The sequence below is a fragment of the Paenibacillus woosongensis genome (genome assembly GCF_030122845.1).
Lineage (GTDB): Bacteria > Bacillota > Bacilli > Paenibacillales > Paenibacillaceae > Fontibacillus > Fontibacillus woosongensis_A.
This window is the reverse complement of record NZ_CP126084.1, coordinates 978,418-1,036,088: the sequence shown is the minus strand read 5'-3', so window position 1 is coordinate 1,036,088 and position 57,671 is coordinate 978,418. Positions and strand designations below refer to the sequence as shown.

General features: G+C 52.8%; 43 protein-coding genes, 5 pseudogenes and 1 riboswitch (1 of these 49 running past the window's edge). Of the genes and pseudogenes, 13 read left to right on the top strand and 35 right to left on the bottom strand.

The features are described 5' to 3' along the window. From purF to QNH46_RS04485, 11 genes are all read right to left on the bottom strand, one after another. Nucleotides 1-787: the 5' portion of an amidophosphoribosyltransferase gene (gene purF / locus QNH46_RS04535; protein ID WP_283927104.1), read on the bottom strand. 692 nt of this gene lie to the left of the window's left edge; 787 of the gene's 1,479 nt are visible here — the first part of the coding sequence; its start codon is at nt 785-787; the stop codon falls past the left edge of the window. After that, nucleotides 772-3,015 carry a phosphoribosylformylglycinamidine synthase subunit PurL gene (purL, locus tag QNH46_RS04530; protein ID WP_283927103.1) on the bottom strand — a complete coding sequence of 748 codons (2,244 nt, stop codon included), beginning with the start codon at nt 3,013-3,015 and terminating at the stop codon, nt 772-774. The genes purF and purL overlap by 16 nt, the downstream gene beginning before the upstream one ends. Then, a complete protein-coding gene (purQ, locus tag QNH46_RS04525; protein WP_055109703.1) occupies nt 2,993-3,682 on the bottom strand; it encodes a phosphoribosylformylglycinamidine synthase subunit PurQ in 690 nt (229 codons plus the stop codon). Before purQ ends, purL begins: the two co-directional genes overlap by 23 nt. 3 nt (nt 3,683-3,685) lie before the next feature. Then, a complete protein-coding gene (gene purS, locus QNH46_RS04520; RefSeq protein WP_055109705.1) occupies nt 3,686-3,931 on the bottom strand; it encodes a phosphoribosylformylglycinamidine synthase subunit PurS in 246 nt (81 codons plus the stop codon). A gap of 127 nt (nt 3,932-4,058) precedes the next feature. Continuing rightward, the gene (locus tag QNH46_RS04515) at nt 4,059-4,958 is read right to left on the bottom strand and encodes a phosphoribosylaminoimidazolesuccinocarboxamide synthase (RefSeq protein WP_283927102.1); all 900 of its coding nucleotides are present in this window, start codon (nt 4,956-4,958) and stop codon (nt 4,059-4,061) included. 25 nt (nt 4,959-4,983) lie between these two features. Beyond that, entirely contained in the window at nt 4,984-6,282 is a 1,299-nt protein-coding gene (gene purB, locus QNH46_RS04510) for an adenylosuccinate lyase (RefSeq protein ID WP_283927101.1), read from the bottom strand. Next, nucleotides 6,279-7,532 carry a 5-(carboxyamino)imidazole ribonucleotide synthase gene (purK, locus tag QNH46_RS04505; protein ID WP_283927100.1) on the bottom strand — a complete coding sequence of 418 codons (1,254 nt, stop codon included), beginning with the start codon at nt 7,530-7,532 and terminating at the stop codon, nt 6,279-6,281. Before purK ends, purB begins: the two co-directional genes overlap by 4 nt. Next, a complete protein-coding gene (gene purE / locus QNH46_RS04500) occupies nt 7,532-8,035 on the bottom strand; it encodes a 5-(carboxyamino)imidazole ribonucleotide mutase (RefSeq protein ID WP_283927099.1) in 504 nt (167 codons plus the stop codon). Before purE ends, purK begins: the two co-directional genes overlap by 1 nt. A 233-nt stretch (nt 8,036-8,268) precedes the next feature. Further along, nucleotides 8,269-8,370: riboswitch (purine riboswitch) on the bottom strand. A 577-nt stretch (nt 8,371-8,947) separates the two neighbouring features. Beyond that, nucleotides 8,948-9,382, bottom strand: coding sequence for a universal stress protein (locus QNH46_RS04495; RefSeq protein ID WP_283927098.1), 435 nt, complete (start codon nt 9,380-9,382; stop codon nt 8,948-8,950). A gap of 82 nt (nt 9,383-9,464) precedes the next feature. Next, a complete protein-coding gene (locus QNH46_RS04490; protein ID WP_283927097.1) occupies nt 9,465-9,728 on the bottom strand; it encodes a DUF1294 domain-containing protein in 264 nt (87 codons plus the stop codon). A 404-nt stretch (nt 9,729-10,132) separates the two neighbouring features. Beyond that, complete coding sequence (locus QNH46_RS04485) at nt 10,133-12,265, bottom strand: DNA topoisomerase III (protein WP_283927096.1); 2,133 nt, start codon at nt 12,263-12,265, stop codon at nt 10,133-10,135. A 271-nt stretch (nt 12,266-12,536) separates the two neighbouring features. Here QNH46_RS04485 and QNH46_RS04480 point away from each other — a divergent pair, with 271 nt between their 5' ends. Continuing rightward, entirely contained in the window at nt 12,537-13,538 is a 1,002-nt protein-coding gene (locus QNH46_RS04480) for a ketoacyl-ACP synthase III (RefSeq protein WP_283927095.1), read from the top strand. 34 nt (nt 13,539-13,572) lie between these two features. Then, on the top strand, nt 13,573-14,142 hold the full coding sequence (locus QNH46_RS04475) for a thymidine kinase (RefSeq protein WP_283927094.1): 570 nt from the start codon (nt 13,573-13,575) through the stop codon (nt 14,140-14,142). 101 nt (nt 14,143-14,243) lie between these two features. Here QNH46_RS04475 and QNH46_RS04470 read toward each other — a convergent pair whose 3' ends face one another. After that, on the bottom strand, nt 14,244-14,873 hold the full coding sequence (locus QNH46_RS04470; protein ID WP_283927093.1) for a hypothetical protein: 630 nt from the start codon (nt 14,871-14,873) through the stop codon (nt 14,244-14,246). 185 nt (nt 14,874-15,058) lie between these two features. Here QNH46_RS04470 and QNH46_RS04465 point away from each other — a divergent pair, with 185 nt between their 5' ends. The 3 genes from QNH46_RS04465 (at nt 15,059) to QNH46_RS04455 (ending at nt 17,392) form a co-directional block, all read left to right on the top strand. Continuing rightward, entirely contained in the window at nt 15,059-15,271 is a 213-nt protein-coding gene (locus tag QNH46_RS04465) for a hypothetical protein (protein ID WP_283927092.1), read from the top strand. Nucleotides 15,272-15,295: 24 nt separating this feature from the next. After that, the gene (locus QNH46_RS04460) at nt 15,296-16,147 is read left to right on the top strand and encodes a sulfurtransferase (RefSeq protein WP_283927091.1); all 852 of its coding nucleotides are present in this window, start codon (nt 15,296-15,298) and stop codon (nt 16,145-16,147) included. Between the two features lie 363 nt (nt 16,148-16,510). Beyond that, a complete protein-coding gene (locus QNH46_RS04455) occupies nt 16,511-17,392 on the top strand; it encodes an alpha/beta hydrolase (protein WP_283927090.1) in 882 nt (293 codons plus the stop codon). A gap of 117 nt (nt 17,393-17,509) precedes the next feature. On the opposite strand, the pseudogene QNH46_RS04450 reads toward QNH46_RS04455, so the two are convergent. From QNH46_RS04450 to QNH46_RS04405, 10 genes and pseudogenes are all read right to left on the bottom strand, one after another. Then, nucleotides 17,510-17,743 (bottom strand): annotated as a pseudogene (locus tag QNH46_RS04450) (ATPase); the annotation flags it as partial. 97 nt (nt 17,744-17,840) lie between these two features. Further along, on the bottom strand, nt 17,841-19,592 hold the full coding sequence (locus QNH46_RS04445) for a cellulase family glycosylhydrolase (protein WP_283927089.1): 1,752 nt from the start codon (nt 19,590-19,592) through the stop codon (nt 17,841-17,843). A gap of 88 nt (nt 19,593-19,680) precedes the next feature. Next, nucleotides 19,681-20,433 (bottom strand): annotated as a pseudogene (locus QNH46_RS04440) (cellulose binding domain-containing protein); the annotation flags it as partial. A gap of 63 nt (nt 20,434-20,496) precedes the next feature. Then, nucleotides 20,497-21,051: pseudogene (locus QNH46_RS04435) on the bottom strand (lytic polysaccharide monooxygenase); the annotation flags it as partial. A gap of 267 nt (nt 21,052-21,318) precedes the next feature. Beyond that, a complete protein-coding gene (locus QNH46_RS04430) occupies nt 21,319-23,745 on the bottom strand; it encodes a glycoside hydrolase family 6 protein (RefSeq protein ID WP_430691880.1) in 2,427 nt (808 codons plus the stop codon). A 98-nt stretch (nt 23,746-23,843) separates the two neighbouring features. After that, complete coding sequence (locus QNH46_RS04425; protein WP_430691879.1) at nt 23,844-25,946, bottom strand: glycoside hydrolase family 44 protein; 2,103 nt, start codon at nt 25,944-25,946, stop codon at nt 23,844-23,846. A 93-nt stretch (nt 25,947-26,039) separates the two neighbouring features. Beyond that, a complete protein-coding gene (locus QNH46_RS04420; RefSeq protein ID WP_283927088.1) occupies nt 26,040-28,610 on the bottom strand; it encodes an endo-1,4-beta-xylanase in 2,571 nt (856 codons plus the stop codon). 48 nt (nt 28,611-28,658) lie between these two features. Beyond that, nucleotides 28,659-30,377 carry an extracellular catalytic domain type 1 short-chain-length polyhydroxyalkanoate depolymerase gene (locus QNH46_RS04415; protein ID WP_283927087.1) on the bottom strand — a complete coding sequence of 573 codons (1,719 nt, stop codon included), beginning with the start codon at nt 30,375-30,377 and terminating at the stop codon, nt 28,659-28,661. 244 nt (nt 30,378-30,621) lie between these two features. After that, a complete protein-coding gene (locus QNH46_RS04410; protein WP_283928349.1) occupies nt 30,622-31,473 on the bottom strand; it encodes a carbohydrate binding domain-containing protein in 852 nt (283 codons plus the stop codon). Between the two features lie 24 nt (nt 31,474-31,497). Then, nucleotides 31,498-32,715: pseudogene (locus QNH46_RS04405) on the bottom strand (family 8 glycosyl hydrolase); the annotation flags it as partial. A gap of 275 nt (nt 32,716-32,990) precedes the next feature. Here QNH46_RS04405 and QNH46_RS04400 point away from each other — a divergent pair. Together QNH46_RS04400 and QNH46_RS04395 are read left to right on the top strand one after the other, a co-directional pair. Further along, the gene (locus QNH46_RS04400; RefSeq protein ID WP_283927086.1) at nt 32,991-33,569 is read left to right on the top strand and encodes a DoxX family membrane protein; all 579 of its coding nucleotides are present in this window, start codon (nt 32,991-32,993) and stop codon (nt 33,567-33,569) included. Between the two features lie 344 nt (nt 33,570-33,913). Then, a complete protein-coding gene (locus tag QNH46_RS04395; RefSeq protein ID WP_283927085.1) occupies nt 33,914-34,324 on the top strand; it encodes a hypothetical protein in 411 nt (136 codons plus the stop codon). A 22-nt stretch (nt 34,325-34,346) separates the two neighbouring features. Here the strand turns inward: QNH46_RS04395 and QNH46_RS04390 are convergent, their stop codons facing one another. Next, a complete protein-coding gene (locus QNH46_RS04390) occupies nt 34,347-35,105 on the bottom strand; it encodes an exodeoxyribonuclease III (RefSeq protein WP_283927084.1) in 759 nt (252 codons plus the stop codon). 174 nt (nt 35,106-35,279) lie between these two features. On the opposite strand from QNH46_RS04390, the gene QNH46_RS04385 reads away from it, so the two are divergent. Then, nucleotides 35,280-36,017: a LuxR C-terminal-related transcriptional regulator gene (locus QNH46_RS04385; protein ID WP_213594108.1), complete on the top strand. Its 738-nt coding sequence runs from the start codon at nt 35,280-35,282 to the stop codon at nt 36,015-36,017. A gap of 310 nt (nt 36,018-36,327) precedes the next feature. On the opposite strand, the gene QNH46_RS04380 is transcribed toward QNH46_RS04385, so the two are convergent. From QNH46_RS04380 to QNH46_RS04330, 11 genes are all read right to left on the bottom strand, one after another. Then, complete coding sequence (locus tag QNH46_RS04380) at nt 36,328-37,701, bottom strand: amino acid permease (protein WP_283927083.1); 1,374 nt, start codon at nt 37,699-37,701, stop codon at nt 36,328-36,330. A 152-nt stretch (nt 37,702-37,853) separates the two neighbouring features. After that, nucleotides 37,854-39,299, bottom strand: a complete 1,446-nt coding sequence (locus tag QNH46_RS04375; RefSeq protein WP_283927082.1) for an ABC transporter substrate-binding protein — start codon at nt 39,297-39,299, stop codon at nt 37,854-37,856. A gap of 115 nt (nt 39,300-39,414) precedes the next feature. Continuing rightward, nucleotides 39,415-40,281 carry a carbohydrate ABC transporter permease gene (locus QNH46_RS04370; RefSeq protein WP_283927081.1) on the bottom strand — a complete coding sequence of 289 codons (867 nt, stop codon included), beginning with the start codon at nt 40,279-40,281 and terminating at the stop codon, nt 39,415-39,417. Between the two features lies 1 nt (nt 40,282). After that, nucleotides 40,283-41,122: a carbohydrate ABC transporter permease gene (locus tag QNH46_RS04365; protein WP_283928348.1), complete on the bottom strand. Its 840-nt coding sequence runs from the start codon at nt 41,120-41,122 to the stop codon at nt 40,283-40,285. A gap of 118 nt (nt 41,123-41,240) precedes the next feature. Then, entirely contained in the window at nt 41,241-42,575 is a 1,335-nt protein-coding gene (locus tag QNH46_RS04360) for a response regulator (protein WP_283927080.1), read from the bottom strand. A gap of 387 nt (nt 42,576-42,962) precedes the next feature. Next, nucleotides 42,963-44,804 (bottom strand): sensor histidine kinase, encoded by a 1,842-nt coding sequence (locus tag QNH46_RS04355; RefSeq protein WP_283927079.1) that lies wholly within the window; start codon nt 44,802-44,804, stop codon nt 42,963-42,965. 1,012 nt (nt 44,805-45,816) lie between these two features. Then, the gene (pgmB, locus tag QNH46_RS04350) at nt 45,817-46,449 is read right to left on the bottom strand and encodes a beta-phosphoglucomutase (protein WP_283927078.1); all 633 of its coding nucleotides are present in this window, start codon (nt 46,447-46,449) and stop codon (nt 45,817-45,819) included. Nucleotides 46,450-46,504: 55 nt separating this feature from the next. Further along, nucleotides 46,505-48,895: a glycosyl hydrolase family 65 domain-containing protein gene (locus QNH46_RS04345; protein ID WP_283927077.1), complete on the bottom strand. Its 2,391-nt coding sequence runs from the start codon at nt 48,893-48,895 to the stop codon at nt 46,505-46,507. Then, nucleotides 48,892-51,219: a glycoside hydrolase family 65 protein gene (locus QNH46_RS04340; RefSeq protein WP_283927076.1), complete on the bottom strand. Its 2,328-nt coding sequence runs from the start codon at nt 51,217-51,219 to the stop codon at nt 48,892-48,894. Before QNH46_RS04340 ends, QNH46_RS04345 begins: the two co-directional genes overlap by 4 nt. 146 nt (nt 51,220-51,365) lie before the next feature. Further along, complete coding sequence (locus QNH46_RS04335) at nt 51,366-51,992, bottom strand: LysE family transporter (protein WP_283927075.1); 627 nt, start codon at nt 51,990-51,992, stop codon at nt 51,366-51,368. 85 nt (nt 51,993-52,077) lie between these two features. After that, the gene (locus QNH46_RS04330) at nt 52,078-52,824 is read right to left on the bottom strand and encodes a YqcI/YcgG family protein (protein ID WP_283927074.1); all 747 of its coding nucleotides are present in this window, start codon (nt 52,822-52,824) and stop codon (nt 52,078-52,080) included. Nucleotides 52,825-52,981: 157 nt separating this feature from the next. Here QNH46_RS04330 and QNH46_RS04325 point away from each other — a divergent pair, with 157 nt between their 5' ends. Next, nucleotides 52,982-53,428 (top strand): OsmC family protein, encoded by a 447-nt coding sequence (locus QNH46_RS04325; RefSeq protein ID WP_155609942.1) that lies wholly within the window; start codon nt 52,982-52,984, stop codon nt 53,426-53,428. A 122-nt stretch (nt 53,429-53,550) separates the two neighbouring features. Then, nucleotides 53,551-54,114, top strand: coding sequence for an HXXEE domain-containing protein (locus tag QNH46_RS04320; RefSeq protein WP_283927073.1), 564 nt, complete (start codon nt 53,551-53,553; stop codon nt 54,112-54,114). A gap of 102 nt (nt 54,115-54,216) precedes the next feature. Here QNH46_RS04320 and QNH46_RS04315 read toward each other — a convergent pair. Next, nucleotides 54,217-54,463 (bottom strand): annotated as a pseudogene (locus QNH46_RS04315) (transposase); the annotation flags it as partial. Between the two features lie 623 nt (nt 54,464-55,086). Here QNH46_RS04315 and QNH46_RS04310 point away from each other — a divergent pair. The 3 genes from QNH46_RS04310 to QNH46_RS04300 all read left to right on the top strand — a co-directional run bounded on the left by QNH46_RS04310 (nt 55,087) and on the right by QNH46_RS04300 (nt 57,512). Next, nucleotides 55,087-55,674 carry a glycerol-3-phosphate responsive antiterminator gene (locus QNH46_RS04310; protein ID WP_283927072.1) on the top strand — a complete coding sequence of 196 codons (588 nt, stop codon included), beginning with the start codon at nt 55,087-55,089 and terminating at the stop codon, nt 55,672-55,674. 283 nt (nt 55,675-55,957) lie between these two features. Next, a complete protein-coding gene (locus tag QNH46_RS04305; RefSeq protein WP_283927071.1) occupies nt 55,958-56,914 on the top strand; it encodes an ABC transporter substrate-binding protein in 957 nt (318 codons plus the stop codon). Nucleotides 56,915-56,942: 28 nt separating this feature from the next. Then, entirely contained in the window at nt 56,943-57,512 is a 570-nt protein-coding gene (locus QNH46_RS04300; protein ID WP_283927070.1) for a YdcF family protein, read from the top strand. Nucleotides 57,513-57,671: the final 159 nt, after the last annotated feature.

Here is a 57,671-nt window from a genome sequence, read left to right as displayed (position 1 = left end):
TGCGCTGAGGCTGCGCATAACGGTCCTCATGCACGCCTTCCGCATCCAGCACCAGCATTTCACCCGGTAAAATATCACGGATCGACTCCGCTCCGACCACCTCGAACGCGCAGGTCTCCGAAGAGAACAGATAGGCGTCGCCAAGTCGGCCCATCGTGAGCGGGCGAAGCCCGTGCGGATCGCTGGCGATAATCATTTTATCATTCGTCAGCAGCATGAACGCGAATCCCCCGACCAATTGCGCGAGCGCGTCCCTTGCCGCCTCGACGAAATCCTTCGGCGAGCGGGCGATCAGATGCGCGATCACTTCGGTATCACTCGTCGTCTGGAAGATGGAGCCGCTCTGTTCCAATTGATGACGGATTTGCGGAGCATTGACGATGTTGCCGTTCGTGGCTACCGCGAGATCTCCGTCCCGGTACTTGAATATAAGCGGCTGCGCGTTCATCAGGCTGCTGTCGCCATTTGTGGAATAGCGGACATGCCCGATGGAACGGCTGCCATGGAGCGAAGCGAGCAGGTCCCGGTCGAACACTTCCTTCACCAGCCCCATGCCGCGATGGTAATTGAACTCATTGCCGTTCGTGACACAGATGCCCGCGCTCTCTTCCCCCCGGTGCTGCAGCGCATGCAGGCCGTAGTAGGACAAAGAGGCGGCTTCAGGGTGACCGAACACCCCGAAAACGCCGCATTCCTCTTTTAACGTGTCAAAAATATCGCTCTTGCCTGTTCCTTGATTATAATAGTCTCCTGTCCAAAGCCCTTGCGGAATTATTGCATCAGACATGGAATTACATCCTCCCAGACCTGCTTCAGCTCGCTTACCGGTCTAGCCAGCACGGAGCGGGCATTCACAGAAATCTCCAGTTTGTCGCCCGTGACTTGACCGATCTTTTGAACCGGAACGCCGTAGGACGCGATCAATTGCTCAAGCTCAGCAGCCTTGTCTGGCGCAGCCGATAACAAAATGCGGGATTGCGATTCACTGAATAGAGCAAAGTCAGGACGAAGCTCTGTCGCAAAATCGACTTTTGCGCCTAGGCCGCCGCTGATGCAGGATTCGGCCAAAGCTACGGCCAGACCGCCTTCGGACAAATCGTGTGCAGATTGCACAAGCCCTTTCTGAATCGCGGCCAGCACGCCGTCCAGCAGTTTTTTCTCCACATTCAGATCCAGCGCCGGCGGGCGTCCTTCTGTCACGCCATGAACTACTGCCTGGAACTCGCTGCCGCCCAGTTCAGCGTATGTCTCGCCGAGCAGGAATACGACATCGCCCTCAGCCTTGAAGCCTTGCGTTGTAATGTGATCTGTATCGTGCACAAGACCGACCATACCGACGACAGGCGTCGGATAAATTGCGCCTTTGGCATTCTCATTGTACAAGCTGACGTTACCGCCGATGACCGGCGCATTCAGCACGCGGCAGGCTTCGGCCATGCCGTCAACCGCTTTTTCCATCTGCCAGAAAATATCCGGCTTCTCCGGGCTTCCGAAGTTCAGGTTGTCCGTAATTGCCAGCGGCTCGGCTCCCGAGCAAACGACGTTGCGCGCCGCTTCGCTGACTGCGATGCGTCCGCCCACTTCAGGATCGAGGTACACGAACCGTCCGTTGCAGTCCGTCGTCATGGCCAGTCCCTTGCGCGTGCCGCGGATCGTCACGACCGCCGCGTCAGAACCCGGCTGAACCGCCGTGCTGGTGCGAACCATGTAATCGTATTGGTTATATACCCACGCTTTGCTCGCTACGGAAGGGGAGGACAATACTTTGTCCAGCGCCCCGTTCAAATCCGTCACTTCGTCATAGCGCTGCGTATCTACATTTGCATTTTCTTCATAATAAGCAGGTACAGCGGATGGCTTGTTGTAAATCGGACATTCGTCCACAAGCGCCGTCACCGGCATATCGCCCACGACTTCCCCATGATGGATCAGTCTGAGGCGTCCGTCGTCGGTCACTTTACCGACTTTGGCGCAGATTACGCCCCAACGCTCGAAAATTTCCATCGCTTGAGCTTCATCCTTCGGCTCCACGACGAACAGCATGCGTTCTTGAGATTCGGAGAGCATCATTTCATACGATGTCATGCCCTCTTCGCGTTGTGGAACCTCATCCAGGTACAGCTCCAGACCGTTCCCCGCCTTACTTGCCATCTCCGCGCTGGAGCAGGTCAGTCCTGCCGCGCCCATATCCTGAATACCCAAAACGATGCCGGAATCGATCAGCTCGAGACAAGCTTCCATAACCAGCTTCTCCATAAATGGATCGCCGACCTGTACCGCCGTCCGCTTCGATTCGGACTCCTCCGTCAGCTCCTCGGATGCAAAGGTTGCCCCGTGGATGCCGTCGCGGCCTGTCGGAGGACCCACGTAGAATACCGGGTTGCCTACGCCTTTCGCTACGCCGCGCTGGATTTTGTCATGATCGATCAGGCCTACGCACATCGCGTTAACGAGCGGGTTGCCTTCATAAGCTTCATCGAACACCACTTCGCCGCCGACGGTCGGAATGCCGATGCAGTTGCCGTAGCCCGCGATCCCGGAGACAACATGCTCGAACAAGTATTTCACGCGGTCGCTCTCCAGCTTGCCGAAGCGCAGGGAGTTCAGCAGTGCCACCGGTCTTGCGCCCATCGAGAAAATATCGCGGATAATGCCGCCCACGCCTGTCGCCGCGCCTTGGTAAGGCTCAACCGCGGAAGGGTGGTTATGGCTTTCGATTTTGAAGACGACCGCCTGGTTGTCGCCGATGTCGACGATACCGGCGCCTTCGCCCGGCCCCATCAGGACGCGTGGTCCGTCGGTCGGGAATCTGCGAAGCAGCGGTTTGGAATTTTTATAGGCACAGTGCTCGGACCACATGACGCTGAATACGCCGATTTCGGTGTAGTTCGGTTTACGCCCTAGAAATCCGCAGATCAGCTCGTACTCACTGTCGGACACACCCATCTGTTTGTAAATTTGCTGTTCAGCGATTTGCTCTGCATTTGGTTCCTTAGCGGACACTTGCTGACTCATGCCGATCCCTCCAAGCCTTTAATATCGATGTAAACATGCGTTTTCCGTCCTCAGACCCCAGCAGGCTGTCCACCGCACGCTCAGGGTGCGGCATCATGCCGACGACGTTGCCGCGTTCATTGGAAACTCCCGCAATGTCGTCTACGGAGCCATTTGGATTATCTACATAACGGAAAATAATTTGATTGTTCGCCTTCAATTGCGCGTGCGTCTCTTCATCACAATAGTAGTTCCCCTCGCCATGAGCGATCGGAATATGAATTTCTTCGCCCTTCTGGTATTGGGTCGTGAACGGATTGTCGTTGTTCTCTACGCGAAGAACAGTATCATGACAGCGGAATTTCAGCGACGTATTGCGGCGCAGCGTGCCAGGCAGCAGCCCCGCCTCGGTCAGAATCTGGAATCCGTTGCAGATGCCAAGAATATATTTACCTTGTTCGGCGGCTTTAGCGACCTCGGCCATCACCGGAGCAAATCTCGCAATCGCTCCGCAGCGCAGATAGTCGCCGTAAGAGAATCCGCCCGGAACTAGGATGCAATCATAAGCGGAAAGATCTGTGGCGGTATGCCACACATAATCGACTGGCTCGCCTAATGTGTCTTCAACGGCTTTGTAGCAGTCGATGTCACAGTTGGAACCGGGAAATACGAGTACTGCGAATTTCATGGATTAGCCCTCCAATTCAAAGCGGTAATCTTCAACGACCGTGTTGGCCAGCAGCTTTTCGCACATTTCTTTGACGCGGGCTTCCGCCTCGTTGCGATCATTTGTATCGAGCTGCAGCTCCAGATATTTACCGATGCGGACACTTTCAACCTCTGCAAATCCCATGGAATGCAGTGCACCTTGAACGGCAACCCCCTGCGGATCAAGTACGCTTTGCTTGATGGTGACATAAACGGACGCTTTAATCATATTCCTCGTGTTCCTCCTAAAAAATAATAATGAATGATCATAGTTATGGTGCTGCTGGTATTACTAGTGTTGCTAGTGCTGCTATATATAGTGAAAGCATTGCTGCTTTACTCCCGTTAAAAATACTTCAAAATAACCGTTCGCCCGTCAGGCGGGCATAAATGTCAAGGTAACGCCGGGCCGTCTCATCAACGACCGAAGGGGGCAATGGCGCCGGCCTGCTGTTCTTGTCCCAGCCGGAGCCAGCCAAATAAGTTCGTACAGGCTCTTTATCCATGCTGTCGATATCCGTGTCGAGCGCGTAATTTTCCTTGGCCCAGAAGCGCGCGGCGTCCGGGGTGAAAATTTCGTCGATCAGGATCAGCTCGCCGTCCACGGTGCCGAATTCCAGCTTGCAGTCCGCGAGGATGATTCCCCGCTCATCGCAATACCGCCGCGCGAACTCGTACAATTCGAGGCTCCGGCTGCGCAGCTGCTCAGCCAGATCCGTTCCGACCAGCCCCGCCATCCGTTCAAAGGAAATATCCTCGTCATGGCCGACATCGTTCTTTGCAGCAGGCGTAAAAATCGGCCCTGGCAGCTTGGCGTTCTTCCGCAGACCTTCCGGCAGCTTCGTGCCGTTAATCTCGCCGGTTGCTTCATACTGCCTCCAGCCGCTGCCCGTTACGTAACCGCGCACAACGCATTCAATAGGAATCCGCTCCGCTTTCCGGGCCACCATAATCCGATCCTTCAGCAGGTGCTTGTGCTCCGGCTTCACCGCATCGCCAAGGCGATCTATATCGGTATGGATGACATGATTGCCAATCAGTCCGCCGGTTAGCGAGAACCAATGGGCGCTTAAGCGGTTGAGCACATTGCCCTTGTCCGGCACGGCCGGCTCGAGCACGTAATCGAAAGCGGAAATGCGATCCGTCACCACGATCAGGAAGTGCTCCCCCAAATCGTACAGCTCGCGGACTTTGCCTTTATACAGCAGCGGCGCATTCACCAGCTCCACTGCGGTTGAAATTGCTTGTGATGCCATTGTTCCAGCCCCTCCCGCTTCGTAGTTATTCAGACAATCCGAGCTTGCGGAAAATCGTGTCTACATGCTTCAAGTGCCAGGACGAATCAAAAGCATCCTCAATATCTTCTTTGCTTAGAACGGCCGTAATTTCCGGCGTCTCCTCGATCAGCTCGCGGAACTGGCGCTGCGTCTCCCAGGCCTGCATCGCCCGGGGCTGAACCGTGTCGTAAGCCTGCTCGCGGCTGAAGCCTTTGTCGATCAGCTTCGTCATCACGCGTCCGGAGAACGGAACGCCGAACGTGCGGCTCATGTTGCGCTTCATATTCTCTGGGAAGACCGTCAAGTTCTTCACGATATTGCCGAAGCGGTTCAGCATGTAGTTGAGCAGCATCGTAGCATCCGGCAGAATGACGCGTTCGACCGAGGAATGCGAGATATCGCGCTCATGCCACAGCGTCACGTTCTCGTAAGCGGACACCATATGGCCGCGGATGACGCGGGACAAACCGGAAATGTTCTCGCTGCCGATCGGGTTGCGCTTGTGCGGCATCGCTGAGGAGCCCTTTTGGCCTTTGGCAAAGGCTTCCTCGACTTCCCGGAACTCGCTCTTCTGCAGAGCGCGGACTTCGGTCGCAAATTTATCGAGCGATGTCGCGATCAGCGCCAGCGTCGCCATGTATTCGGCATGGCGGTCGCGCTGCAGCGTCTGCGTCGAAATCGGCGCCGGCTTCGTGCCCAGCTTCTTGCAGACGTATTCCTCGACAAACGGGTCGATATTCGCATAAGTGCCAACGGCGCCGGAGATTTTGCCGAACTGGACGCCGTCTGCGGCCCGGCGGAACCGTTCCAGGTTCCTTTTCATTTCCTCATGCCACAAGGCCATCTTCAGACCGAACGTCGTCGGCTCCGCATGTACGCCATGGGTACGGCCCATCATCGGTGTATTCTTGTAGGCAATGGCTTTTTCACGGAGGATTTCGATGAAGTTCACAATATCTTGTTCGAGTATCTCATTCGCTTGTTTCAGCAGATAACCTAGAGCGGTATCCACAACGTCTGTGGAGGTCAGGCCGTAATGCACCCATTTGCGTTCTGCTCCCAGGCTTTCCGATACGGCTCGGGTAAACGCGATCACATCATGGCGGGTCTCCTGCTCGATTTCGTAAATGCGGTCCATATCGAAGGAGGCATTCTGACGCAGCAGTGCTGCGTCCTCTTTCGGAATAACCCCGAGTTCAGCCCAAGCCTCGCACGCGCAGATTTCCACTTCCAGCCACGCTTTGAACTTGTTCTCCTCGGTCCAGATCGCTCTCATTTCGGGTCTGCTGTAACGTTCGATCATATGAGTTGATTCCTCCAAATTGTAGTTTGCTGTATAAAATCAACCGCGTCCTGAACATCGCTGCACAGCACGTTGACATGTCCCATTTTTCGTTTGGCGGCCGATCCGGCCTTACCGTACAAATGCACCTTCGGCACAACGTTCGCCAATGCGGTGCTGCCTGCTTCAACTCCGCCCCAGCGTCCCGTCGCGACGGCTTCCGTTACAGCTTCGACATGCTCACCAAGCACATTCACCATAACGACCGGCGTGAGCAGCTTCGCCTCGCCGAGCGGCAAATTGCAGACCGCCCGGACATGCTGCTCGAATTGCGACGTTATGCAGGCCTCCATCGTATAATGCCCCGAATTATGCGGGCGCGGCGCCAGCTCGTTCACGTAGATCCGTCCGTCCCCGGTCAGGAACATCTCGACGGCGAGGAGGCCGACGGCTTCCATCGACTCCGCAATCCGTGAAGCGAGCCGTTCCGCTTCGCGCTGTACTTCCTGATCGATTCTCGCCGGCACGATGGAGGCATGCAGAATATTATCGACGTGAATATTCTCCGCTACCGGGAATGTTCGGATTTCGCCGCGCGGGCTGCGGGCTGCAATGACGGACAATTCCTTCACGAAGGGTATGAATTGCTCCAGCACGAGCTCGGTGCCCGCTTTGCTCAGCTCAGCATAAGCAGGGCCGATTTCCGCTTCCGAGCGGATCACCCATTGGCCTTTGCCGTCGTAGCCGCCGGTTGCCGTCTTCAGCACGCTAGGGATGCCCAGCCGCGCTACGGCCTCGCGCAGCTCCTGCTCGCTGCCAATCTCCGCGTAGGGAGCCACCGCAGCTCCCGCCGCTTCAACGGCCCGCTTCTCGCGCAGGCGGTGCTGCGTCGTATAGAGCAGCCGGCTACCCTGCGGCACGTGCGACAGCTCCTCAAGCAGCGCTGCCACTCCGGCGTCCACGTTTTCAAATTCGTACGTGATGACGTCCGACCGCTCTGCCAGCTTCTTCGCCGCTTCCTGATCGTCATAGCCGGCGACGATCTGCTCGGCTACTTGTCCGCATGGCGAATGCGGCGTCGGATCGAGCGTAACGAACCGGTAACCGAGGTTCGTCCCTGCCAGCGTCATCATCCGCCCCAGCTGTCCGCCGCCAAGTACGCCGATGGTCGAACCCGGCGGGATTACTTTTTCCGAGTGCTTGGTCTGCTCAGATCCATGAATCTCGCCTTTATCCAGAGTGCCATTTCCTGTGTGAGAGGTCTGATTCATTACTTGATCTCCCCCAGGTCAGCCGAACTGGCCAGCACTTCTTCGCGAATCCGATCACGGCGCTCCTGTACGCGAGACGCCACTGCCGGATCAAATGCTCCAATCATTTGCGCTGCCAGCAATCCGGCGTTAATCGCGCCAGCTTTGCCGATCGCCACCGTTGCCACCGGAATTCCGCCCGGCATTTGCACGATGGAGAGCAGGGAGTCGAGTCCGTTCAAAGCGGCCGATTTCACTGGCACGCCAATTACGGGAAGCACCGTCTTCGACGCGACCATCCCCGGCAAATGCGCAGCTCCTCCGGCACCGGCGATAATGACCTTCAATCCGCGGCCTGCCGCCTGCTCCGCGAACTCGAACATCAAGTCCGGCGTGCGGTGTGCGGATACCACCTGCTTCTCGTAAGGTATTTGAAGCTCCTCCAAAACGGCGCAAGCATGGGACATCGTCTCCCAATCCGATGTGCTGCCCATGATTACTGCCACCTGTGCCTGTGCTGACATGCCTCGTCCCACTCCTTCAATCCAAATATTTGGTTACTTCTAACTGGTCATTTTCTATGCGTTTATTCCCTCTTGCTCCGGCTATAGCAGCTAAGCCCATTAAAAAAGTCCGGAACATTCTGGAAATAACAAGTATTTACAGATTCCCGGACCACGAGTGAATACATCTCAATACAGAACGTAAATATCCAAATCATAGAGCTGATCAGCTCTAACATTCTGCGATCAAACAAAAATAGATGTATTCCGCTCGTAGTCCGAAAATTTACGGTTTTCAGGTAGAGACTTCCGGGCCATATCCCCGGATTTATACGAGTTCACAACAAGTTCAAAACATATTGACGGCTTCTCCCCCGTCCTCTATCAGTGTAACAATCCCGGATAGCTCATGTCAACTCAAACACGAACATTAATAATACTGTAAAAGGGAATGTTCGTTTTTTGGCATTATCCAACCCGCTGGATCGGCGAATAGATGGGTTTGCTTTGTCCCACTTTGACAATCACGTTGCGAGATTCGCTTACTAGGTCCCTTTGGTTAATCGCTAACGGACAAGAGATTCGCTATTTGCCCTCTTTGGCCAAAATAGTCTTGCTAACGGACACAGAAGACCTTATTTACCAAAAACCTATCCGATAATTGAACTTTTTAACGATATAGCTTCTCCTGTGTCCGTTAGCTCCACAACCCCCCTGCATTTTGGACAAATAGCGCCTTCTGTGTCCGTTAGCGTTAGCACCGAGCTAGCTAGGCAAATTGCAATCGTCAATTTCCACTATTAAGCGCCTAAACATGAAACTAGCAACTAACGAGCTTCAAAGTACATAAGGCTCTTCATTGTCAGAATCATATCTCAGTTGCTAAACAAAAAAGAGTGCCCCTACCACTAAGGACACTCTCTCCATATATACTTATTTAACCACCATCACAGGCACCTGGGCATGCTGAACAACATTATGGCTGACGCTGCCAAGCACGAATTCGCGGATTCCTCCGAGGCCGCGGCTGCCGATGATGATAAGGTCGTTATTATGCTTCTTCACGTAATCCAGAATAACTTCAGCCGGTGCTCCCTGAATTAATTCAACCTTGCCCTTCACGCCTGCGGCTTGCAGGCGGTTCCTTGCTTCCTCCGCCGTCTTCTCCGCCAGTTCATAGAAATCCTGGTTCACAGAAGCAGGTACGGGAGCGTAGCCCTCCGCAACGTAGAAACGCGGAAAATCAAACACATGCAGTACTTCAAGGGTGGCCTCCGGCGATAATTTCACCAGTTCAATCGCTTTATCCAGCGCCTTGGTAGCCGCCTTCGAACCATCATAAGCTGCAACGATTTTGTTAAATAACATAAGTCAGCACCTCTCCTTGTCTAGTTAATAATTACAAGTGAAGCGAGATCGTGCAATAAACTCTACTTAAATTAAATAACCCTTAGAATAAAAAATAACCCAGCAGCACCGCATTCAGCAACAGCAACAGCGGAATGCCGACCCGGAAGCTGGCATGCTTCGTTTTGTGCCGCTTCACGTTCATGGCCGTCAGCACACCGAGCGAACCCCCGATGGCTGCCAAGAGAAACAATGTCCGCTCAGGAATCCGATCGCGCCTCTGACGGGCACGGCGTTTATCGTCGGCCATCACCAGGTACGAAACTACATTAATGACAAGAAACCAGAGCAGCAGCCCGGATCTCATGCTCACCGCCCCCATCTTCGTCTGACTTTGGCAACTTGTTTCCCTTACCTCTATTATAACGCTAACCGAAAAAATACAAAAGGCTCCCTCTAGGGGAGCTCTACTTAAGCTTTATGTGCCTGCTCGTATAGAAAAGCTGCGAAACTGTTCTGATTGAAAGACTGCTGCATGTTTTGCAAGAAAACAACCAGCTCCACATCTGCTTCACATCTTCGGGACCTCGTTTAAGCTGGGCGGCCTCTTCGCCTGCTTCTTCAACTTAGGCTCTATTGCTTCTTCCATTATGCTGGATTTATTCTGCTGATCTTTAATTTTCGTTGATTTGTGATGGGGCATGCTCATCACCTCCCATTCTTAGGATTCCGAGCATGCCGCCGTTTTATGCGGAGGCTAGCGTAAGGTTCTTACTTGTTCTTGTTCTCCATGGCCGCCTTCAGCAGTTCTCCCAGGTTGGAGCCGATGGATTCCTGCTTCTTCGTGTACTGGCTTACGAGCCGCTTCTCCTCCCGCTTGTTCATGCGTTTAGGATCATTATTGCCTAGCGTTTCCGTAATGCCGCAAGGCAGACATTGAACATAGCGCCCCGCTTTGCCCTCCTTCAATTCCATTTTCTTATGGCACTGTGGACAACGGCGGTTGGACAGACGCTTCTCGCCAGAACGGCGGTAGCCGCAATCCTCGCTTGGGCAGACGAGCATCAGCCCGCGCCCCGTCTTCTTCTCCAGAAGGCGGGTTCCGCAATCCGGGCAATGGCTGTTGGAGACGTTATGCGGCTTGTAGGTCGCCTCGCTGTTCTTCACGCCGGATACGAGCCCTTGGGCCATGTCCCGGATTCCCTCCAGGAACGGACCTGGCTTGCCCTGCCCGCGAGCAATTCGCTCCAGCTCGGCCTCCCATTTCGCCGTCAGGTCCGGCGAGCGCAGATCGCTCGGGGCCAGCTCGATCAACTGCTTGCCCTTGCCGGTCGGATGCAGCAGGTTGCCCTGCCGCTCAATCGTATCCGAGCTGACCAGCTTCTCGATAATATCCGCGCGGGTCGCCGGCGTGCCTAGACCGTGCTTCTCCATTTGCGTGAGCAAAGCCGCTTCGCTGTACCGCTTCGGCGGCAGTGTGCGGCCGCCCTGAATACGGCAGCGCTTCACGGTTACACTCTCGCCTTCCTTCAGCTCCGGAAGCAGCGTGCCGCTGCCTTCCAGCGAATCCTCGTCCTCCTCGTCTTCGTCAACCGCCTGACCGTCATAGACGGCCCGCCAGCCGCTGTCCTTCATCGTCGTGCCTTTGGCATGCAGAGTCTCCCCGGCCACCTCCAAAGTAACGGCGACCTGATCGAAGCGGGCCGCCGGATAGAACAGGCTGATGAACCGTCTTACGATGAGATCGTACAATTTGCGCTCCTCTGTAGTAAGCGTATTTAACAGCACCGTCTGCTCCGTCGGAATGATCGCGTGATGATCGGTGACCTTGCTGTCATCGATGATCCGTTTGCTCAAAGGAAGCGGCTTGCGCAGCAGCGCTCTGGCCAGCGGAGCGTATGGGCCGACGGCCACGCTCGTCAGTCTCTCCTTGAGCGTATCCTGCATGTCGGACGTCAAATAACGCGAGTCCGTTCGCGGATAAGTCACGAGCTTATGCTGCTCGTACAGCCGCTGCAGTACATTGGACGTCTGCTTGGCGGAAAACCCGAGCAGGCGGTTTGCATCCCGCTGCAGCTCTGTCAAATCATAAGCCAAAGGATGCGGAACGTTCTTCTCGCTCTTTTTCAGCTTTACGATTTTACCGCTGCGGCCATCGAGCTTCCCTTGAAGCTGCTTCACCTTCTCCGGATCAAAAATCCGGGAATCGTTATTCGCCCCCCGCCATACCGCTTCGAACGAGCCCAGGTCGGCGCGCAGCGTGCTGTATTCCTCCGAGCGGAAGGAGAGGATCTCCCTTTCCCGCTGCATAATCATACCCAGCGTCGGCGTCTGCACCCGTCCCGCGGATAGCGGTGACCCGAATTTGGTCGTAAGCGCCCGGGTCACGTTCAGTCCGATCATCCAGTCTGCTTCCGCCCGGCATCTTGCCGACTGATACAGCCGATCGTATTGATTTCCCGGCTTAAGCGACGCAAAGCCTTCCTTGATCGCTTTATCGGTCTGCGAAGAAATCCACAGCCGCTGAAACGGCTTGTTCCATTTGGCCATGTCCATGATCCATCTGGCGAGCAGTTCCCCTTCGCGCGCAGCATCCGTCGCAATGATCAGGGATTGGATATCCTGTCTTCTCATCAGCTGCTGCACCGCCTTAAACTGATGGCTGCTCTCCCGCAGCACCTTCAGCTTCATTTTGTCAGGCAAAATCGGCAGATCCTCCAAGGCCCAGGTTCGAAATTTGGCGTCATAATCCTCCGGCTCGGCTAACCCGACCAAATGGCCCAGCGCCCAGGTCACGACGTATTTCGGTCCTTCCAAATGGCTCTTATGCTTATCGCGGCAGCCCATCACTCGCGCAATTTCCCGCGCTACGGACGGCTTCTCCGCCAATACTAATGTTTTCATGAGTTCACTGATGCACTCCTTTCAGAGTTCATTATAACATCTGCAGGAGCGCGTAACTATTCATTAAGCTTAGGATCCGGACAACGCTCCCTTCGTAAAGATAAATAAGAATTATTTGACAAACAGGCTGTACAACGGAGCTAAAGTCATTTATATTATAACCAGGTACTAATACCTGATAATAATACCAGACTACATTTTAGATTTTCATAAAAGGTATAACCGCCTGTTTTTTTTCACAAACCTATACTCGTATAAAGGAGTGATTGTTTTGACGTTTGTATCCAAATCGAGGATTACCGCCATCGGCACCTATGTCCCAGAGGGGATTTTAACCAACAAGGATCTCGAGAAAATGGTCGAGACCAGCGATGAGTGGATCGTCCAGCGGACAGGAATCCAGAAACGGCATATCACTAATGAACATGAATTTACCTCCCATCTCTGTATCCGGGCTGTCGAGAAGCTGCGCGATACTTACAACAAAACGTTGGACGACGTCGACCTGATTCTCGTGGCCACGACGACACCCGATTACTCTTTTCCCAGCGTCGCGTGCCGAATTCAGGAGCACTTCGGCATGGCCGCCACCGGAGCGGTTGATCTTAATGCGACATGCGCGGGCTTCTCCTATGCCCTTCATTTCGCCAATGGCCTGATCACGGCAGGGCTGCATAAGAAGGTGCTGGTCGTCGCTGGCGAGACCATGAGCAAAATTACGGATTACACGGATCGCAGCACATGTATCTTGTTTGGCGACGGCGCAGGAGCAGTTCTCGTTGAGCGCGACGATGCGGATTCTGCTGGCAGCTTTGAAGCCGTCGTCATGGGGACGCAGGGCAGCGGGGGAATCAGCGTATATCGTTCCGGACTCTCTGAGACGATGAACGGCCTGCCTTTGGAAGGCCGTGGAAGGATAGTCCAGAACGGGCAAGAAGTGTTCAAATGGGCCGTACGCACCGTAACCGCCGGCATTGAGGAGCTGCTGGGGCAAGCTGATCTAAGCCGGGAGGAAATCGATTGGTTCATCCCGCACAGTGCCAATTTGCGCATGATTGAGTCCATCTGTGAGAAAGCGAATATTCCCCTGGGCAAAACACTGCAAAGCGTGCAGCTTATGGGCAATACCTCTTCTGCCTCCATCCCGCTCGCCCTGCAGGCGGGAATCGACGCCGGCCAATTGAAGACCGGGGACCGGCTGCTCATTTACGGCTTCGGCAGCGGCCTGACTCATGCCGGACTCATTGTGCGCTGGGGCGTGCCCGCTATATAATAGCTAGATGAACAACTAGAGAAGGGGCGCAGCAATGGCACAGCTATTTTTTAAATACGGGGCGATGAACAGCGGCAAATCGATTGAGATTCTGAAGGTGGCGCATAATTACGAGGAACAGAACAAGCCGGTGATGATCTTCACTTCGGCACTTGATAACCGGGACGAGGCGGGCTATATTTCCTCACGCATTGGCCTCCGCAGGCCAGCGATCCCAATCAGGGACGATACCGACATCTTCGGCATGGTCAGCCGACAGGAACCCCGGCCCTATTGCGTACTCGTGGACGAGTGTCAATTTTTGAACAAGTACAACATCGAGCAGTTTGTCCGTATCGTGGATGAGTTGGATGTCCCGGTGATGGGCTTCGGCCTCAAGAACGATTTCCAGAATCAGTTGTTCGAGGGCAGCAGGCTCATGCTTATTTATGCGGATAAAATAGAAGAAATGAAGACGATCTGCTGGTTCTGCGAGCGCAAAGCCACGATGAACCTGCGCGTCGAGAACGGGAAACCCGTTTATACGGGAGAGCAAATTCAGATCGGCGGCAATGAATTGTATTATCCGGTATGCCGGAAATGTCACCGCAATCCTCCGTTATAGAAAAATAAGGCGCATGCTTCTGCATGCGCTCTTTTTTTAGATAAGGGTTCTACGCTAGAGCTTCGCTCTCACTAGTCGGCTAATTTCCTTGTAACTCTCCTTCATCGCCTTCTGCGCTTAAAAAACCTTTCGCCAAACAACAGATTCCGATACTTGAATTTGCTGAACGGATAATGAAAGGATAATGCGATACCCTCATCCTCTATTTTGACCGCCTTCAAAGCCGCCGTATGCACCCTGCTGCGCACAAGCACATTCACGAGCCGTCGATTGCCGCGCCGAATCGCGATGGCCAGCTTGCAAGCAAAGGTTCTATCGCAGGCAAGTCTGCGGTATAACGGCAGTACTGCTTGAGCTATCGCCTGATGAACCTTCGGATCGAACACGAATTGCACGGTTCCCGGCGGAATTGTCGTGCCGTTCGTATACACCAGTCTTGGAAAGCCAACATCCACAAAATAGCCGATACCGTTCGTGCCAAGGCCCTGTCTGGCCGCGTGCGGAGCAACCGAGGCAAGCAGCTTTTCCATCCATTTCAGGTTCGCCGTGACGACTGCCCTGCTCCACAGGGTGGCAAACCTTTTACTTGTCGCGACGGCGCTATAGAATGGCAGCATGCTTGCTGCCGTTTTTTGCAGTACATTCGCATTAATCTTGAAATTGTTGGAACCCGCGCACCCGCAACCACACTCGCAGCCTCCGCTTCTTCCCCGCCATCTCGCCCTTCCCATCCCCCTTCCTCCTTATAGAAACGATGGGCATTGGCCCACTGCTCGTTGCCCTAGAACTCTTTTCTATAATATATGGGGTAGTCGCTTGTCACGGCTGGGCTCTTGTCTCTACAATAGAGAAGTCAAAAGAAACAGGTACAAGTAAATGAGCAGGACCGTTCTGCTTGAAGGAGGTTGGAATCCATATGCCAACGATTAGACGCCTTATTACTGAGCATGATTTGCAAATGGCCCTGGAGCAAGGGCTCCGTATTCGCGTCTTTCGCGACAACCACCTCATTGAATCGGGATCGATTATTATCCGCCTTACCGAAGATACCGTGATTACGCAATCCAGTGTCAGCGATCTTGCCTACCATAACCGCAGCAGCTGCCAGTTTTTTGAGTTGAAGAAATAAATTGTTTGAAGGGAGTGCAATACTATGTCAAATCCACTCGTATCGAAAAAATGGCTTCTCGCCCGCATGTACGAACCCAATATGGTCATCGCCGATTGCCGGTTTCAACTCGGAGCCCCAGAGGCCGGCAGGGCGGCTTATGCAAAGTCCCATATTCCCGGCGCAGTCTACCTCGATTTGGAGAGCGACCTTTCCGCTCCCGCCCGCGAGCATGGGGGCCGGCATCCGCTGCCTGACCCGGACATTCTCGCGAAGCGCCTCAGCCAGGCCGGCATCAACAATGACAGTATCGTCGTTGCTTATGACGACCAGGGAGGCATGAACGCCTCCAGACTCTGGCTGCTGCTGCGCTGGCTCGGCCATGACCAGGTGTATGTCATGGATGAGGGATTCTCGGCATGGCAACAAGACGGCTACCCCGTCACTGCCGATCAGCGCGTGGTCATCCCTTCGTCCTTCCAGCCTGCGGTACGTAATGAATGGATCGCCGATGTGGACGATGTCCGCAGTGCGATCGGCAGTCCTGATGTGCTATTGGTCGATTCTCGCGAAGCCCCCCGGTATCTTGGGCAGACCGAGCCCATCGATGCCAAAGCAGGACATATCCCCAGCGCGATCAACGCTTTCTGGAAGAACAACCTGGACGCCGAAGGAAAATGGACGTCCGTAGAACAGCGCCGAGCCGGTTTATCCGAAGTGATTGATGCTCTAGATGCCGGACGCGAGGTTATCGTCTACTGCGGCTCCGGCGTTAGCGCTTGCCCGAACATCGTAGCGCTTCACTCGCTCGGCTATTCCAATGTTCGGTTGTATGCGGGAAGCTGGAGCGATTGGATTTCGTACGCGGATAACCCCGTTGCCACGGGCGGGGAGTGACAGCTTCCGCAGGGCATACAGGTGTCCCCCGCCAACCTTGCCGCTCGGAGCGAAGGAGCTCCCAGCGGCACTTTTCCATGCCCGCAGAATCAACAAGGATGCCACCTGCTCTCGAAAAGTGGGGATTCACCGGGCATCCTCGTTTGGTCCTGATAGAGAGAAGAGGAAATTATAAATATTTACATCATTTACTAAATATAGTAAAATTAAAATAAGAGCGCTTACATTATAACCATGCGAGGCTTGCTTCCTGCAGCATTGCCGCTGGTCTCGAAAGGGGGGGGAGCCGCCACAGTTTGAAGCATTTATAACTCACTCCAATGTGCAAGGCCAGAACATCTAAAAACAAGGAGGACAAGTGAAATGAAAAGACTTTTTACTCTCGTTGTGCTCATTACGCTGCTCGTCCCATCGATGTCCTATGCCCAATCTTCAACGCAAAATACAAGCGGTGCTGCCGCCGCATCTTCCGGTGGAACCGTAATCCCGGCACCCCAGGGATACGACGCTTACCGTCATAATATTCCTCGCGGAAATGTGCAGCAAATTTCCTATTATTCTACAACAGTAGGCAAAACACGGAATGCTATGGTTTATACTCCTCCGGGCTATACAACGTCGAAAACCTATAATGTCCTCTACTTGCTGCACGGCATTGGCGGGGATCAATATGAATGGCTCAATCAGATGAACCCTAGAAATATTTTAGACAACCTGTACGCCGATAACAAGCTGGAGCCGATGATTGTTGTGTTCCCGAACGGCCGCGCCATGCAGGATGATCGTCCAATCGGCGATATTTTTGCACCAGACAAGGTAGCTGCCTTCGAAACCTTCGAGTTTGATCTGATCAACGACCTCGTCCCTTACATTGACACTCATTTTCCGGTATATGCCAATGCCCAGCATCGAGCTTTGGCTGGTCTGTCGATGGGCGGCGGACAATCGCTGAACTTCGGGTTAAAGCATTTGGACAAATTCTCCTGGATTGGCGCATTTTCATCCGCCCCTAATACAAAATCGGCGTCGCAGCTCATCACCAACCCGTCCCAAACGGCCAGTAAACTAAATCTGCTATGGCTGTCTTGCGGCGCGTCGGACAATCTGCTGGGGGTAAGTCAAAACTTTCATAACAGCTTGAACTCCATGAATATTCCCCACATGTGGTATCTGGATGTCGGCGGGCATGAAGGTAAGGTGTGGAGCAGCGGGCTCTATCAATTCTCTCAGCGTATCTTCAAATAGAGTCATGGCCACTTCATTAAATAACCCCAGGAATGCTGCGGCATTCCTGGGGTTATTGCTTTGCTCGGCCACCGGATTCAGCAAAAGGGAGTAGCCCGAAAGCCACTCCCCACTGCCTCATTGCTTCCAATTTTCTACAAAGTGATCTACCGCTGCCTGCTCAATTGCCAGCCCTTCCGTGTAACGCTCCATAAACAAGGCAAAGCCATTCACATCTGCGCTGTCAGGATAAACCTCTTGTACTTCTGCATCATTGAACACTTTAGTGGCAAGGTAATCAGCCAAGCCCTCGTGCTGCTCCTTATTAACCATATAGGATGCCAAAATGGCCATCCCCCATGCGCCGCCTTCATTGAACTCCTTTCACATCGAAAGGCAGCCGGCATTCTTTACCGCTAAACTACTGTAATACACTTGTAGTGTGTCATCAAACGATTAGTTTTGCTTTTTAAGGCGTCGTGCCCCATACCAAAGTTCCATTTTGATGCAGCGTTACACGATTCCAATCCGCATAAGCGGTTTTCGCCCCATCATAAGAATAGTCGTTTGCTTCGTTGAAGTTCGACCAATCGGCTTTGTACATCCGCAGTTGGATGTCGCCCGTTTGTCCGCCTGCCGGGATCGAACCTGCCGCTGCGCTAAAGCTTAGCTCAACATAAGTATCCGTATTACTCCCGGTAAAGTTAGCAAATGCCGCGCTAATATTGCTTGCGCCGATTTGCGCCCAGTCGATCGATGCGTTCATATCTGCGGTACCGTCTTTTGTGAAGTAATAGCGAAGCTTGAGGCCGCTCAGGTTAACGGGGGTTGTACCGTTGTTCTTGATGTTAAAGGAAGGCTTCATTTGGTTATCCGTGGCGCTCGTGTCGCCAACTTTGTATTGGACAACAAGGTTCCCCGTACTGGCGCCGCCGCTAGCCGGCGTTGCGCTCGCTTGCGCGGAGTTCGCGCTGCTCCCCGCGCTATTGGATGCGCTGACGACATAATAATACGTCGTGCCATTCGTCAGCCCGGTGTTCGTGTAGCTCGTCGCCGTGACGCCGGTCGCCACATTCGTGTACGGACCACCGCTCGTCGTTGCTCGCTTCACAGTGTAGCTCGTCGCCCCGCTAACTGCGTTCCAGGTTAATGATACCTGGGCGTTGCCGGCTGTTGCCGAGAGGTTAGTAGGGGCAGTCGGTGCAGTTGGATTGCCGCTGCCGCCTCCAGTTGCTTGCCGGATTTGATCGCGAACCCATTTGCCCGATTCGGACAATTGGGCATCGGTCCAGCCGCCGGTAGGCGATGCACCTGGCATAAGAGCAGCAGACGTTTCTACTTTATCAGCGAGCGACCAGTTCACCCAGCTGATCTTGCGAGCATTCAAGAAATCGATCCACTCTTTGGACTGAGGCAAATACGGCCCGCCGTTCCCGGATGCGTCACTGGTGCCCCACTCGGTAACGAAGATCGCTGCTCCTTTGTTCATCGCATAGGTAATTCGGTCTCTCAAAAACTGTCCATGCGTGCCTGAATAGAAATGAAGCGCATACATGACGTTGCTATGTGAGACCGGATTGTCGGCCGCCAGATGAATATCCTGGCTCCAGGTTGGACTGCCAACGATAACCACTCCGTCGGGATCAATCGCCCGAATGGCCGTGATCACTTCTTCCGCATACGACTTGACATCTGCCCAGGACACATTCCCGTTGGGCTCGTTCGCGATTTCATAGATTACATTCGGGGTGTTGCCGTACAATGTAGCCATCTCTTGGAAGAACGCTTTCGATTGCGTTTTGTACGTATTCGGATTCCCATCAGACAAGATATGCCAATCAATAATAACGTACAAGCCCAGATCGATGGATGCCTGAACCGCTTCCTTCACCTTGTTCTTGACGGAAGGATCCGTAATGTAACCATCTTCGGCCGTATACATAGCGGCACGGAAGACGTTGATGCCCCAGTTATCTCTCATCCATTGTAACGACGATTTGTTGACGAAATTGCCATACCACTGCAATCCATGTGAGCTCATGCCAACCAGTTGAACAGCTTGCCCGGACTGTCCTACCAATTGATTACCCTGAACTTTTAATTGGCCGAAAGGAACAGTCGGAGCGGCATAGCCTTTGGGAGCGCCCACAGGCAACAATAAGCCAAGCATCAAGACCAGCGTCAATAACAAACGGCAAGATTGCCGAATTTGAATCCGCATTATACAGCCTCCTGATTTCATCTTTTTGTTCATGCGAGAGATCCGCATAACGCAAATCTCTCGCACAAATTATTTAACAATCCATGGTTTAGGGCTCATTCCCCCATACAACCGTACCATTCTGATACAGAACGACCCGGCTCCAGTCCGCGAACGCCGTCTTCGCCCCATCGAACGAGTAGTCGTTCGCCTCGTTGAAATTCGACCAGTCCGCCTTGGACAGGCGCAGCTGGATTTCGCCGGATTGGCCGCCTGCCACAATCGAGCCTGCGCCGGACGAGAAGCCAAGCTCCACGTACGTATCCGAATTCGTACCAGTATGGCTGCCGAACGAAATCTGAATGTTGCTCGCGCCGAGCTGTGCCCAGTCGATTGAGCCGTTCATCGCCGCAGAACCTTCTTTGGTGAAGTAGTAGCGGATTTTGAGCGTACTCAGATCGACAGCCGAAGTGCCATTATTTTTGATGTTGAAATGAGGCTTGATCTGGTTGTCGGTTGCATTCGTATCGCCCGCTTTATACTGCAACACGAGGTTCGAGGCGATTGGAACACCCGCCGGCGTCGCGCTCACTTGCGCGGAGTCCGGGCTCTGGCCCGCGCTATTTGAAGCGCTAACGACGTAATAGTACGTCGTGCCGTTCGTCAGACCCGTGTTCGTGTAGCTCGGTGTCGTCAGGCCAGTGGCCACGTTCGTATACGGACCGCCGCTCATCGCTGCGCGTTTCACCGTATAGCTTGTTGCACCGCTGACCGCGTTCCAGGTCAGGGACACCTGCGCATTGCCCGCCGTCGCCGTCAGGCCCGTCGGCGCCGCAGGTACTGTCGGGTTGCCCGTAGCCGGACCGATCTGCTGCCAGACTTCGTGCACACCGGGTTCCTGTCCTTGCGTCCACCATCTTGCTTGCCAAGTATTGCCTTTGTGAACGACTTGCTCACCTGGATTGTAAGGACGGATCGGGCTCCAGTCGCGGATCTCCCCGAAACGATTCGGATCACCAGGATGTCCTGGAGCCGGCGTAGTCGGTTGCGAAGGGTCGATCGTCAAATTCACGTCGATGACTTGATAGAAAGCATTTACAGTATCAAAGATATCCCATACCCCAACTATGACATAATAGCCGGTCCGATCGTTTGGAATGAAACAGTCATGCTCCACGGCCATCGGAGGTATCGCGCCATTATCCTCGTATCTGCAGAACAGCTCCAGATCCGAGCGCTTCAGCGGGGAATTCGGATCCCAGCCTTTTTTCGTAATATAGTAATCCCAATAGTTGGTACTATGGTTCGCTACCATATCCCAATGGAAAGTAAAAGGCCCGCCCTTCATATTGATTTTGTTCCAGCGGTTTTCGGTCTGAACATCAAGCTCCGGGTATTTGCTTCCTCCCGCAATCTGGCCGTCGGGTACGCCGATTTCCGGAAAATCGCCGCGACCCTCAATACTCCATGGCTCATACATAACCGCACCGCAGCCTGTATTGATCCTGTCATAACACAAGTCGGAACGACTGTTCTCTATCCAACCGTGCGCAGAAGCGCGATCGGCAAATAGCAACGAACATACGATCAACATTAGCGCTGCACCTGCAGCCATAATCAGCAATCTGAATTTTGACTGTTTATGATGCATGAGTAGTTGATCTGCCATATAAATAACCTCCATTCATTTGTAAATCTGAATGATATTCCGGAGCGCTATTGAGCGCTCCGGTCATCATGATTTCTCTTAAGGCTCGTTCCCCCATACAACCGTGCCATTCTGATACAGCACGACTCGGCTCGAGTCGGCGAAAGCTGTCCTAGTCGGATCAAACGAGTAGTCGTCCGCCTCGTTGAAGTTAGACCAGTCCGCCTTAGACATCCGCAACTGGATGTCGCCGGATTGGCCACCTGCCGCGATCGAGCCTGCGCCGGACGAGAAGCTCAGTTCCACGTACGTATCCGAATTCGTACCGCTATGGTTGCCGAACGAAATCTGAATGTTGCTGGCGCCGAGCTGTGCCCAGTCGATCCACCCGTTCACCGCCGCAGAACCGTCTTTGGTGAAGAAGTAGCGGATTTTGAGCGTGCTCAGATCGACAGCCGAAGTACCGTTATTTTTGATGTTGAAGTGAGGCTTGATCTGGTTGTCCGTTGCATTCGTATCAGCTGCTTTATACTGCAGTACGAGGTTCGAGGCGGTTGGACCACCTGTCGGCGTCGCGCTCACCTGCGCAGAGTTCGGGCTCTGGCCCGCACTGTTTGAAGCGGTGACGACGTAATAGTACGTCGTGCCGTTCGTCAGGCTGGTGTCCGTGTAGCTTGGCGTCGTCAGACCGACTGCCACGTCCGTGTAAGGACCGCCGCTCGTCGTCGCGCGCTTCACCGTATAGCTCGTTGCGCCGCTCACCGCGTTCCAGGTCAAGGACACCTGCGCGTTGCCCGCTGTCGCCGTCAGCCCGGCAGGTGCTGCCGGAACGGTCGGATTGCCTCCACCGCTGGTCGGCGTCGCACTCACCTGGGCAGAGTTCGGGCTTTGACCCGCACTGTTCGACGCACTGACGACGTAATAGTACGTCGTGCCGTTCGTCAGGCCGGTGTTCGTGTAGCTCGGCGTCGTCAAGCCGGTTGCCACGTTCGTGTACGGACCGCCGCTTGTCGTCGCACGCTTCACTGTATAGCTCGTTGCGCCGCTCACCGCGTTCCAGGTCAAGGACACCTGCGCGTTGCCCGCTGTCGCCGTCAGCCCGGCAGGTGCTGCCGGAATAGTCGGATCGCCGCTACCGCTGGTCGGTACGGCGGGATATGCATTTTCAACCAGTTGCACGAACTGCTCATGGAACCAGTGACCGGATACCGGCGCATTGGCCAGCGCCCCTGACAGAGTGCCGTCTGGCGTCGTATAAGTCGGATCACACATTCTGTCGAAGCCTTTGCCTTCATCGTTCGGGATGGCGGAGCTTGATCCATCCGACTCGCCCGGCGGTTTCACCCAAACATAAGCATCGATATGAGAATAACCCGCTGGCGCTACTGTGGGAGGCACACCCATGCCGGCGCCCGACTGATTGCACCAGTTACCGCGATGCAAACGCTTGTCGATTCTTCCCGAATTCACGTAATCGTTAACATTGGATCCGGTTGCGCCGGTCGGCCGGTTAGGACCTCCCCAGCCGTTACGCGAAGTATCGATCAGGAAACCAATGTTCGGCGACCAGCCTTTGGCCACGAATCCGGCATACAAGGCAGCGGTAAAGTCAAGTTCATCGAAATACGGGTTCCACTCATAGTATTTGGAAGACCTGATCGGTTGACCGCCGATATTCAAATCAGGATTCGGCAAGTTTGGTTCTTCGAGCGGCGTATTGTTGGCCGTATTCGAGATAAACCCGTCTACGCTCGCAAGTCCGGCCGCCGTGCCTGAAACGACGGAAGTGAATAAATCAATTGTAGGCTGGCGGTTTGTATCCCAGCCGAGCCAGCCGGAATGGCCGATATCCATATAGGTGTACACGTTAGAGATTGCATGCAGTTTGTCCAACGCATAGCGGGTCGCATCGCGGTAGATGTTCGTCGAATTGGCTTGCGCGCATCTTTGATCGCTAAGGTTCGTTACCAGATTCGGCAGCGAGTCCGGTTCAATGACCGTCACAATCCGAATATCCTGGTATTTGGGTTTGGAGAGAATTCCAGCAATGACATCGATGTATTCCGTCTTGTAGCGCTGCAGCCCTGCCGCCGTCAGCGGCAATTCGCCGTTCGAAGCCAGGGCGTGACAGTCGCGGCCCGGCAAGTTATAAATAACAAGCGTAACCACGATTGGCGTGTTGCCTTGTTTCTGGGCAAGCACGTTGTCCATTGTCTCCTCTAGGCTTTTTCTTCCGCCGTTTGCCTCTCCGCCATGTATCGCCGCAATGCGGTCCAGCCATACAGCGGTAGGATAGCTTTTTACGGTTTGCATCTTCGCTTTCAGCGTGCTGTCACTGACGCGGGCAATCGACGTATCGATCAAGGCCGCGTAGTCCGGATTTACATATTGTGTCGCCCCGACGAACGGGTTGTTTACATGAGGCTCTGCAGCATACGTTCTGCTGCTCCCTAACGGCAACAAGCTAATAATTAGTGCGGTGATCATCAATAGCAATCCGAATCTCTTTTGAATCGCAACATTCATTACTTTCATCCCCTTTGCTTTGATTTTTTGATCGAATCAGAGTCAAGACAGCCGTTACGGCGGTCCGTGTCCCATCACCAGTTTTGTCTAGTCATCTTCTACGGCTCAATTCCCCATACGAGTTGTCCGTCTTGGTATAGTGTCACGCGATCCCAATCCATATAGACCGTCTTCGCCCCATCGAACGAGTAGTCGTTCGCCTCGTTGAAGTTCGACCAGTCCGCCTTGGACATGCGCAGCTGGATTTCGCCGGATTGACCGCCCGCCGCAATCGAGCCTGCGCCGGACGAGAAGCCCAGCTCCACGTACGTATCCGAATCCGAGCCATTATGATTGCCGAACGAAATCTGAATGTTGCTGCCGCCGAGCTTCGCCCAATCGATCCAGCCGTTCATCGCTGCAGAGCTGTCTTTGGTAAAATAGTAGCGCATGGTAAGGGAACTCAGATCTACTGGGCTGGTCCCTTTATTTTGAATATTGAAATGCGGCTTGATCTGGTTGTCGGTTGCATTGTTGCGATCACCGTCCTTATACTGTACGACGAGATCGGAGTTGACCGGTTCGGCGCTATCCGCTTTCAGAACAATGTGGTAAGCCGACAATGGAGGAAGCGTATACGTGAATTGATTGTTGTTAATATTCGCTACAGCTGCTTGTTCCGTAATGTCGGATCCGGTTTGATCGAAGCCCCATACTCTCCCGGATGTGTAGGTTTTGTCACCAGACAGCTGGAAAGTTGCGTTGATCGGATCGTCGAAATTTTTATTCAGCACGATTAAGTGGAGTTCGGAATTCTCCTCGTCAGTAACCGAAGCGTATACCGAGCTGTTCTCCGTATCGGATGTAGCGGCGTTCACTTTGATCGAGCCGAACCCCGATTTGTTGCCGTCGTAGTTGCGGTACAGCTTGTAAGCAGCGCTGGTATAATCGGTATTGTCCTCCGTCTGCCAGTAATTCGCGGCATAAACGCCATATTTACCAAAAATGCCGAGCGCGTCCGCGGTAGCAATGCCTCCCGAGATGTGATTGTCTCCGCCGTAGCTGAACTCTGTGATCGCCAGCTTTGTACCCGGATAATACGTCTGAATCGAAGATTGCAGCTTCGGAATTAAGGGCAAGTAACTCGAAAACCATGTGCCGATCCAGCTGTCTTCCTGGTAAGCCGGATCCCATAGCGATCTTGGCGCTTGTACGCGAGCCTTCTGCGTATCGACATTGCCCGCCCCGCCAAAGACGATTCGCTGGCCTCCGCCCTGCGCTTCCGGATACCAGTGGACATCCAGCACATCGAGCAATCTTGTGCCGTTCTGCGTATGAGCATTCTTCATCTGATCCAGATAGTAATCGATAAACCAACTGTAGTTGCCTTGCAGACTCAGCCAATCCGGAGCGTCCTGCAGAGATAAATATGCGCCGAAGCCGTAAAGGGCAGGGCCGAATATTTCGGCATGCGGATCGACGTTCTTCACCGCCTTTGACAAGTCGATGCTCTTGGCGACGAGCTCCGATGCTTGTAGCTGATCCGGATGAATCCTTGGATGCGTCTCGGACCACAGCGCCGGCTCGTTATCCAGCGAATACGCTTTAATGCCCGTTGATGTTGAAGCGCTTCCATATCGGTTGACCAGGAAGTTGACTTCTTCATCCATATATACTTGTCCGTCGTTCAGATCCGGCTGAAGGGAGAACGGCGCATTTTTGGCAAACTCGACCTTATCCCAGCGCGGTGACGGAGCCGTCTCACTCTCGTCAACTGGACCGTTCTTATCCCGGGACACATAACCCGCCATTTGCAGCGTTACAATGGAGTAAGCTCCATTATCCAAAGATTTATCGTGAAAAGCGGTAACAACCGCCCCCGGCTTGTCGCAGTCGGTGTCTGGAACACCACCGTTGCCGCAGAGAAAATCATCGCTGTAATGAAGCCAGTCCCTTCCGGCACTGGATGCGTTGTTCTCCCAGTTGTAGCCCGTCAGCCGGTTGCCTCCGAGCCTGCGGGATGACCAGTTCTCCGTCCCGCTCAGATCCTGATTGGTTCCGTAAATATTGGGGCTGATCGGTGCTCGCTCCGACTGGGTATTAATCGTGAAAGTGACGTCGCTCGCAGCTGCATTTACAGAAGCGGGCATCGGTACGGTCATTGTCAAGGAAACTGCCAGCGCCGCACTGACGAACAGCCGCTTTCTTTGTCTTGTCCTCATTATTGATCCCTCCCAGGAATATTCATTTCAACAAGGGATGCCGCCGGTACGCCCTGCATTGAGAGCGGGACTGGAATTTTCCCCTGTGCCGGTTCATGGAGCAGTTCCCCACACTATTTGGCCGTTCTGGTACAATACGACCCGATCCCAGTCAGCAAAGGCCGTCTTCGTCCCATCGAACGAGTAGTCGTTCGCCTCGTTGAAGTTCGACCAGTCCGTCTTGGACATGCGCAGCTGGATTTCACCGGATTGGCCGCCCGCCGCAATCGAGCCTGCCCCGGACGAGAAGCTCAGCTCCACGTACGTATCCGAATTCGTGCCGGTATGGTTGCCGAACGAGATCTGAATGTTGCTGCCGCCGAGCTGCGCCCAGTCGATCCAGCCGTTTACCGCCGCAGAACCGTCCTTGGTGAAGTAGTAGCGGATTTTGAGCGTGCTCAGATCAACAGCCGAAGTACCGTTGTTTTTGATGTTGAAGGACGGCTTGATCTGGTTGTCGGCTGCATTTGTATCGGCCGCTCTGTACTGCAGCACGAGGTTCGAGGCGGTTGAACCACCGGTCGGCGTTGCGCTTACCTGCGCGGAGTTCGGGCCTTGACCTATGCTGTTCGACGCGCTGACAACGTAATAGTACGTCGTGCCATTCGTCAGGCCGGTGTTCGTGTAGCTTGCCGTCGTCAGGCCGGTCGCCACGTTCGTGTACGGACCGCCGCTCGTCGTCGCGCGCTTCACCGTATAGCTCGTTGCGCCGCTCACCGCGTTCCAGGTCAAGGACACCTGTGCATTGCCCGCTGTCGCGGCCAGCCCGGTCGGTGCCGACGGAACCTGCGTGCCGGCCGCCGGTGTCGCGCTCACCTGCGCGGAGTCCGGGCCTTGACCTATGCTGTTCGACGCGCTGACAACGTAATAGTACGTCGTGCCGTTCGTCAGGCCGGTGTTCGTGTAGCTTGCCGTCGTCAGGCCGGTCGCCACGTTCGTGTACGGACCGCCGCTCGTCGTCGCGCGCTTCACCGTATAGCTCGTTGCGCCGCTGACTGAGCTCCAGGCCAAGGATACTTGTGCGTTGCCGGCTGTGGCAATCAAGCCGATCGGTGCGGCAGGAGGCTGCTGCGTCGGTTTGCCGTTCACAATAGCCCAATATGCCGGTTTGGACTGAAGACGTTCATCGAACAGCAACGGCCAGTTGTTGCGATTGACCGGAAATGACCGCAGCCAGCTGTTTCCGTCGTCTTTGCCCCAAACGGTCACGTTGTCGATCTTGTCCTTGTGTTTGAGCAAGACGTCGAACAATTGCTTGTATCGGGTCGCCTGCGTCTGAGCCAGATTGTCCGGCAGCGTATCATACTTCGTGGAATCGTCGCTGTAAATATCGATATCCAGCTCAGTTATTTCCTGTTTGATGTTCAGTGCCGCAAACTTGGCTATAGAGGAATCGATCTCACTCATCGTCGGATAATTGATCTTGAGATGGGTCTGGTGTCCGACGCCGTGAACAGGAATGCCCTTCGCTTTCAATCGGCTGATCAGGTTGTAGAGCGCCTGGCTTTTGGCTGATTCGTGCGTATTGTAGTCGTTGATGAACAGCAGGGCGTCGGGATCAGCCGCGTGGGCGTATTCGAACGCTTTCTCGATATATTCCTCGCCTGCGATCTGATACCATAAGCTGCGGAGCAAACCGTCAGGCTGGGAAGCGTCGATCACCTCATTGACCACGTCCCAAGCATAAATTTTGCCTTTGTATCGCCCGACTACCTCATTAATGTGAGCTTCCATACGCTGATACAGCAGCTGCTTGCTGGCCAGATTGCCGTTGCTGTCGCGGAATACCCAATCAGGCGTCTGATTGTGCCAGACCAGAGTATGGCCGCGAACCTGCTGACCGTTGTCCAGTGCAAACTGTACGGCCTGATCGGAAGGGTCAAAGTTAAACTCGCCCTCCTGAGGCTGGGTGCTGTCCCATTTCAGCACATTGCCCGGCGTCAAGCTGTTGAAGTGTTTCGTCAATAATTGACGGTCGGCCGCCTCGATTAACTCGAAATTCTCAAAGGCTGCCCCGAACAGGAAATCTCCCGTGAACACGTCCTTCAAGGATGGAATATCCGGCTCTATCGTAATCGGTCCACGATCCGGGAGCTGCTCCATACGGAAGTCGTCTAAATAAAAGTCGACGGTCGGGTTGTTCGGTACTTCAAAATAAACGGACACGTTCTCCAGCGGTTCCCGATATTTGTATTCCGCCTTGAATTCTACCCAGCCGCCGGACGTTGCCGTTGCGGAGTAAAGCTGGCTGTATGATCTTGTCCCGTTTTTGGTCGTATCGAGCGACATGTACACCGTGCCTGAACCGGACGCCAGCTTGATCCAGCCGGTGAATAAATACGTTTGTCCGACCTGCATTTGGGAAGTAACATCCAGGGATGCTCCATTCCACGATTCGGTACGGCCGCTGACGTGCAGCCCCCTGGTCCCGGTTCGCGCAGCCGTTCCGGTGGAGGATGACAGCATTTCATCTTCTCCTCGCGGAGCCCAGCCCTGTGTTGTCCCGTCCTCAAAGCCGTGCTGAAGAAGAACGGTATTGGCCGCTGCAGGAACCGCGGCATACAGGGGAGCGATAAGGCAAAGGACAAGGAGCAACGTCATTGCCCTAAGCGATAACATTTTCATAAAAGCTCATCTCCTCTCTTGCGTACATTCGTATTCACGGCATATTGCTTATGGTTGAACTCCCCATACCGGTACTCCGTTCTGATACAGCACAACCCGATTCCAATCCGCGAACGCCGTTTTCGTCGGATCGTAAGAATAGTCGTTCGATTCATTCAGATTCGACCAGTCGCTCCTTGCCATTCTCAGCTGGATCTCGCCGGATTGGCCCCCCGCTGCAATCGAGCCTGCGCCAGAAGAGAAGCTCAATTCTACGTACGTATCCGAGTTCGTGCCGTTATGGCTGCCGAAAGCGATCTGGATATGGCTTGCGCCAATTTGCGCCCAGTCGATCCAAGCGTTCATGTCCGCGGTACCATCCTTCGTGAAGTAATAGCGGAGCTTGAGGCTGCTCAGGTTAACGGGGGTCGTACCGTTGTTTTTGATATTAAAATGAGGTCTGCTCTGGTTATCGGTGGCATTCGTATCCCCGGCTTTGTATTGAACGACAAGATTTCCGGTATTCGTGCCGCTGCTAGCCGGCGTTGCGCTCGCTTGTGCGGAGTTCGAGCTGTTCCCCGCGCTATTGGATGCGCTGACGACATAATAGTATGTCGTACCGTTCGTCAGTCCGGTGCTTGTGTAGCTCGTCGCCGTGATTCCAGTCGCCACGTCCGTGTATGGACCGCCGCTCATCGTCGCCCGTTTCACCGTATAGCTGGCAGCACCCGGCGAAGCCGCCCAGCTTAACGACACGCTGGCGTTGCCTGCCGTGGCTGTCAGACCTGTTGGGGCTGGCGGTACCGTCGGGCTGCCTCCACCGCTGCTGTTCAGGCCTAGGAAGGCGATGGAGTAGGCGACCATCCCGGCCGCGGGAATGGTATGTCCGGCGCCCTGCACGCTGATCGCCTCAAGCGCTGGTTGGGCAGAACTGCCGCCATAGCGAGTGCGGGTCCAGCTCGCCTGCGGGCTGTCCGTGAAGACCGGGGTGGCGGAGATACCGTGCAGATTGGTCCACTGCTTGATAGCCTCCGCAAAGTTATTGTAGCTCAGCGTACTGTCGGCAGTTCCGTGCCAGAGCTGGATGCGCGGATAGCTGCCAGTGTAGCCCGGGTACATCGCACGGGCAGCATCGCCCCACTGTTGGGCGGTTTTGGAAATCTGGCCGTTCGCGCACTGACTGCTCCAGAAATTAGTAGCACTTCCGGTGGCAAAGCAGGTGGCCGGCACGCCCATGAATGAAGTCCCGGCAGCGAAGACGTCCGGGTACTCGGCAAGCAGGACGTTGGTCATCATTGCGCCCGAAGACGCGCCCATCACGTAGATTCGACTTGAATCGATATTGTAGTTCGCCTCAGTCCATGACACCATCGACATGATGCCAACCGGGTCGCTGCCGCCGCCGCGGGTAAGCGCCTGCGGACTCCAAACGTCGAAGCAGTTGCTGTATTGGCTGTGCGTGCTCTCCGGAAAGACGATGATGTAGCCGTACTGCTCTGCGGCCGTAACGTAGTCACGTGCGTAGCCGTTGTAGAATGCCGAGGCCGAGCCCGAGCAGTAATGAACAGCCACCAGCAATGCGGGATTTGCGGCCAGGTTGCGAGGTACGTAGATGTACATTTTCAGGCCGCTCGGATTATTGCCGAACGACGTGACTTGCGACAGCGTCCCTGGCGTTACCCCCGCCGGAGCTGCATAGACCTTCTGCGCTGCCGAGGGCCACAGCAAACTGCTAACCAACAGCAATAACGCACCGAATAAGCTTAACAATCTTGACTGTAGTAGCATCATAATACCCTCCTTAAAATCTAGGATGGATGATACTGCTCCGTTTTCTTTGGAACGCGCCCCCTTTCTTTTGTCAATTTTTGTAAGCGCCTACATCCGATTATATCATTTACCAAAAATTGTGTATACTAGATAATTTATAAGTTTAAGAGAAAAAGAGGGACTCGTAAACTTCCACAAAAAAAATGCAGCCCCTGAAAGGAGCCGCGTTGTCTGTTATTGCCAGGCGGAATATGGGTCAGCCTTATTTCTTGATCAAGATGAAGTCGTCAATAGCTGCCCAGTTGTTGGCATTGGCATCGGACCATACGCCAAATTCGATTTGCCCGTTAGTAACGTTAATGTTGTCAATGTCATAGCGAGTCCAGGAGGTAACCGAGGCTGCCCCCAAGTTCGCCTGCAGTTCGGTTGTACCGCCGAAGTTTTTAGCGAACAAGCGAAGCTCCTTTTGTCCCCCATTGGAACGGAACCAGGCCGACAGCTTGTACGATCCGTTAGGTACAGTCTGTATCTGCGAAGTCAGCTGCTTATAGGCAGCCGAATGTTGATGCACCAGTTTATAGCTGCCGGTATATTGTCCGCCGTATTCTACCCTTTGTGCGAGCCCGGCGTCATGCCACTCCATCCAGCCCGAAGTGTCCTCCGTTTCAAAACCAGGGTTGTTGACATAGTTCCGGGTGAGGTAGAAATCATCGAAAGCCGCCCAGTTGTTCGCATTCGCGTTCGAGTATACACCGATTTCGATCTGGCCGTTCGTAACCGGAATATTCGGAATAACATACTCCGTCCAGGAAGTTAGCGCTGTCGAGCCTACGTTAGCCTGCAGTTCCACTGCGCTTCCGTAATTTTTGGCGAACAGGCGGAGCGCGTTATGGCCGCCCGACGATCTTACCCAGACCGATAACGTGTAATTTCCGTTCGGAACGGTCTTCAACTGGGACGTTACCACTTGGTAGGCGGCATTGTTGCTGTAGTGGGTCAATCTGTAGTTGCCAGAACGGGTCTCAACGGATTCGACCCGAAATGGTGTTCCGCTATTGCTCCAATAGGCCCATCCCGTCGTGTCGCCCGTCTCGAATCCGGGATTATCCGCCAGATTTCCGTTTACAGCTGCGAACCCTGGTACGGGCTTCCACCAGTTGCCAGAGATGAACAGCATGTTCAGCAGATTATACGTATCACTGTAATAGCTCTCTTTGGCGTTCTTCATCCAATCCCAGCCAGCATTCACCCAAGCCTGATTGGCAGAGTTCGAAGTGCCTGCCGCAATGAAGGGCGCTACGAATACAGCGGTGGCATAGCTGCCGATCGCGTTTCCGTTCAGTTGATAGCCGTCCCTTACGTTCGCAGGGTTACCGCCGGTTTTGCCTTTGATCCATCCTGCGATTTTATCGGAAATCGTTTTACTTCTTGCTTCACCATACAGGGCATAGTCCATAACGATCCGCAGCGGCACCCGGGCAGCGTTCCAATAATACTCGTCCGTCTCCTTGAATTCGTTAAGATACCATTCGGGGGCCGGGACTGCCGGATTGCCAACGACGAAATCAGAAATTAATCCCGCAGTCGGAGAATAAGTGTCGCTCACCTGGAAATACACATTGTACAAGTTATTGATCACATTCAGCCATGTCTGGTCGCCCGTGAAATCATAAAAGGCTCTCAAGTGGCTAAGCATCCAGTCGGAGGGCCGCGTGTTCAGCGCGGATTTGGAGTCCCAATCCCCCAGATTCAACCGGTTGTTCGATGTGACATAGCTGGCTTTGATGCCGTCTGTAATCATTTTTTTGGCTTCCGCCAGGTAATTGACGGCACCGTTTGATCCCCACTGCCGATCGGCCAACAGAAGGGAGTAGGCGATGTCCAGGTCACCGTCTGTAGCGGACCCGAAATGCCCTTGCGCCCTAACGTTATCAGCCACGACCCAGCCCATCAGATTCGGATTCGATGAGCTGCGGTAAGCTCTAGCCGTTTTGAACAGGCCATCATAAATTGTTTGTGCATTCGGATCGTACCCAGCCATTAAAACTGTGATGACCATGCCGAATCCCTGTCCTTCGGAAGAACCCAGCGGAATAAATCCATCCGGGCTTCCTGTAATTTCTCCTTTGACATAGTAACCGCCAGGCAGGGAGGCCAGATTGTTTTTTAAATATTTGGCTTTCCAATAATCATAGTAGGCCGTTACAGAAGAGTTCATGGACGCTTGGCTAACATGGTTCGGCTTAATGATACCGGGATAATTGACCTCTTGCGGAAACGGTTTCATCTCTCCTGCTGCATGAGCAGTATGCATGCCTGAAACCAGGAAGCTTATCGGAGCGGCCAGTACCGACATGCACAGGAAAACGATTAAAGTAAAACGTAAACTAGGTTGAGTATTTCTTGACCCAACGAATTTCATAATAAATGACTCCTCCCTTGTCGTAAATAATAAATACGGGTCCTCGCCCCCTTCCATATATTTCCTACATCGTAGAGCAGGAAAAAAAATACGTCAAGATTGCTCCTATGGCGAACCAAAATATCCATCATTCTCCTTTTCTGTTTGCTGTAAATGGGGTACGATAAAATTTGAATAGTTAAAAAGTGAAATAATGAGGAGATGATGAAATGGCGATCAAAGAAGATTTCAAAGGTAAAAACATCATTGTTCCTGAAAATCCGGTATCCAAATTCCTGTTTAGCAGCACCCGGTCTGCGTCCATCTGGCTAATCATTCGCTTGTACTTAGGCTATGCCTGGTTAAGCGCGGGTTGGCATAAGGTAACGAGCGATCAATGGGTTGGGAGCAATGCCGGCGCAGGACTGACGGGATTTGTTAAAGGAGCGGTCGGCAAATCCGCAGAAGGAAAAGACGTAACCGGATGGTATGCGTCATTTCTGGAAAACATGGTACTGCCGAACGCCACGCTGTTCTCTTACCTCGTTGCCTTCGGCGAGCTGCTAGTGGGGCTTGGCCTCATTCTCGGTTTATTGACGGGGATCGCCGCCTTCTTCGGCGCCTTCATGAATGCCAGCTTCCTGTTTGCAGGCACCTTGAGTACGAATCCGCTATTGTTCATACTCGCTACGTGGATTGTGCTGGCCTGGAAGGTTGCGGGATGGTATGGGCTGGACCGCTGGGCACTGCCGCTTCTAGGTACGCCATGGAGCAGACGCAATAAGGGCGATCAAGCTGATGCAACATAAATTTTAAGGCACTGTCCGCTTATGATTACAACGCGAAGAGGCTCCTAATGATCAGGAGCCTCTTTTTGCCTAGCATTTTACCGTAAAAAATTCTTTACCATCGATATCTGAGGTCATATAGATGCACATCACTCCCGACCTCGAAAAACTTGAACCGGCCCTTATCACCAAGATTCCCGCCCCCGCACAACAACGCTTGCCTAGTTGATGGAATGGTTGGAATATGAATATTCGAATGATTCTTGGGCTACGCAGAAACAACTTCCAGATATTAACTAATCGCAATGCCTATCCGATATAAAACATAAACGACTCAAAACATAGAAGAAAGAAGGAAGCAACCAATGAACTTCCAGTCCTTGTCATCCTCGGCAAATACGATGCAGCAGAAAACACCATCCAGATTGGAACAGATCATGATGATAGCCCAAAGTGGCGCATCAGATGCAGAAAAAAGAAAAATGGTCAAAAATATGGAGTTACAAATAGAAGGCGAAAATATGGAGAAACTCATGACCCATCTTCCTGAAGTGAAAGCAACTGAGAAGCTTGAGAAGTCTGAGCAGAAGGAAGAGCCGGTGAATGAAGAAGAAACGACGAATGAACATGGAGATACGGTCGCGATCTCCCAAGCAGCCAGGGAGCAGTATGAGCAATCGAGTGACAGTGCCCTCGGTTCGGACGGGTCATCCGCCGCCGTACAGCCCTCCACACCATCGACATCCAGAGAAGATCATTTTAGCCCCTTGTCATAGGTGAATATTCAAATAAATAACTCTAAATATCCGCCAGCTCCAGCACCACAGGGCAATGATCGCTCCCCATCACATGGCAATCGATCTGCGCACCCACCAGGCTTTCGCCGAGCTTGGCCGATGCCAGGAAATAATCGATTCTCCAGCCAATGTTGCGCTCCCGGACCTTCGGCATGTAAGACCACCAGCTGTAGACATCCGTCCGGTCCGGATAAAAATAGCGGAACGTATCGATAAACCCAGCCTCCAGCAGCTGCGTCATTTTCTCCCGCTCCTCCAGCGTGAAGCCGGAATTGCCGACATTTGACTTGGCGTTCTTGATATCAATCTCGCGGTGCGCCACGTTCATATCTCCTGTGGCAATAACCGGTTTATGGCGATCCAGCTCCACCAAATAGTGTCGGAACCGCTCCTCCCACTCCAGCCTGTAGGGCAGCCTGGATAAGTCCCGCTTCGCATTCGGTGTGTATACATTCACTAAATAGAAGGATTCGAACTCCAGCGTAATGATCCGCCCTTCCGGCTCTGAATCCTCCTCGATTCCGTATCGCACGGACAACGGCTTTATTCTAGTAAATACGGCCGTACCTGAATAACCCTTCTTCTCCGCGTAGTTCCAATACTGCTCATACTCCTCGCCCAATTCGAGATTAATTTGCCCTGCCTGGAGCTTCGTTTCCTGCACGCAAAATATATCGGCATCCGCTGCCCGGAAATAATCATAAAACCCTTTATTGACGCATGCTCTTAGTCCATTGACATTCCATGACACCAGCTTCATTTCTTCCGTCTCCCTTTGCCCCAATTCATTGAAATATCTACATTATCTCTTTTATTTTGAAGCTTTCCCTCAAAATTTACAATGATTATTCAAATTTTGCGCGTGTTTACCCGATAAATTAGGTAGAGAACTATATTTTTTTTGCATGATAGGCAGTAAAGGGGGTCACACATCATGTCCGAAAAAAAAGTTGCATCTCAGCAGCCGTCCTCAAAATCAGCCGCCGTCTTTACATCGAAATCGCATTTTGAACAAATTCTGCAGAGCAACAAACCACTCATATCTATATTTCAGGATTGCATCGCCCACATCAAAGAGCATATATCAGGGACCTATCTGTTTTTATTAACCGACGCAGAAGGTGTGCTGATCGCCATGGACTATTGCAAGACGCTGGAGGAGGTCGTTCGCCAATCCGAAATCCGGGTAGGCATGTATTTTACGGAGGAGAGTTGCGGGGTTAACGCTATTTCGGAAGCTATGGCCAAGCAAGGACCGATCTATTTGCCACCTGAAGAGCATGAAAGTCCTTTTTTCAAGACCTGGCACTGTTTCTCAACACCGTTGACCCTTGGATCGAAAACGATAGGCTACCTAGACGTCTCGACCATTAACGCGAATATGAAAAGCGAGCTGATCGCCATCGCCAAGCTGATCCCTGGCAACATGCTGAGCAGGATGCAGAGCCTGCCCGAGCCTCCGCCCGTGGAAGAACGCCCGGTACAGCTTACCGAGCGCCAGCTTCATGTGCTTAGACTCATCTCCCAGGGACAGACGGTAAAATCGATTGCCATCAAGTTGAACATCAAAGAATGTACTGTGAATCATCATAAAAAAATCATCTTCGAGAAGCTTGGTGTTCAATCCAGTACGGAAGCCGTTTCGATCGCCAGTCGAATGTCCTATTTATAGACAATTTTTACAATTCTTTGGGCCTATACTTTCTTATAGGTGAACTATGTCTTAGACTATGTTAAAGTTTTTAACAGATACCTGAACAAAGCAATACCCTAATTCTCGACAAAACATAGTCCTGATCCCTTCGCGATGGGATTATGATGCACCGGAACGGCCAGATGATCGGTAAATCGGGTTCACTGCTCATCCTGCCAGACCAGCCTGCATCTTCACGGACGCATACCCAAAAGAGGAGACAGCCATCGACGCTGCCTCCTCTTTTGCATTCTCATTCCCGTAACCGGCTGCGGATGTGGGGATTGGACTAGGTCAGCTCGCCCTTGGGACTGGTTCTCCGTACCCTGCCTCTGCGTCTCGCCTTTATCCTGTCCCAGACTCGCCTCATCAGCAGCGTGATCCCGCCGATTAGCGCAACCAGCCCCAGACTGATCCACAGCCCCGGCCGGCTCTTGTCATGAAACATCGTGCCGCTTACCGCCAGCAGAATGATACCTGTACTGCCCCAGCGCTTGACCTGCTCCCATCCGCCAAGCTCCAGCAGGCTGCCTGCCGTGAAGAGAATGAAAATCCAGTTGTACATCAGCATAAGCCCGGCAGCCGTCGTTACGTATTCATACATCTTCTCTGGCAGAAGCAGGGCTAGCAAAATGGAGCCGCCCAGAGCAACTGCCGTAACCCCGATTGCGTAATAAGGGGTTTTCTTCTGCCCGCGGCTTACCTTGGCGAACAGCGGAGGAGCGTCCTTGTTTTTGGCCAGCGTCACCAGAATCGTAATGACAGCGAACAGCGATGCAACCATCGTGGAAAACCCGGCAATAATGAAAATTCCATTAAAAAAATGGGGCACAAAACTTAAGCCGTACCCTTTCAGTGCTATGACAAACGGACTTTCCTTCGCCCCCATCGTTTTCCAGGGCACCAGGCTTAAAGCCGCCACCAGCGAAGCGATGTACAGGATGGCTAATGTTCCGATCATCCAGCGCCCTGCCTTTGGAGCTTCCTCCGGGTTATTTAACCGGATCGCCAGCATCCCCATAACCTCGATGCCGCCAAATGCGTAAAACGCATAAATAAGGCTGGACCATCCGCCGATCGCTCCTGTCGGAAAGAGAGGCACCGGCCAGCTTGGCGCATGCTTGCCTCCGCCGAGCCAGCCCAAAAGCGCGGAGCCTGCCAAGCCAAGGAAAGCAATGATTGCCGCTAGCTTGACCACGGCAAACAAATGCTCCGCCCGTTCAAAGCCTTTTGTCCCCAATATGATAATGAATAAGCCAAGCACCGCATAAACCGAAGCGAATACCCACATCGGGACTCCCGGGAACCACAGCCGGGTGAACAGAGACAAGGCCGCCATCTGGCTCCCCATAATGAGAATCTCCGAAGAGAAATACACCCAGCCGCTGCTGAAGCCGGCCCAGCGTCCAAAGGCATTGCGCGCATATACGCAAAATGAGCCTTCCTGGGGATCTTTTGAGGACATTTTGGCGAGCACGTCAAATACGACGAATGTTCCGGCCGCAGCCAGAATAAATGCCGGAATCATAGCCGGGCCGCCGATTTGGATCCCTACGCCCGTCCCGAGAAAATAGCCCGTCCCAATCGTACAAGCGACCCCCATCAAGGATAACTGCCACCATTTCAGCAATTTATCCTTCGTATCTTTGCTTGTTTCGTTCAACGCACCGGACTCCCTTATCCATATATTTGCACACAGTTATGGTTTATTGTGCTGACAAAGGAGCGTTAATATACAGGCGGCCGCCTGACGCAGCGGCGGCATGCCAGGAAAGCGGCTCCGCAATAACGGAGCCGCCTTTAAACAGCCATATGCTATTTTTGCTCGATTTTATCGAAATAGTTCTCTTGCACAAACTTCGCGGCGGCATCAAGCTGCTTCTTGGAATCCGCTCCTTTCTTCGAGAAGGATTCCTGTACGACATTGGACATGGTCGCATAATAGTCCTGTGTGCCAAACTGCGCTTCGGGTTTGCCTTCCAGCAGATTGAACAGCTCTGGATCATACTTGTACACGTTGTCGTATTTTTCGTAAATCGCCTTCACCTTGGCCGCATACTCGGAATCGTCGCTGAAATACTCCAGCGGCGTCGGAACAAAATACTTGCCCTCCGCTTTGCGGGCCTGGATCGTATCCTCCACGGACTTCAGCGCTTCATCGGTAAAGTAGTCAAACGTGATGTAACGGAAGGCCATCTCCTGTTCATCTTTCGTCGCGTTTGGATTAATGACGAGATAATTGCCGCCCAGAATTCCGTAATGCTTGCCGCCCTTCTCCGCGGCAGGCATCGGATACGCCACGACGTCCTCCGGCTTCATGCCGCCCTCGTTCAATGCCGCCTGCAGCACGTCGAACGCCCCGGCAATAACCATGGCCGTACGGCCCTGCTGGAAGGAGCTGACCGCATCGCCCCAGCCCAGCGCCCAATCCTGCGGAATGGCGTTTGCTTTCCATCTCAGCTTCTTGTAGAAGTCCAGCGCCTTCACACCGGCCTCGGAATTGAACACCGCCTTGACCTTGCCGTCCTCCACCGTCTCGATATCCCCGCCGGCTTCAAACAGGAAATTTGTCCAGTTCCAGCCGGCCTCATTCCCTTTACCCATCGGCGCGATGCCGGAAATGCCTTTCTTCGGATCGGCAGCCGCCTTGGCCACGTCGTACATATCGTCCCAGGTCCAGTCCAGAGCAGGAAGCGTAATGCCTCTATCCTCCACCAGCTTCTTGTTCACAACCGTTGACGTTATATAACCGTTCTGCGTAACGCCGTAAACTTTACCATCGACGTTAAACTGGCTTTGTAATACCTCATTCATCTGATTCTTGTATTCCCAGTTGTTCCACAGCTCCGTAATATCGGCTACCCAGCCGCGTTCCACGAGGAAGTTTGCTTCGGTAGCCCAAGTATTGTAAAATGTCGGGGCCTCGTTGGCAGCCATTTTCACGCCGATTTCATTGACGTCATAAGCCCAGTCGTCTTTAATGATCGTCACGTTCGGGTATTTGGCCTGAAACCGGGCAATTTTATCGTCCTCCTGCTGTCTGAGCGTCGTTTCGTCCGGCAGCGGATAATGGACTTTAATCGTAATTTTCCGCGAGGTGATGTCATCGGCCGGCTCTTCGGCCTGCCCGGTATTACTGCTGCCGCCCCCATTGCCGGCAGACCCTCCCTCTTCCTTGACCTTCGCATTGCCGCCGCTGCATGCCGCAAGCAGCGTTCCGAATAGCAGAAGGCATATCAGTACTGCTGAGAACTTGCGCATCGATACTCCCCTTTTCCTATTTGTTGTTGGTTGCATCTTTATCATAGAAGACGACCGGTCCAGAACACGATGTGCATTCATATGGCGATCATGTGCAGGGCTACGGAATCGCACACTACCCTTTAACCGCCGACAGGCTGACACTGCGCATAATAAACTTCTGAAAGACAAGGAAGACGAAGATTGGCGGAACCATGACCATAAATAAAATATTGAATTTGATGCTGCTATCCAGCGATCTCGCGTTAATCACGTATTTGTAGATCGCGGTGGCCAATGTGTATTTGTCCTCCGTATGCATGACCAGCGAGGGCCAGAACCAGTCGTTCCAGGCCGTGGAGAAAATAAAGATCGCCAGCGTAGCGAAGATCGGTATGGACAGCGGCAGCGCGATCCGTGCAAAGCTGGTCAGCTCCGAGGCGCCGTCGATCCGTGCCGCTTCGAAAATTTCCGGATGGATGCCGTCGAAGAAGTTTTTAATGAGCAGAAAATAGTACGCGCTCGCCCCGGCCGGAAGCCAGAAGGCCCAATATGTATTCAACAGCCCGAGCTCCTTCAGGTTCACGAAATTCGGAATCATGTAGCTGGCCGCCGGAATGAACAGCGTCATCAGGATGAAGAAATAGATCGCCCGGCTGTACGGCACGCGAATGCGCGAAATGCTAAAGGCCGCGAGCCCCAGCACCAGGACGGTCATCACCAGGTTGCCGCCAAAGATCAGCAGCGTGTTTTTCAAAAATACCGGGAGCTTGATGTAGCTCCAGCCCTTCGTGAAATTCTCCCAGTGCCATTCCGTTGGAAAAAAGCGCGGAGGAAACGTATTGATTTCCTGATTCGTCTTCAGCCCGTTGAACATCGTCATCGCGATCGGATACAGCATCGTAAACGCCATGATCGCTATGCACAGCACCATCAGACCGTATACGGCCTTATTGAGCGGCTTCCGCAAATCGGCTGCCGATAGAATGCCTCTCTCTTCCATCCTAATAATCCTCCCTGTTCAGCTTATATTGCATGATGCCGAGCACGCTCAGCACCAGGAACATCAGCACGCCCAGCGCGGTGCCCGCCCCATAGTCAAGCTGCGTAAAAGCGTATTTCACCGTAAGCAGCGCATAGGTCAGCGTAGCCTTGTTCGGTCCGCCGTCCAGCATGGCCAGCTGCGATTGATAGGCTTGGGAAGTACCGATGAGCTGCAGAATCAGCATCAATACGATCAAATTTCGCATCGAGGGCAGCGTGATGTATTTTATCCGGCTCCAGACGCCAGCCCCGTCGATTTCCGACGCTTCGTACCAGTCCTTTGGAATACTCAGCACCCCAGCCAAATAAATCAGCATCGCCGATCCGAACTGCTGCCAGGTCTCCATGACAACCAGCGACACCATGGACCAACTGCCATCGGAAATGAACGAAATCGGCTCCGCTCCAAACCAGCCTAGCAGCGCATTGATCGGACCGACCGGATCATACATCCATCTCCACATCCCATATAGCACGACACCGGGCACGACGAATGGCAAATAAGCAGCGATCCGCGCAAACCCTTGAAAGAACCGGAGCTCGGATATGGCGATCGAGGCGGCAATCGGCACCCAAAAGCCAATCACCAAAGTTAATAACATGAAATAAAGCGTGTTGCGAACCGACAGGAGCACATCGGGATTGTTGAATATTTTGATATAGTTGTCGAAGCCGACAAAGGTGTTCCCTTTCACGAAATCGATATTATAGAAGCTGTACACGATGCCTTTCCCGATCGGCACCCACAAAAAAACGATAAATACCGCTATCGCCGGGACGAGAAACAAATACCCCCACATATATTTTTTCACGCGACTCCCTCATTCCTCTGTAGTCTCTAGCTTGGAACCTTTCTTTTATCTTAAAAAAACGAGGGAACGCCGAACATGTGCAAAACTATGCGAACTATAGCCGATCTTACTTCTTCAGCTCGCTTGGGCTGACACCGAAGTATTTTTTGAAAATTTTACTGAAATGCTCCGGCGATTCGTAGCCAACGCGCTCTGCGATTTCGTAGCGGCGGAGGTCGGTATTCAGAAGGAGGGATTTGCTCTCCTCCATGCGCAGCTTGATCACGTATTCCCACAAATTGTGGCCGGTGTTCTTTTTGAATAGATAGCTGAGATAATTGGGACTGACATGGTTTTTCTTAGCGACCTCATGGATGGTCAGCCCTTTCTGATGGTAGTTCGCTTCAATGTAGAGTCTGGCGCTCTCAACGATCCGGTTGCTTTGCGTCGTCAGTTCCTCGGCGGAGGGGTCCTGCGCGTAGTTATGCCAATTAAAATCGCCGTAATAGAACACATGATAATCCCCATGTCCTTCGCCCCACTGTATCGCTTTATCGGCCTGCTGCCCCAGTACGGACAGGAACTCCGCTCCCTTCAGAATTTGGCTGACACCGATCATGGCGGCCACGCCCAAATATTTGTGAACATGATGGTGCAGGCTGCGGCCAATCATCTCGAGCTGATTGATCTTGTTGATGTCCAGTTCGGCGTATTCCCGCTCGTTCCATTGGAGCACCAGACAGATTTCCCGTTCTGCGGTGCAGCAGGACAGCGCATTCCATTCCTGGTAGAGCAGCTCCTTGGCCACATTTAGAGCCGCATATTCGAGCAGTTGGTGATCCCGGGCAGTATAAGCGCCATGATCTTTGACTGGCAAATCCAGCTTCATTTTCATCACGGCAAAATAAGGCCCCCGCAGCCCCAGCTCGCCTTGCTGCACCACGGCCTGATCCAATGCGATGCCGGCGGCAGCAGGGACAGGGCCAGCCAGCAATCGCTTCAGTCCTTCGCACTGCTCGGGCTCAAGCTCCTCCATTTGAAAATGCTCCGCCTCCGGTGTCAAAAAGTTATGAATCAGCGGGACCGGCTTATCCATTTTGAGCAGGGCGTTCCGCACCGCGTCGAGAAATTGTCCGCTGTTCAGCGGCTTGATCAGATAATCCTTCGCCCCCAGCCGAAGCGCCATCTGCGCATATTGAAACGTTTCATGGGCTGAAATAATGATCGTCTGCACCCAAGGCTTGATCAATTTGGCCTGCTGCATCAGCTCAATGCCGTTCATTTCTCCCATTTGAATGTCCGTGACGAGCAGATCAATCTCTTCCATGCGAATGCAATCAAGCGCCTCCTGGCCGCTGTATGCGGTATGCACCAAGCCCAAATCCAGCCCGGATTCCTGCAGCAGTCCCGCCAAGCCTTTGCAAATCAACGGTTCATCGTCAACGAGCAAAATATTGTACATATGCACTCCCCCTGCCTGTGATGTTCCTTGTTACGCTTGCCTGCCATTTTGCTATTGCGTTTGCTTGCTGCGTCTGGTTGTTGCGTTTGCGTGCTGCGTCTGGTTGTTACGTTTGCGTGCTGCGTCTCGTTGTTGCGTCTGTTAATGGTGTCTATTGACGGTGTCTGTTGGCTGTGTCTGTTGGCTATGTCTGTTGGCTATGTCTGTTGGCTATGTCTGTTGGCTATGTCTGTTTGTACTCTTGCTTGCTACTTTTGCTTGCTACCGTATTGATTACTTCCGCTTATTGGCGTTGCTTGTTACATTGCATGTCATGTGGTTGTTGCGGTTTGCTTAATGGCGGCTGCTTGTTACATTGCATGTCATGTCGTTGTTTCGGCTTGCTTGCTACTTCTGCTTGCCATCTTGGCCCAATTCCTGCTGCTCCCGGTCTTGAAATGACTTCGGAAGATGCAGCGTCACCCTGGTGCCGCCTCCCGGGCGTCCGGCATAGCTCAATCCGAAAGACGCTCCGAAGTGCAGCTTGATGCGCTGATTAATATTACCGATCCCGTAACCAAACGACGGATCAGGGTTCTCTTCATGCAACTGACGATTGATCCTATCATAGTCGACAGACTTATAGCCGTTATCCTCAATGCGAATGAACAGGTACTCCTCGTCTCCGGAGGCGCTGATCCATATTTCGCCGTCTTCTCCCATATGCCTCACCCCGTGGATAATTGCGTTTTCGATAAGCGGCTGCAGCGTAATTTTGGGAATGGCTGCCGGAAGCAGCTCCGCCGGAATATCGATGCCAACGTGAAACTGATATTCGTACCGGTGCTGCTGCAGCTTGATATAGGCCGAGGCATGCTCCAGCTCTTCCTCCAGTGTAATCAACTCCCTGCCCCGGCTCAGGCTGATCTTCATCAGCTTGGATAGCTCCTTGATCATTTCGGCAGAGGCCGTATTGCCCTCTAGCGTGCTTTTCCAATAAATGCTCTCTAGCGTGTTGTACAGCAAATGCGGATTGATCTGCTGATACAGCAGCTGCAGCTGGCTTTCCTTCTGCTTCAAGTCCATCGCATATTTGTAATGCACTAGCGAATTTAGGCGCCGCGCCATGTCGTATATCGTATAAATCAGCACGCTGATCTCGTCGTTCCTCTTCATCCTCGGCGTTTCCGGGACAACGTTCCCGGGTTCGTATCTTCTTACGAAATACACCAGCCGCTGCAGCGGCGTCATTAGTGAACGCCAGAAATACAGCAAAATAAACAGGCCAACCGCAAAATAAACGATCGAAATCAGCTGGATCACCTGTTTGATCTCATTCTGCTGCTGGAGCAGTGCCTGCAAGGGGACCTTGTATACGAGCTTCTGCTGAAGAACGTAATTATAATTAATGACATAAATAAACTTGTCGGTAATGACATCCGTCACCCCGATCATCGCCTCGCCGGAATCAGCCTCCGCAGGCAAGCTCAGCACGGCCTCGTGCCCAGGTGTGCTGGCCGCCAATATCCGGTTCTTCCCATCGGTAAAAAAGAGTTCCCCCTCCGGCAGCGATACCGTCCGCAGTGATTCGCCGATCCGGGCATCCAAGTTCGTCACCACCAGGACACCGATCGTTCCATTTGTGTAAATACTGTTTATGGCCCGGATATAGGCCAGTGTTTTTTGGCTGCTCTGCCCTCTTGTGGGCGGAGACAAGTGCTCCACAAGCCGCAAATATCCGCGCCCCTTCTTCCCGATTGCCTCATCGAACCATTCCGGCTTCTCACCGTCGTCAAAAAAATATACACCTGATTTGCGAGGCCCCGGGTAGAAGGGAGCGAAGCTGTATGTATTGTCAGGGTCGTAAACGTACAGCGAATAATACAGCGGTTCGCGTTCGTCACTGTCCTGGGAGTAGGAGGCCAGAACTTTCTCCAGGTTTTCGTAGTTTTTTACCCGTTCCAGCACCGTCTCCTCCCTTGAAACCGGATTCAATTTCTGCAGCAGCGCATTCTGGAATACGGTCGAGCTTACCTTGTTGATCGCTTCGATATCCCGGCTGATCAGCTTGAAATTTTGCTTGTTCAGCTCGATGTAGGCGTTCGTCACATGCTGCTTCAAAATTTGCCCGGCCCGGTAATTGCCATAAGCGTTCAGGACAAATAACGGAATGATTGCGACCAGAAACAGCAAAATAAGCTGCCGCTTCACATTCATTCTGTAGAGCGGATTTTTTAGTCTTATTTTCACCTGCCATACACCCCCGGCATCTCAACTATATCAATTGCAAATACGGGCAAGTATGCGCATTTCTATGCACATCATGGGCATTTCTTCGATTCTGCTACCCGGTCCACCTCATAACACACGCTCGATTCGGGTCAGTTCAAGTTTGATCACGGGAATACTGCAATAATGCAGAGTTTCTCCGAGTATCTCCCCACATTTGGCCTGAATGATGCAAAAATGCAAAATGATCACCTGCCTTCCTTCAAATTAGCCTTACACTGGGACAATTCCTGCACATTCCTCACGCCCTCTAAAAAAAGTGGAGTCTTACCCTCCAATAAACTTAACTGCTGGATGGTCAGGATCAGATACTAAATGTATTTCATGCAGTTAGTTCATCGGTTTTGGCCGTGTTAGGGGAACTAACTGCAAAACCTACATTTAGTTTTAGGCTATTTCGACGAATGAGCTCCATTCAGGCAAACTAACTGCATGTTTTACATTTAATGCATGGATTTTTGATAAAAGAGCTTGAACTAGATGTATAAAATACATTTAGCTTTTTACAGACAATAGCCCTCCATTTGTGAGTAGCCGCACGGGGAGCGCACCCTGTAGCACTCACCCCGGGCGCGTCCTGCAGCCCCCCACCTGGGACGCACCCTGCACACTTCACCCCGGGCGCATCATTCAGCCCCCACCCGGGACGCACCCTGCAGCACTTTACCCGAGCGCATCATGCAACCCCACCCGGGCGCACCCTGCAGCACTACACCCGCACGTGGAGCTAGCCGCTGCCTGCCATCGGGCCCGAGGAACGCTGCCCACAGCGGAGCATCCAGCTCCGATGAGTGCTATTCTGCGGCGGAGCCCCCGGGCCCCTAGAGAGCGCCAGCTTTTAGCACAGCCCTATCTAGCTGTCAAAGTCCCAAGGGTTGTCCTCTTCCTCTTTTTCATGCTTAAGCCAAAAAAACAATCCTGCCAAAAAAGCAGGATCGCTACAACGAATAGAGTTTAGTTTCGCTTGGCTTGATTAAATTAGTTCGTATAGTCCAGCGATCACGCGATCTGCCTGGTGCAAAATACCGGGGCTGCCGATCCCCACCACCTTGCAGCCAGCCGCCTTTCCCGCCTCCACGCCTGCAGCGGCATCCTCAAATACAACGCATTCGAACGGCCTAAGCCCCAGCGCTTCGCTGGCTGCTAGAAACACCTCGGGATCAGGCTTGGCCTGCGACACTTTCGTCCCGTCGATCACGGCGTCGAACAACCCGGCGATACCGAGCCGCGACAATATAAAAGCTGCATTTTGGCTAGCTGAGCCTAATGCAATTTTAACGCCTCTTCCCCTCAGCAATTCCAGGTATTCCCTCACCCCCGGCAATATTTCGGAGGGATCGAGCTTGGAGATGGAGCTCACGTACTCCCTGTTTTTCATCTTTGCCATCTCCAGCCGCTCCACCTCCCGGGCCTCTATGCCTCCGATCTCAAGCAGTATGCGCAGCGACTCCATGCGGCTAACTCCTTTAAGCCGTTCATTGTCTTCTTCCGTAAAATCGAATCCAAGCCGCTTGGCCAGCGCTCGCCAGGCTAAGTAATGATATTTGGCCGTATCGACGATCACGCCGTCCAGATCGAATATCGCGCCTTTCATCGTGTTCAGCACCGTGCTTCTCTCCTTTAAAATTCTACTCTGTATGCTCTCAGCATTTCATAGTTGATCAGCTCAGGGAAGTGGATTCACACGTGAAGCTGACCGTCTCGCCTGGCCCGGCAAATCCGATTTGCTCCCCCCATTGGAATTGCAGGCCGCGAACGTTATCCGCATGCGCCTGGACGGTCACCTTCGATTGAGCAACCTGAACCCGGAAAGATTGATTCCGCAGGCACAGCGGAAATTCCACCCCCTGCCATTTGCTCGGCAAGGACGGTCTGAATCGCACTGCTCCGCCGTCAAAGCGGATTCCCGCAAAGCCAAGCACCGCTGCCATCCAAGCTCCCCCATTTGCCGCCGGGTGCGTGCCGCCAATATACAAATCGCCGACATACTGCTTCGAGTCCCCTGTCAGATCGATCGTAGCCGTCCGCATGAAATAAGGGTAGGCCCAGTCGGGAATCCCGATATCTGCAGCAACCAGGGCATAGATGCAGGAGCTCAGGCTGGAGCCGTGCTCGGTGCGAGGCTCGTAATATTCCCAGTTCGCCCGCTTCGTGTCCCTGTCATACTCCTCCCCGAACAAGTGCAGCAGAAGCACTACGTCAGCCTGCTTCAAAATTTGCGTCGTCGTAGCCAGACCATTTCCCCCGCCTAGATACTCATGCGGATTCAGCATTCTCGATTGCAGTTCGGTAAGAGGCAAATCCTCCAGCGTGTAATATCTGTCGAACTGCTCAATGAGACGGCTGTCTGCAGCCGGCTGCGGAACATACAGGCGATCGTGCATTTCCCGCAGCTGCTCAGGCATGACCGTACTGCCTGACAACAATGCTTCGTACTGCCAGGGCTGCTTCTCCTGCAAATAAGCCATTGCCTCCAGCGCGATAGACAGGCACTTTTTGACCATAGCATTGGTAAAGGCGTTGTTGTGTACCCGTTCATGATATTCGTCAGGACCGGTGACATCGAGAATTTCATAGTGCTGTTTCCCCGGGTTGAAATACGCGTAAGAATAGTAGAATCGCGCACATTCCCAGGCAACCTCGGCTCCCCCCTCGAGCAGAAGGCTTCCGTCGCCGGTAAACAGATAGTACTGCCAAATGCCGTAAGCGACATCCGCGCTGATGTGAACCTGCTTGTCACGGAAGTAAGTCCGCAGCGGGCGGCCGGTAAACACGTCGTTGACATTAAACAGCGTACAGGCATCGTCGCCCGTCTCCTGGCTTTCCCAGGCATAAAACGCGCCCTCGTAGCCGTACTCGGCCGCTTTCCGCCGCGCCCCATCCAGTGTATGCACCCGGTACATCAGCAGATTGCGCGCGATCTCCGGCTGCGTATGCAGATAGAACGGCAGCATGAACATCTCCGTATCCCAGAACACCGCTCCTTTATACACCTGACCCGACAAGCCGCGCGCCGGGATGGACAATTTCTCGGAATGTCCCGGCGAGATGATATGCAGCTGGTACAGACTGTACCGCAAGGCAGCCTGGGCCTCCTCGTCGCCATGAATGACCACGTCCGAGCGCTCCCATTTCCGCTCCCAGTTCTCGGCATGCTCCTTCAGCAGAGCCTCGTATCCGAGTGCGGCGGCCTCCCGGCTGTATTTCAGCGCAGCTTCCCCCGAATCGCCCCCCTCATCCAAACCCGTAAATACGGCCGTGAATTTATGGAACGTGTAAGTTTGCCCCGCCTTACAGCGCAGCCGGATTTCACGAAAGACGAAGTCTGCTCCCACCTTCGTTTCCGTCTTCCACGGCAACGGCAACTCATTCACCTCAGCCGGTATCTCCCCTGTCGCTCCAGCCGCTGCCTCTTCTGCCCTCGAAGCCCCCGCTAACGGTTCTCCAGCACCGGCCCAGGCCCATGCCTCCGCAACGGCGACCGGCACCAGCAGCTCTTGCGTCCGACCGGCAAGCAGCAAGCAGCCTTCCGCATCCGCGCCCGCCAGCCCGGCCAAATGAGGGCCGTTGATATCCCATACATCTCCGTCTATGCCCGTGCGGATCAACAGCTCGCAATCCTCGCTGCACTGCACGGAGACTCGACCCGCGAGCAGATGCAGACGCTTCGCGCTGCAGAACCGCTCCATACTCACCGTAACCCGGCCGCCGCCTGACGAGCCTGGCATGCGGTATACCGTCCGGCGGCGGTGCACCGCATGCCGGATGTCCAGCTCCTGGACATGCTCCAGCGGCTCCCCGGCCAACACATCGAGAAGTTCTCCCTCACAGTAAATCTGGGTGAACATGCCGTTCGGAGCGTTGACCGGCTCTCTCCACTGATCTCCTGCCCGGTCATAGAGGCCAGCGAGCGTCACTGCCGTCAGTTCGGCCCGGCCAAATTCCTCCAGCGTGCCCCTGTAGCCCATATAACCGTTGCCGATCATGAATTTATTCCCGTTCGCCGTTATCCGCCGCCGATCAAAACCATTTTCCTGTACAATCCAGCTCATCCCGGCTCCCCCGCCTTCGCCTGTTCCAACCCGACCTTTACCCCGGCGGCTGCAACGCGATAATCTCTGCCGTAAACGGTGATCTCTACGTCAGGGCCACTGGCAACGCGCAAAGCTGCATATTTCTGGTTGACTTCGACCATCAGTCTGGTTCCCCGGTAGAACACCTGGAACCTGTACCGTTCCCAGCGATCCGGAATACTCGGGTGGAACACCAGCTTATCCCCGTCGGAGCGCATGCCCCCGAAGCCATACACGATGTTCATCCAGGCCGCAGCGATCGAAGTCGTATGCAGCCCTTCCCGCGTATTGCGGTTGTAATTGTCCAGATCAAGCCGGGTCGCGAACTCGAAGAACTTATAAGCCTCCTCTGGACGGCCGATCTCAGCGGCGAGGATGGAATGGATCGACGGCGACAGGGAGGACTCGTGAATACATCTCGGCTCGTAATAATCGTAGTTGGCGCGCTTGGCCGCGCGAGTGAATTCGCTGCTGTACAGGAACATGAACATCAGCACGTCCGGCTGCTTGATCATATCGTAGCGATACAGCCGGTCATACGACCAGTGCGCGTATAACGGGAATTCCGCCACCGGAATCGAATGGATATCCAGATGCGGCATATCGAAAAACCCATCATGCTCCTCATAAATTCCCTTCTCTTGATCTTGGGGAATTTTCATACGATCGGCCTTCTCCCGCCAATCCGCCTGTTCATCTTCCGTCAAAGCCAGGCGCTCCGCCAGCGCAGCAAATGCGCCAAAATCGGCCTTGCGCATTTCACCGAGCACTTTCAGCGTATATTCGAACAGCTTTTTAGCCATCCAGTTAATATAGCAATTGTTGTTGACCATCAGCTGGAACTCGTCGGGCCCCATCACGCCGAAATAGCCGAATTCGCCCGTCTTTTGCCCGTATTGCCCGCGCGTGGCATAGAACCGGCAAATCTGAACCAGCATTTCTGCGCCTTTTTCATATAAAAAGCTCGTATCTCCCGTAATGCTCACATAATGCCGAATCCCATAAGCCACCGCCGTGCCAACGTGAAGCTGCAGGTTGGAATGCTGCCACAAATCGCAGCTCTCCGTTCCATCGATCGTGGCGATCGGATAGAACGCCCCCTCGCAGTCGAGCTCTTTCGCTCTTTCCAGGGCATGGGGCAGAGACCTGTAGCGGAATTCCAGCAAGCTGCGGGCCGCCTTTGGATTGTTAAATATATAGAAAGGCAGGCAATACGACTCCGTATCCCAGAAGGCAAGCCCGCGATAGGCTTCGCCTGTCAGGCCCTTCGCCCCGATGTTAAAGCCCGGATTATCCCCATGGTACGTCTGGTACAGCTGAAAAATACAAAACCGGATACCCTGCTGGTTCTCGGGATCACCGTCAATGACAATGTCGGATGTCTCCCATACTCGGGTCCAATACTCCCGCTGCTGCGCAGCCGCGGTATCATAGTCGAGATCTGCGCAGCGCAGGGCCAGCTCCAGCCCGTCGTTCCATAGTTCCTCGTCCGAGCGGCTTACGTCTTTTTCCGCCAGATTCACCGTCAGCTTGTCCATAACCGTCCTTTGGCCTTGTTCCAAGCTGAGCAGCAGCTCCCGGCCGATAAAGCGCCCGTCGCAACCCGTTGCTCCCGTTGCCGCCACGTTCTCCACCACATCGGTCGCCTCCAGCCGAAACCCGGAGAACAGGCGGTTCTTCGTCTGTACCGTCCGGCCAAGCATGGCGGTATTCCCACTCTGTTCCCCGCTCCGCACCGCTTCCCAGTACGTGCGTCCCTGATCCTCGTGCAGCACGGCAAAATCCAGGCCCGCTATGACCCGGATCGTGCCGGAGAAATTCAGCGGCTCGAAGATAATCCGCTGACAGCCCAGGTTCGATATGCGCATGCTGACAAAACGCTCGAACGTCAATTTAAGCCTTTTGCCGTTAGCCAAATGCCATACCAATTCACGTTTATAGATTCCGCTCCTGAAATCGAGCTCGCGCCGAAAGTCCGAGAACGCGCTCGCCGCCATGTCAAAGGTCTCTCCGTCCGCCATAATCCGCGTATAGAGCCAATCCACCGCGTTGACCATGAAGCGCAGCGACTGGATAATCCCTTTGTAATGCGCCTCCACTTTGCTTTCTTCGAACAGCCCGTTAAAGTAACTCCCAAGCAGCGTATCCCCGCGGTATCCTTCTTCCGGATACCCCCTGACCCCCATATATTCGTTGCCTAGTGAAAAAATCGATTCCGACACCCGGTTCCGCCCCGCATCAAAACCTTCCTCTACGACCTTCCACGGATCTACCGCCAAATATTTGTCCGCGATCTTTGGCATGCTTTCCCCACTCCTTTGTGCTAAATCTGTACGCGCTGCGCCCGATGCCGGGCTTTGCCCTGTATCGGCGTTCATATCCAGATTAGCCAAAGCACCGAATACGCCAAATGTCCAGCTCTAAGAAGCTTATGTGCGTTTTTACGATGTTACCCGAACAGCTCCAGATAGGCCTGCCAGCCGAAATAAAAGCCAAAGACAATGAGCGACAGCCCGGAGAGCACGGAAATGCCCGTTAAGAGACGCGGAGTTAGCAGCCAGCGAAACCCGCTGGACATGGCCGCCATGGTCAAATCCCAAATCACCAGGCCCATTACGACTGCAGAGGTATAAAGGACGAGCTCCTTCGTGCCGTAGGTTTGAGCCGCCTTCGCCAAGATTGAGCCGTAAATCCCCAGCCAGAACATGATCGACAAAGGGTTGGAAATCGACAGGATGAAGCCCGCGCCAAAGGATTTATATAAGGACTCCTGCCTGGCGTTCCGATATTCCGCTACCTCTCTCGCTCCCCTCAGCCCCTCCCAGCCGCTGTACAGGAGCACGAAGCTGCCGAACAGCCACAGAAAGGTTTTTACGAAAGGAACCTGCAGGAAGTGAACCGTACCGAAATAAACAAGACCGATAAATATAAAATCGGCGCATAAAGATCCGAGTCCCAGCACCCAGGAATTCCAAAAGCCGCCGCGAATCCCCCGGTCCATTTGTGCGGCATTGATGGGACCGATCGGCGCGGCCAGCGACAGTCCCAGCAAAATATAACTTACAAACAAGCTCATGCCTCATCCTCTCCTCCCATGGCGCAAATCGTCGCCCGAACTTGTACCATTTTATTCAGGGAGGGAGGATTGTACGACTACCGGGTCAAGTTTTGTTGGAGCGAAAATCGGAGAATGGGCAGCGTGAAGCTGATGGAACCGAATCATCCCCGAGAAAATACTGCTTCCACTCAAAATTATTTTCGTTTCCATAGCTGTTCAAATCGGGATGAATGCCGACTGCATCATATCCCACAATCCGCTCCCTGATTTTATGCTTGATATGGGCTGCAGCTCCGGCGGACGCGTTAAATTCCACCAGCACCCAGCGGGGCGTAATCGCCATAATGAAATAAGGAAAATGCCGGCTTTGCCGCAGGCGATGGGCCGGAGTGGCGCAGTACACAAAATATTGCTCTTGGCCGAAGCAGTATTCCCAGAGCGGATCATGGGGATCTCCAGGGATATGCTCTGGCCAGTCCCGGTCGTCCAGCTCCCTCGCTTTGAGCAGCAGCCTCCAGAAGATTTCCCTGTATTCCTCCACGCTACATCTCTGTACCAGCTCCTGCGGCGTCTTGAAAAAGAGTATCAGCGATGTGTATTTCCCGAAGCTTCGCGATTCCACACCGAAGCTCCCCAGCAGTCCGGCCAGCTCTGCCGCAGCCTCGTCCGTGCGGGGATCGCTGGCGAATCCGTACCTGAATTGCCCCCGTTTAAAGCCGATCGTTGCCGGAATGCAAGGAAATAAATATTCCGTATCGGCGAGCTTCAACGCAAACTGCCGATAAGCATCGTATTTCCAGCCGTCTTCTTTGAGCGACAGCCCGTTCATAAGAGCTTGATCGTAAAGCATAATTCCCCATCCTCCTTTGTAGTACACAGTATTGAAGGAGTCTGAGATGTGTGAATGTCCCGTCCGCATTACTTTTGTATTGACATTCGGGTTATCCAAGCATATAATTCAATAAAACCTAGCGGATAAGTATGATTTAAACAAAGGAGAGATAGCAATGGCTGCTGTACAAACCTTCAAAGCGACTGCACACCTGCAAAACGGCGTACAAGTCAAGACGGCTTCCCGCCAATTCGAACTGATCATCGATGAGCCCAAGAGCCTGGGTGGAACGGATACCGGAATGAATCCGGTCGAGGCGCTGCTGGCCTCGCTTGGCGCATGCCAGGCAATTGTTGCCCGGGTATACGCCCCGAAATTCAATGTTGAGCTCGAGGATTTCCGCGTGGAAGTGGAAGGCGATATCGATTTGGACGGCTTCTTTAATCGGTCGGACGTTCGTCCGGGGTACTCCGATATACGGTATACGTTCTATGTTAAAACCAGCTCCCCTCGTGAAAAAGTGGAAGAGTTCGTACATTTTCTGGAGAGTAAATGTCCGGTAGGCGATACGATCGCCAACCCGGTTAACCTGAAGCTCGATCGCATCGTCATCGAGAACTAGAACTGAAAGAGGTATGGCTTGTCACTGCGGACAAGCTGTACTTTTTTTTTAGCTGAAATAGAGACATCCAATGGATTTCCCATCCATAAATATGATATTTTATCTCTAGGAGCGTGAGAATCATGTTAATAGACACGTTGACTTCGCTAAATGAACACATTCATTTTTTAAGTCTGTTATGGCTGTTTCCTATCATTTTTGTGTTTCATGACTTTGAGGAAATTCTTACGATAGAGCGCTGGGTTACGCAGCATGGAGCGCGCGTTCAAAGCTCGCTGCCCCCGTTTGCCCGCAAGCTGTACCAGGCTTCGTTTCAATTGAACACCTTGCATTTTGCCAAGGACGTTCTGGCCGTATTCATCGTCCTTGTGACCGTTACGGTACTCGCTGTGTTTTACTCCTTCTATCTGCCCTTTATCGCCGCCCTGCATTTATTCTTTCTGCATGTCTTTACCCATGTCTTCCAATCCGTCTACTTCAGGCTGTATACCCCGGGAGTCTTGACCTCTATCGTACTTGTGCTTCCCTACTCGCTCTACGCTTACTACCGGTTGCTTACGGATAACATCGTAGGACCGGGTGATCTGTTATGGGGACTGATTCTTCTGCTCGTCGTCCTGCCGCCTGCGCTCCTCCTGCTGCTCCGAGGCCGCAAACGGTATGCCAACACACAGACCAAGCTTTAAGCAGCTCCCAACACGTGGTGCTTGGCGTCTCATGACGGTAGTCAACCACATCCAACCGAATAAAGATGGGGCTGTCCAATAAGCCCCATAATAAAAAGTGCCCTTGATGTGACCAAATACAAATACGCTTTCTACCTCGACTTTACGCCGAGCATAGACGGCGGATTTCTCTTCATCCTCAAGGGTTCTTTTGGCCTTTGCTTTTAACTCTTCCCATATCATGTTCCAGTGCACCTGGCGATTCCCTTTAGCTTTCGTGCACAAGGGCTTGAGCGGACCATTTTTCATGTGATCTTCCTTCATACGCATAAACGGCGTCCGGATCGATTTTGGAGTAGCTGTTGCTTTCCACACAAACGAATACTTATTGGCATCGGCTTCAATCTTTGTGCCATCCACTTATCTAATGGATTTATAGTAGTTATTTTCTACGGCCAAGAAGGAATTAGCAATTTAAATGGATTTCATGTCGTTAGAAGAAGGAAATTATCAATCATGTAATGGATTCTTGATTATAGATGCGTAAAATCCATCTAATCCCCTCAAGCATTCGTTTTGAGCATAATTAGTTACATGAAATCCATTTAGTGTGCGTCAGCATAGTGTACGTCAGCATAGTGTACGTCAGCATAGTGTGCGTCAGCATAGTGTGCGTCAGCTTAGTGTACGTCAGCATGATGTTTGACAGCTTAGTATCCGACAGCTTTTTTAAGAGGAGATAAAGAATGGGATGCAGGCAAGGGAGAAAATTGATTCCGAAGAAACCGGAAAGCTTTTGGAAAGAAACAGGGCGCCCCTCAGTCATCTATGATCACTTTCGGGACAGCCCCGTCTTTTATCATTGCTCTTCTTTAATCCTCATTATTATCGATTGGAGTTTAACTGCATCATTACACTCCGCTAACATTTGCTTAATTGAACCCTAACAATTGAAGTGTAACGTAGAATAAAATCAGCAAGGGGGACACGCATGTGATCCAACCATATATGCATCAAGAGCCGCTTGTGGAACAGGGCCCGTGCACATTACATATGCCGATCATCGCTTCCATCACCAAGCCTGAACAAATTGAAGCCGCCGTGCAAAGTCAGGTACAGCGGGTCATTCTTATGACGGGAGACATTCTGCAAATGGCAGACATTATGGAACGGCTGCAAAGAACAGATAAGCAGGTATACGTGCATTTGGAAATGGTAGGCGGTTTGGGCCGCGATCATTCTGCGGTTCACTATTTAGCGAAAAAGTTCGGAGCCGATGGCATCGTATCGACGAAGAGCAATGTCATTGCGGCAGCCCGGCAGGCCGGAATTCGTTCGATTCAGCGCATTTTTGCCATTGATACAGCTGCTGTCGATACGGCAATCAAGGTCATAGAGCAAGCGAAGCCGGATGAAGTAGAACTGATGCCAGGATTAATGCCGCGAATTATCCGCGAACTGAAGACCGTGCTTCACCAGCCGTTGATCGTCGGAGGACTGATCCGGCATCAGGCCGAAATAGAGAGCGCTCTGCAGCATGGAGCTGATTATGTCTCCGTTGGAGATATGCGATTTTGGTAAAACAAACAATACAATAATGGTTGTGGACGGGTGGAGACGATGAGATAACCCTGAAGCAGACTGCTTATTACCCTATTAACGGGAGGTGGTATGCTTTTTTTCTGTTATCTTAATCGTCTTTTTATTATGCCTATCCAACGCTTTGCTTGTTGAAGCCGGATACCAGTCTAGTCATTACTCATCTAATCTAGCATCGGCACATATCGAGGTTTTCCGTTAGATTGAGTTTACAAATTATGATCCATAAAAACTATATTCCAGGGTAGGAAAAGGAGAATCCATTTTGAAAAAGATAACTTTAATTTTGTCCGCATTATTTATAATTTTCGGAGGTCTGGCGGGGTGCGCTGCCAAAGACGGTGGCAGCGAGGCGAAATCTGCAAGCAGCCTGTCGGCAAATGAGAAGGTTAAGCTGACTTATTTTAGCTGGGATCCATCTCAAGAGGAAGCGCTCGGGGAGATGATCCAGAAATTCCAAGAGGAAAACCCGAATATTGAAGTGTCGATGCAGAGCTATAAACCTGCCGATTATTGGACAAAGATCAGCGCGATGGCCGCTTCCGGAGAAATGCCGGATGTGTTTGATATGAGTTCTGGCTATATTGACGAGTGGGCATCTAAAGGCCTACTTGCAAATTTACAAACATGGATCGATCGCGATATTAAACAGGACGATTATTTTACAAGCATTTTCGACGCGGTACGTTATCCGGATAAGGAAAAAGGAGACATGTACGCATTTCCTTATGCCTGGGTAACCACTGTACTGTATTACAACAAGGATCTGTTTGATCAGGCCAACTTATCCTATCCAACGGAGGATTGGACATGGGAAGAGTTCCGGAATGCCGCTAAGAAGCTGACCATAGATACGAACGGGGACGGAACGGCGGATCAATGGGGCTTTTGGTTTTTTGGGCGTTATGCGCAAATCGAGCCTTGGCTGTATCAAAATAACGGGGACATTCTAAACCCGGAAAAAAGCCAGTTTGAGATCAACGAAAACGGGAAAGAAACATTGAAATTTTTAACGGACTTGACTACGACGGACAAAGTTTCTCCTGCTCCTAAAGATATGAAAGGTATTAAGCAAGAGGATATTTTCCCAATGGGAAAAGCAGCGATGTGGGTCGACGGCTCCTTTATGATTGATAACAATCGAAAGGTCATTGGCGACAATTTCAAATGGGGTATGACTTCTGTACCGCGAGGCATGATGACTTCCGGGATAAAAGGCTGAACTTTATGCGTAAAAGGAATGTGAGCTGATGATAGTGCTGCTGGGTTTGATTATCTGCCCGATTGTCGCTCTGCTGCTGTATTTCACATGGATCCATACGGCCCCTCTTCACAAAGGAGGGACAGACGCAATGATTATATTAGGATTTAAGTGTGACGATGATCGCATCCATCCGCTGCTGCTTGACCGTTTAGTAACGTCGCTTGAACTACTAAAAACGTATGATTACAAAAAAATAATTTTGACCGGCGGCCCCGTAACATCTGCGCAATCCGAGGCAGTGATTATGAAGGATTACCTGGTACAACACGGTGTCGATCAAGACAAAATTGTACTGGAACAATATGCGAGGGATACGGTTCAAAACATTAGCAACTGCCAAACAATTATGCAGCGATTCAATCTAAAAACATCTACGGTGATCTCCAACTCTTTTCATATTAGACGCACCCAATGGATTGCTAAATTTCTGGGATTTCCGTCTTATTACTATGCAAATCGGAGTATCCGGGCTGTAGTGAAACAAGGGTATCGCACGCTTCATGAACTGAAAGCATACTACGCGACCATAAAAGCAATCAAGAACATGTCTGCCTAAAAATAATACTAGGCGTAAGAAAGGGAAATTTACGTTGAGCGAAATACGATCAATTGTCAGCGACCATCACATTTGAATACTCCAAATGCTCCATCCTCCTCAAATGATAAGAGGGCTGAAGTTTACTTCCCCTCTACCTATTTTCCGGCCCATTCTGTG

Coding starts and splice junctions, on each gene's coding strand:
- QNH46_RS04395 (WP_283927085.1), top strand. CDS start 33,914: ATGAACTTCCAGTCCTTGTCATCCTCGGCAAATACGATGCAGCAGAAA.
- QNH46_RS04325 (WP_155609942.1), top strand. CDS start 52,982: ATGGCTGCTGTACAAACCTTCAAAGCGACTGCACACCTGCAAAACGGC.
- QNH46_RS04455 (WP_283927090.1), top strand. CDS start 16,511: ATGAAAAGACTTTTTACTCTCGTTGTGCTCATTACGCTGCTCGTCCCA.
- purE (WP_283927099.1), bottom strand. CDS start 8,035: ATGTCAGCACAGGCACAGGTGGCAGTAATCATGGGCAGCACATCGGAT.
- QNH46_RS04360 (WP_283927080.1), bottom strand. CDS start 42,575: ATGTACAATATTTTGCTCGTTGACGATGAACCGTTGATTTGCAAAGGC.
- purL (WP_283927103.1), bottom strand. CDS start 3,015: ATGAGTCAGCAAGTGTCCGCTAAGGAACCAAATGCAGAGCAAATCGCT.
- QNH46_RS04400 (WP_283927086.1), top strand. CDS start 32,991: ATGGCGATCAAAGAAGATTTCAAAGGTAAAAACATCATTGTTCCTGAA.
- purK (WP_283927100.1), bottom strand. CDS start 7,532: ATGAATCAGACCTCTCACACAGGAAATGGCACTCTGGATAAAGGCGAG.
- QNH46_RS04495 (WP_283927098.1), bottom strand. CDS start 9,382: ATGTTATTTAACAAAATCGTTGCAGCTTATGATGGTTCGAAGGCGGCT.
- QNH46_RS04330 (WP_283927074.1), bottom strand. CDS start 52,824: ATGCTTTACGATCAAGCTCTTATGAACGGGCTGTCGCTCAAAGAAGAC.
- QNH46_RS04385 (WP_213594108.1), top strand. CDS start 35,280: ATGTCCGAAAAAAAAGTTGCATCTCAGCAGCCGTCCTCAAAATCAGCC.
- QNH46_RS04515 (WP_283927102.1), bottom strand. CDS start 4,958: ATGGCATCACAAGCAATTTCAACCGCAGTGGAGCTGGTGAATGCGCCG.
- QNH46_RS04320 (WP_283927073.1), top strand. CDS start 53,551: ATGTTAATAGACACGTTGACTTCGCTAAATGAACACATTCATTTTTTA.
- QNH46_RS04430 (WP_430691880.1), bottom strand. CDS start 23,745: ATGAATGTTGCGATTCAAAAGAGATTCGGATTGCTATTGATGATCACC.
- QNH46_RS04335 (WP_283927075.1), bottom strand. CDS start 51,992: ATGAGCTTGTTTGTAAGTTATATTTTGCTGGGACTGTCGCTGGCCGCG.
- purS (WP_055109705.1), bottom strand. CDS start 3,931: ATGATTAAAGCGTCCGTTTATGTCACCATCAAGCAAAGCGTACTTGAT.
- QNH46_RS04420 (WP_283927088.1), bottom strand. CDS start 28,610: ATGAAAATGTTATCGCTTAGGGCAATGACGTTGCTCCTTGTCCTTTGC.
- QNH46_RS04465 (WP_283927092.1), top strand. CDS start 15,059: ATGCCAACGATTAGACGCCTTATTACTGAGCATGATTTGCAAATGGCC.
- QNH46_RS04425 (WP_430691879.1), bottom strand. CDS start 25,946: ATGAGGACAAGACAAAGAAAGCGGCTGTTCGTCAGTGCGGCGCTGGCA.
- QNH46_RS04485 (WP_283927096.1), bottom strand. CDS start 12,265: ATGAAAACATTAGTATTGGCGGAGAAGCCGTCCGTAGCGCGGGAAATT.
- QNH46_RS04375 (WP_283927082.1), bottom strand. CDS start 39,299: ATGCGCAAGTTCTCAGCAGTACTGATATGCCTTCTGCTATTCGGAACG.
- QNH46_RS04365 (WP_283928348.1), bottom strand. CDS start 41,122: ATGTGGGGGTATTTGTTTCTCGTCCCGGCGATAGCGGTATTTATCGTT.
- purB (WP_283927101.1), bottom strand. CDS start 6,282: ATGATCGAACGTTACAGCAGACCCGAAATGAGAGCGATCTGGACCGAG.
- QNH46_RS04460 (WP_283927091.1), top strand. CDS start 15,296: ATGTCAAATCCACTCGTATCGAAAAAATGGCTTCTCGCCCGCATGTAC.
- purQ (WP_055109703.1), bottom strand. CDS start 3,682: ATGAAATTCGCAGTACTCGTATTTCCCGGTTCCAACTGTGACATCGAC.
- QNH46_RS04300 (WP_283927070.1), top strand. CDS start 56,943: ATGATAGTGCTGCTGGGTTTGATTATCTGCCCGATTGTCGCTCTGCTG.
- QNH46_RS04490 (WP_283927097.1), bottom strand. CDS start 9,728: ATGAGATCCGGGCTGCTGCTCTGGTTTCTTGTCATTAATGTAGTTTCG.
- QNH46_RS04475 (WP_283927094.1), top strand. CDS start 13,573: ATGGCACAGCTATTTTTTAAATACGGGGCGATGAACAGCGGCAAATCG.
- QNH46_RS04340 (WP_283927076.1), bottom strand. CDS start 51,219: ATGCCAAAGATCGCGGACAAATATTTGGCGGTAGATCCGTGGAAGGTC.
- QNH46_RS04415 (WP_283927087.1), bottom strand. CDS start 30,377: ATGCTACTACAGTCAAGATTGTTAAGCTTATTCGGTGCGTTATTGCTG.
- QNH46_RS04445 (WP_283927089.1), bottom strand. CDS start 19,592: ATGCGGATTCAAATTCGGCAATCTTGCCGTTTGTTATTGACGCTGGTC.
- QNH46_RS04370 (WP_283927081.1), bottom strand. CDS start 40,281: ATGGAAGAGAGAGGCATTCTATCGGCAGCCGATTTGCGGAAGCCGCTC.
- QNH46_RS04470 (WP_283927093.1), bottom strand. CDS start 14,873: ATGGGAAGGGCGAGATGGCGGGGAAGAAGCGGAGGCTGCGAGTGTGGT.
- QNH46_RS04390 (WP_283927084.1), bottom strand. CDS start 35,105: ATGAAGCTGGTGTCATGGAATGTCAATGGACTAAGAGCATGCGTCAAT.
- QNH46_RS04345 (WP_283927077.1), bottom strand. CDS start 48,895: ATGAGCTGGATTGTACAGGAAAATGGTTTTGATCGGCGGCGGATAACG.